The organism is Dyella sp. 01L423, from assembly GCF_056399945.1.
Window position 1 is genome coordinate 283657 of sequence record NZ_JBFTSI010000002.1, and the last position, 57671, is coordinate 341327.

General features: G+C 63.7%; 49 protein-coding genes, 1 other RNA gene and 1 riboswitch (2 of these 51 only partly in view). Of the genes, 35 read left to right on the plus strand and 15 right to left on the minus strand.

Annotated elements, in window-relative coordinates; all coding sequences use genetic code 11:
* The 7 genes in view from AC1DMY_RS07905 to AC1DMY_RS07935 are tightly spaced (at most 31 nt apart) and all read left to right on the plus strand, a layout consistent with a single transcriptional unit that may run on beyond the window.
* Window positions 1–165, plus strand: the 3' end of a protein-coding gene (locus tag AC1DMY_RS07905; RefSeq protein ID WP_477164421.1) for a cellulose synthase subunit BcsC-related outer membrane protein. It extends 3639 nt beyond the left edge of the window; only the last 165 of its 3804 coding nucleotides appear in the window; its start codon lies off the left edge, out of view; it ends in the stop codon at window positions 163–165.
* A gap of 31 nt (window positions 166–196) precedes the next feature.
* Window positions 197–1957, plus strand: coding sequence for a cellulose biosynthesis protein BcsE (gene bcsE / locus AC1DMY_RS07910; protein WP_477164422.1), 1761 nt, complete (start codon window positions 197–199; stop codon window positions 1955–1957).
* 7 nt (window positions 1958–1964) lie between these two features.
* Entirely contained in the window at window positions 1965–2165 is a 201-nt protein-coding gene (locus AC1DMY_RS07915) for a hypothetical protein (RefSeq protein WP_477164423.1), read from the plus strand.
* The gene (gene bcsQ, locus AC1DMY_RS07920; protein WP_477164424.1) at window positions 2162–2956 is read left to right on the plus strand and encodes a cellulose biosynthesis protein BcsQ; all 795 of its coding nucleotides are present in this window, start codon (window positions 2162–2164) and stop codon (window positions 2954–2956) included. The genes AC1DMY_RS07915 and bcsQ overlap by 4 nt, the downstream gene beginning before the upstream one ends.
* A complete protein-coding gene (bcsA, locus tag AC1DMY_RS07925) occupies window positions 2953–5526 on the plus strand; it encodes a UDP-forming cellulose synthase catalytic subunit (RefSeq protein ID WP_477164425.1) in 2574 nt (857 codons plus the stop codon). Before bcsQ ends, bcsA begins: the two co-directional genes overlap by 4 nt.
* Before the next feature lie 3 nt (window positions 5527–5529).
* The gene (bcsG, locus tag AC1DMY_RS07930; RefSeq protein WP_477164426.1) at window positions 5530–7113 is read left to right on the plus strand and encodes a cellulose biosynthesis protein BcsG; all 1584 of its coding nucleotides are present in this window, start codon (window positions 5530–5532) and stop codon (window positions 7111–7113) included.
* A complete protein-coding gene (locus AC1DMY_RS07935) occupies window positions 7113–7307 on the plus strand; it encodes a hypothetical protein (RefSeq protein WP_477164427.1) in 195 nt (64 codons plus the stop codon). Before bcsG ends, AC1DMY_RS07935 begins: the two co-directional genes overlap by 1 nt.
* A 7-nt stretch (window positions 7308–7314) precedes the next feature.
* Here AC1DMY_RS07935 and AC1DMY_RS07940 read toward each other — a convergent pair whose 3' ends face one another.
* Entirely contained in the window at window positions 7315–9060 is a 1746-nt protein-coding gene (locus AC1DMY_RS07940; protein ID WP_477164428.1) for a GGDEF domain-containing protein, read from the minus strand.
* 312 nt (window positions 9061–9372) lie between these two features.
* On the opposite strand from AC1DMY_RS07940, the gene AC1DMY_RS07945 reads away from it, so the two are divergent.
* Together AC1DMY_RS07945 and AC1DMY_RS07950 are read left to right on the plus strand one after the other, a co-directional pair.
* Window positions 9373–9636, plus strand: a complete 264-nt coding sequence (locus AC1DMY_RS07945; RefSeq protein ID WP_477164429.1) for a hypothetical protein — start codon at window positions 9373–9375, stop codon at window positions 9634–9636.
* 12 nt (window positions 9637–9648) lie between these two features.
* Window positions 9649–9987, plus strand: coding sequence for a hypothetical protein (locus AC1DMY_RS07950; RefSeq protein WP_477164430.1), 339 nt, complete (start codon window positions 9649–9651; stop codon window positions 9985–9987).
* 7 nt (window positions 9988–9994) lie between these two features.
* Here the strand turns inward: AC1DMY_RS07950 and AC1DMY_RS07955 are convergent, their stop codons facing one another.
* The 4 genes from AC1DMY_RS07955 to ssrA all read right to left on the minus strand — a co-directional run bounded on the left by AC1DMY_RS07955 (window position 9995) and on the right by ssrA (window position 13123).
* On the minus strand, window positions 9995–10762 hold the full coding sequence (locus AC1DMY_RS07955; RefSeq protein ID WP_477164431.1) for a bestrophin-like domain: 768 nt from the start codon (window positions 10760–10762) through the stop codon (window positions 9995–9997).
* Window positions 10763–11008: 246 nt separating this feature from the next.
* A complete protein-coding gene (locus AC1DMY_RS07960) occupies window positions 11009–12082 on the minus strand; it encodes a hypothetical protein (RefSeq protein WP_477164432.1) in 1074 nt (357 codons plus the stop codon).
* A 269-nt stretch (window positions 12083–12351) separates the two neighbouring features.
* Window positions 12352–12678 (minus strand): hypothetical protein, encoded by a 327-nt coding sequence (locus tag AC1DMY_RS07965; protein ID WP_477164433.1) that lies wholly within the window; start codon window positions 12676–12678, stop codon window positions 12352–12354.
* A gap of 93 nt (window positions 12679–12771) precedes the next feature.
* Window positions 12772–13123: a transfer-messenger RNA gene (ssrA, locus tag AC1DMY_RS07970) on the minus strand.
* A 110-nt stretch (window positions 13124–13233) separates the two neighbouring features.
* Between ssrA and AC1DMY_RS07975 the strand changes: the two genes are divergently transcribed.
* Window positions 13234–13746, plus strand: a complete 513-nt coding sequence (locus tag AC1DMY_RS07975; protein WP_477164434.1) for a GNAT family N-acetyltransferase — start codon at window positions 13234–13236, stop codon at window positions 13744–13746.
* On the opposite strand, the gene smpB is transcribed toward AC1DMY_RS07975, so the two are convergent.
* Window positions 13738–14229 carry an SsrA-binding protein SmpB gene (smpB, locus tag AC1DMY_RS07980; protein WP_477164435.1) on the minus strand — a complete coding sequence of 164 codons (492 nt, stop codon included), beginning with the start codon at window positions 14227–14229 and terminating at the stop codon, window positions 13738–13740. The two genes, AC1DMY_RS07975 and smpB, sit on opposite strands and share 9 nt — an antisense overlap.
* Before the next feature lie 82 nt (window positions 14230–14311).
* Between smpB and AC1DMY_RS07985 the strand changes: the two genes are divergently transcribed.
* Together AC1DMY_RS07985 and AC1DMY_RS07990 are read left to right on the plus strand one after the other, a co-directional pair.
* Window positions 14312–14743, plus strand: a complete 432-nt coding sequence (locus tag AC1DMY_RS07985) for a type II toxin-antitoxin system RatA family toxin (RefSeq protein WP_441604128.1) — start codon at window positions 14312–14314, stop codon at window positions 14741–14743.
* Complete coding sequence (locus AC1DMY_RS07990; RefSeq protein WP_477164436.1) at window positions 14736–15017, plus strand: RnfH family protein; 282 nt, start codon at window positions 14736–14738, stop codon at window positions 15015–15017. Before AC1DMY_RS07985 ends, AC1DMY_RS07990 begins: the two co-directional genes overlap by 8 nt.
* Window positions 15018–15033: 16 nt before the next feature.
* Here the strand turns inward: AC1DMY_RS07990 and AC1DMY_RS07995 are convergent, their stop codons facing one another.
* Window positions 15034–15483 (minus strand): outer membrane protein assembly factor BamE, encoded by a 450-nt coding sequence (locus AC1DMY_RS07995; RefSeq protein WP_477164437.1) that lies wholly within the window; start codon window positions 15481–15483, stop codon window positions 15034–15036.
* Window positions 15484–15559: 76 nt separating this feature from the next.
* Between AC1DMY_RS07995 and fur the strand changes: the two genes are divergently transcribed.
* Window positions 15560–15976 (plus strand): ferric iron uptake transcriptional regulator, encoded by a 417-nt coding sequence (gene fur, locus AC1DMY_RS08000; RefSeq protein WP_109127012.1) that lies wholly within the window; start codon window positions 15560–15562, stop codon window positions 15974–15976.
* A gap of 347 nt (window positions 15977–16323) precedes the next feature.
* Here the strand turns inward: fur and AC1DMY_RS08005 are convergent, their stop codons facing one another.
* Window positions 16324–17919 carry an MASE1 domain-containing sensor histidine kinase gene (locus AC1DMY_RS08005; RefSeq protein ID WP_477164438.1) on the minus strand — a complete coding sequence of 532 codons (1596 nt, stop codon included), beginning with the start codon at window positions 17917–17919 and terminating at the stop codon, window positions 16324–16326.
* Between the two features lie 115 nt (window positions 17920–18034).
* Between AC1DMY_RS08005 and AC1DMY_RS08010 the strand changes: the two genes are divergently transcribed.
* Window positions 18035–18670: a response regulator transcription factor gene (locus AC1DMY_RS08010; protein ID WP_046970299.1), complete on the plus strand. Its 636-nt coding sequence runs from the start codon at window positions 18035–18037 to the stop codon at window positions 18668–18670.
* Window positions 18671–18997: 327 nt separating this feature from the next.
* Here the strand turns inward: AC1DMY_RS08010 and recN are convergent, their stop codons facing one another.
* On the minus strand, window positions 18998–20668 hold the full coding sequence (gene recN, locus AC1DMY_RS08015) for a DNA repair protein RecN (protein ID WP_477164439.1): 1671 nt from the start codon (window positions 20666–20668) through the stop codon (window positions 18998–19000).
* Between the two features lie 193 nt (window positions 20669–20861).
* On the opposite strand from recN, the gene hrcA reads away from it, so the two are divergent.
* The 6 genes from hrcA (at window position 20862) to AC1DMY_RS08045 (ending at window position 28144) form a co-directional block, all read left to right on the plus strand.
* Entirely contained in the window at window positions 20862–21914 is a 1053-nt protein-coding gene (gene hrcA, locus AC1DMY_RS08020) for a heat-inducible transcriptional repressor HrcA (protein WP_477164440.1), read from the plus strand.
* Between the two features lie 85 nt (window positions 21915–21999).
* Window positions 22000–22527: a nucleotide exchange factor GrpE gene (grpE, locus tag AC1DMY_RS08025; protein WP_477164441.1), complete on the plus strand. Its 528-nt coding sequence runs from the start codon at window positions 22000–22002 to the stop codon at window positions 22525–22527.
* A 159-nt stretch (window positions 22528–22686) separates the two neighbouring features.
* Entirely contained in the window at window positions 22687–24615 is a 1929-nt protein-coding gene (dnaK, locus tag AC1DMY_RS08030; RefSeq protein ID WP_477164442.1) for a molecular chaperone DnaK, read from the plus strand.
* A 130-nt stretch (window positions 24616–24745) separates the two neighbouring features.
* A complete protein-coding gene (dnaJ, locus tag AC1DMY_RS08035) occupies window positions 24746–25879 on the plus strand; it encodes a molecular chaperone DnaJ (RefSeq protein ID WP_477164443.1) in 1134 nt (377 codons plus the stop codon).
* Between the two features lie 146 nt (window positions 25880–26025).
* Window positions 26026–26829 carry a 4-hydroxy-tetrahydrodipicolinate reductase gene (gene dapB, locus AC1DMY_RS08040; RefSeq protein WP_477164444.1) on the plus strand — a complete coding sequence of 268 codons (804 nt, stop codon included), beginning with the start codon at window positions 26026–26028 and terminating at the stop codon, window positions 26827–26829.
* 74 nt (window positions 26830–26903) lie between these two features.
* A riboswitch (yybP-ykoY riboswitch) is annotated at window positions 26904–27028 on the plus strand.
* 108 nt (window positions 27029–27136) lie between these two features.
* Window positions 27137–28144: a sodium:calcium antiporter gene (locus AC1DMY_RS08045; protein ID WP_477164445.1), complete on the plus strand. Its 1008-nt coding sequence runs from the start codon at window positions 27137–27139 to the stop codon at window positions 28142–28144.
* Between the two features lie 41 nt (window positions 28145–28185).
* Here the strand turns inward: AC1DMY_RS08045 and AC1DMY_RS08050 are convergent, their stop codons facing one another.
* Window positions 28186–28881: a 2OG-Fe(II) oxygenase gene (locus tag AC1DMY_RS08050; RefSeq protein WP_477164446.1), complete on the minus strand. Its 696-nt coding sequence runs from the start codon at window positions 28879–28881 to the stop codon at window positions 28186–28188.
* Between the two features lie 213 nt (window positions 28882–29094).
* On the opposite strand from AC1DMY_RS08050, the gene carA reads away from it, so the two are divergent.
* From carA to greA, 3 genes are read left to right on the plus strand one after another with little or no spacing between them, the layout of a single operon-like run.
* The gene (gene carA / locus AC1DMY_RS08055) at window positions 29095–30231 is read left to right on the plus strand and encodes a glutamine-hydrolyzing carbamoyl-phosphate synthase small subunit (protein ID WP_477164447.1); all 1137 of its coding nucleotides are present in this window, start codon (window positions 29095–29097) and stop codon (window positions 30229–30231) included.
* Window positions 30224–33451: a carbamoyl-phosphate synthase large subunit gene (carB, locus tag AC1DMY_RS08060; protein WP_477164448.1), complete on the plus strand. Its 3228-nt coding sequence runs from the start codon at window positions 30224–30226 to the stop codon at window positions 33449–33451. The genes carA and carB overlap by 8 nt, the downstream gene beginning before the upstream one ends.
* The gene (gene greA, locus AC1DMY_RS08065) at window positions 33448–33924 is read left to right on the plus strand and encodes a transcription elongation factor GreA (RefSeq protein ID WP_441604142.1); all 477 of its coding nucleotides are present in this window, start codon (window positions 33448–33450) and stop codon (window positions 33922–33924) included. Before carB ends, greA begins: the two co-directional genes overlap by 4 nt.
* A gap of 169 nt (window positions 33925–34093) precedes the next feature.
* Here greA and ykgO read toward each other — a convergent pair whose 3' ends face one another.
* The 4 genes from ykgO to AC1DMY_RS08085 form a co-directional block, all read right to left on the minus strand.
* Complete coding sequence (gene ykgO, locus AC1DMY_RS08070; RefSeq protein WP_010342887.1) at window positions 34094–34219, minus strand: type B 50S ribosomal protein L36; 126 nt, start codon at window positions 34217–34219, stop codon at window positions 34094–34096.
* A 127-nt stretch (window positions 34220–34346) separates the two neighbouring features.
* Complete coding sequence (locus AC1DMY_RS08075) at window positions 34347–35243, minus strand: LysR substrate-binding domain-containing protein (protein ID WP_477164449.1); 897 nt, start codon at window positions 35241–35243, stop codon at window positions 34347–34349.
* 354 nt (window positions 35244–35597) lie between these two features.
* Entirely contained in the window at window positions 35598–37616 is a 2019-nt protein-coding gene (locus AC1DMY_RS08080) for an oxidoreductase (RefSeq protein WP_477164450.1), read from the minus strand.
* Window positions 37617–37929: 313 nt separating this feature from the next.
* Window positions 37930–38187, minus strand: coding sequence for an acyl-CoA-binding protein (locus tag AC1DMY_RS08085; RefSeq protein ID WP_477164451.1), 258 nt, complete (start codon window positions 38185–38187; stop codon window positions 37930–37932).
* 115 nt (window positions 38188–38302) lie between these two features.
* On the opposite strand from AC1DMY_RS08085, the gene cmk reads away from it, so the two are divergent.
* The 12 genes from cmk to AC1DMY_RS08145 all read left to right on the plus strand — a co-directional run bounded on the left by cmk (window position 38303) and on the right by AC1DMY_RS08145 (window position 57111).
* Complete coding sequence (cmk, locus tag AC1DMY_RS08090; protein WP_477164452.1) at window positions 38303–38983, plus strand: (d)CMP kinase; 681 nt, start codon at window positions 38303–38305, stop codon at window positions 38981–38983.
* A gap of 167 nt (window positions 38984–39150) precedes the next feature.
* Complete coding sequence (gene rpsA, locus AC1DMY_RS08095) at window positions 39151–40824, plus strand: 30S ribosomal protein S1 (protein WP_204636274.1); 1674 nt, start codon at window positions 39151–39153, stop codon at window positions 40822–40824.
* Between the two features lie 73 nt (window positions 40825–40897).
* Window positions 40898–41185 (plus strand): integration host factor subunit beta, encoded by a 288-nt coding sequence (locus AC1DMY_RS08100; protein WP_046973381.1) that lies wholly within the window; start codon window positions 40898–40900, stop codon window positions 41183–41185.
* Between the two features lie 172 nt (window positions 41186–41357).
* Complete coding sequence (locus tag AC1DMY_RS08105; RefSeq protein ID WP_477164453.1) at window positions 41358–41624, plus strand: LapA family protein; 267 nt, start codon at window positions 41358–41360, stop codon at window positions 41622–41624.
* Window positions 41621–42796 (plus strand): lipopolysaccharide assembly protein LapB, encoded by a 1176-nt coding sequence (gene lapB / locus AC1DMY_RS08110; RefSeq protein ID WP_121880817.1) that lies wholly within the window; start codon window positions 41621–41623, stop codon window positions 42794–42796. The genes AC1DMY_RS08105 and lapB overlap by 4 nt, the downstream gene beginning before the upstream one ends.
* A gap of 7 nt (window positions 42797–42803) precedes the next feature.
* The gene (locus AC1DMY_RS08115; protein WP_477164454.1) at window positions 42804–43835 is read left to right on the plus strand and encodes an MraY family glycosyltransferase; all 1032 of its coding nucleotides are present in this window, start codon (window positions 42804–42806) and stop codon (window positions 43833–43835) included.
* Entirely contained in the window at window positions 43822–45717 is a 1896-nt protein-coding gene (locus AC1DMY_RS08120; RefSeq protein WP_477164455.1) for a polysaccharide biosynthesis protein, read from the plus strand. Before AC1DMY_RS08115 ends, AC1DMY_RS08120 begins: the two co-directional genes overlap by 14 nt.
* Entirely contained in the window at window positions 45718–46590 is an 873-nt protein-coding gene (galU, locus tag AC1DMY_RS08125) for a UTP--glucose-1-phosphate uridylyltransferase GalU (protein WP_441604149.1), read from the plus strand.
* A 323-nt stretch (window positions 46591–46913) separates the two neighbouring features.
* Window positions 46914–52940 carry an alpha-2-macroglobulin family protein gene (locus AC1DMY_RS08130; RefSeq protein ID WP_477164456.1) on the plus strand — a complete coding sequence of 2009 codons (6027 nt, stop codon included), beginning with the start codon at window positions 46914–46916 and terminating at the stop codon, window positions 52938–52940.
* Window positions 52941–52992: 52 nt separating this feature from the next.
* A complete protein-coding gene (pbpC, locus tag AC1DMY_RS08135) occupies window positions 52993–55386 on the plus strand; it encodes a penicillin-binding protein 1C (protein ID WP_477164457.1) in 2394 nt (797 codons plus the stop codon).
* Between the two features lie 88 nt (window positions 55387–55474).
* Window positions 55475–56764, plus strand: coding sequence for an NAD(P)/FAD-dependent oxidoreductase (locus tag AC1DMY_RS08140; protein WP_477164458.1), 1290 nt, complete (start codon window positions 55475–55477; stop codon window positions 56762–56764).
* Window positions 56761–57111 carry a tRNA-binding protein gene (locus AC1DMY_RS08145; RefSeq protein WP_477164459.1) on the plus strand — a complete coding sequence of 117 codons (351 nt, stop codon included), beginning with the start codon at window positions 56761–56763 and terminating at the stop codon, window positions 57109–57111. Before AC1DMY_RS08140 ends, AC1DMY_RS08145 begins: the two co-directional genes overlap by 4 nt.
* Here AC1DMY_RS08145 and AC1DMY_RS08150 read toward each other — a convergent pair whose 3' ends face one another.
* Window positions 57112–57671: the end of an MFS transporter gene (locus tag AC1DMY_RS08150; RefSeq protein WP_477164460.1), read on the minus strand. Its footprint extends 715 nt past the window's final position; the window shows 560 of its 1275 coding nt (coding positions 716–1275); the start codon falls outside the window, past its right edge — the gene reads right to left on this strand; the stop codon is at window positions 57112–57114.

Here is a 57671-nt window from a genome sequence, read left to right on the forward strand (position 1 = left end):
TACCGGCTCACGCCGCACTGGGTGATCGGCACGCGATTCAAGCTCGATCGTTCACGCGATTACGCGCCCAACCTTGGCACGATCTACCTGCGCTACTTCTTCGACCAGCAACGGCTGCCAGTGCCGTTCCCGCCCAACCCCGTCAAACCATATTCCGCGTACTGACGGGATCACCCTGCCGCTAGGGACGAGAGTCGTGACGAACCTTCCTCCATCGCCTTACGAATCGACCGATCGAGCAACGCCACGCGCGCTGCTGCGGCTGAATCAGTCGCTGGCCATCGAAGGATTGCCGTCGTCCTTGTCGGCGCTGGCGACGGGGCAGGTGTATGCGGTGTACGCCAGCCGCTCACCGGCACGCGACGCGCTGTTCTGGAAGACCGCGGCGCATGCGCTGCTCACGCCGGTAACGGTGCTTTCCACGCGCTCGGCCGAGGACGTGGCGCAGGCGCTGCACCAGCACGGCATGGATATCGATCACCCAGGCGCGGTGCATCCCAAGTCCAATGTGTGCAGTTTGAAAATCCCGCCGAACCGCGACGGTTGCGATGTGCTGATGGAGTCCTTGCAGGCGCTGTCGGCCCAATGCGCGACACCAGCAAGCCAGTTCCTCGTCGAAGGCGTGGCGACCTGCTTCGCCTGGCAGGATCGCGCTGCGCTGATTCGGCAGGGTGCCTCGTTGGCAGGCTGGTGCGCGCAGACGCGGCACACCGTGCTGCTGGTGATGTTGCCGCCGCTGGTGGAGCAGAGCGGCGATTTCCGCCCGCTCACGGATTTCCAGATCCAGTTTGCCGGCGCCGCGCAACTGGTGCACGTGCAAGGCGAGTTTCGATGGGAGGTGGCGTTCTGGCGGGACAATCGCGGGGCGCTGTCGGCCAGCGAATCCATTCCATTGCGCTTTTCCGCCAGCGATCACCGCTTGATCGCCGTGCCGGACGATCCCGCCAGTGGCGAAGTGGCCGGCATGCTGGCACCCGATGAGAGCGTGGTGATGGTGGCGCAGGGCACCGTGGCGCGCGAGCGGGTGGTGCCCAAGGGTTGGCAGGTGTTGCCGGACAACGAAGCGCTGGTATCGGCAGCGAGTCGGGCGGTGGCGGCTACGGTGATCCTGCACTACGGCATCAACGAAAGCGTCGCTTCGCTTGCCAAGCAGGTGAACTATCTGCGTCGCCAATGCGGCAAGGCACTGAAGATCCTTATCCGCGAAGACAACGTCAGCATCCGTTATGAGCTGCTGATGCTGACGCTGGGCGCCAACGCCATCATCGCGCGCAGCATGCCGATGGCGCAGGTTGAGATCGCCGTGGACGGTGTACAAGGGCAGCTGTTTTCACGCCCCGTGCCGGACGATTACGTCAGCGCGCTATCGGCTGCCATGCGCGATTCCACCACTGGCTATGTGCCGGCGCACCGCTTCATCCAGTTGGTGCGCGAGGCGGTGGAGCGCAGCCGCCCGATACGCCTGCCCAACGTATTGCTGCGCTTGCCGCTGGAGCCCGACGTGGCGGGCATCGATGCGCTCCAGGCCTGCCGCATCCGCCGTACCGGCGATCTGTGCACGGCCAGTGGCGACAGTCTCTATCTGTTCTTTTTTGCCTGTCACGTGGAGAACGCGGGCGAGGCGATGGAGAAGGTGTTCGAGCGCCCGCTCTCGGAGCTGTTCCGCGGCGAGCTGCGCTGCGGCGATCGTGAAACCATTATTTCCACACTCGATGCTCTCGAAGAAGAGATAGCCGAGCTCCCGCCGCCCGATTACACGGGTCTGGTCGCAGCTCCCGAACCGATCGCGTCGCCGGTGCCGCCGGTTGCGGAGTCGTCGGCGGAGAGCGTGGAGGTCGAGGCGACGCCGTCGGGGCTTCCCATGCTTGGCAGCACAGACGCCATCAACGCAGCAGCCACGGCCACCATGCGCCGTCCACCACGGCCGGCTTCGTTGCCGCTGAAGGCAGGGAGGTGACGCGGGCATGAGCACCTTCCTGGGGTACTTCATCGTGGGCCTGGTACTGGCTGCGCCGCTATGGTGGCTGTCCTGGCGTTTTCGGCTCGGTTCCTTGCTGTCGCGTATCCATTCCTTGCTTCGTCGGCGCAAGATCCAGTTGCCGCCGCAACTGGAAGGCCTGGTCATCCTTGGCAAGCGCCAGGGCGGCACGGGAAAGAAGGCATGAAGACGATTGCCATCATCGCTTCCGTCGGTGGTGCAGGGCGCACCATGCTTACCGCGTCGCTCGCAGGTCTGCTGTCGGAACGTCGGCATGCGGTGTTGGCGGTGGAATGTGATCCGCGCAACGTACTGACGTTCTATTGCGGCTTGCGCACGCCTGCCCGGCAGGGACTCCACTCGCAGGTGCTTTCCAGCCACGATGAGTGGAGCGATGCGGCGCTGCAGACGGACGATGGCGTGCTGTGGCTGCCTTGGGGTGAAGCGCGTGGCGATGCCGCGCTCGCCTCGACTGCCGCCATGTCAGCCGCCCTGCATCAGCAGCCGACGTGGTTGCGTGATCTGCTGGCGCGAGTCGACTTGCCCGGCCATGGCGTGACCCTTATCGATACGCCGACCTGGCCCTCCGTCTACGCCGCGCAAGCCATGGCGGCGGCTGATCTGGTGATGGTGGTGGTGCCGCCCGAACCGCTGGCCTGCGCCACGCTGCCGCGCTTGCGTGCCGAGCTGAAGGCGCTCGGCAAGGAGATGGTGTACGTGGCCAATGCCGTGTCGCCAGCGTCGCAGTTGCATACCGACATCCTTGCCTTGTTGCGCGACACGCTGGGTGCGGCGCTTTCAACCTATCGCGTGCATGCCGACAGCGGCATACCCGAAGCATTGGCTCGCAACGAAAGCTTCGTGCACAGCGCGCCGCATTCGCAGGCAGCACACGACATGCAGGGCCTGGCGACCTGGCTGTCGAGCTGGCTTCGACGCGCTTACCAGTCCGGCGCGGCGGCGGGAGGTTCGGCGTGAACACGCCTGTCGCCAGCTCGGCCCTCTCGCGCTTGCGCAGCACGCTGGCGCAGCAGCTAGGCGTGGACGCCGAGGCGGGGCGCGGTGCGTGGCTGCTGCGCTTGGTGTTTCGTCCGCCGCCGCCAGGCCAACGCGATTGGCCTGCCTGGTGGGCCGAGCAACTGGGACGGCGACTGCGCGTCGAGCTTGCCGTGGGTGAAGACGAGGGCATCGGTACCTGGCTAAAGCGGATCTTTTTCCGCCCCCACCGTCGTCGCGTGCGTTTGTCCACTAACCTGCGCAGCGCGCGGCATCATCGCGGCGCGCGCCGCCGTTCGATGTTGCTGGGCCGTATCGGTCATTGGCTCGCGCCGGTCCATGGCATCGCGGGCCGGGCAGGGCATGCGGTGACTTCAAAGCTTCCGTCGGTACCGTGGGCGCGTATTGGCGAACGCGTGAATCATTGGTCGTCCGGACTGGATCGCGTGCCGCATCTCAAGCCGGTGATCCTCCTGCTCGCCCTGACGGTGGCGGTGGGGTTCTGGACCACGCCCTTGCCCATCGCCGACCAATTCCGCTTGTTTATCGCAGTGCTGGTAGTGATGGTGGTGGCGCGGCGGATCCCCGGGCGCTGGCCGACCATGCTGATGGTGTCGCTGTCGATCCTGATGACGGGGCGCTACATGTGGTGGCGCATCACGCAGACGCTCAACTTCGCCACGCCGGTGGAGGCGTTGTTCGGATATCTGTTGTTTGCGGCGGAAATCTATACCTGGATCGTGCTGTTCTTCGGCTATATCCAGACTGCCTGGCCGTTGAACCGCCGTCCCAAGCCGCTACCCGACGACACCGACAGCTGGCCCACCGTGGACGTGTATATCCCGACCTATAACGAGCCGCTGTCGGTGGTGAGCCCCGCGGTGCTTGCCGCCAAGAGCATGGACTGGCCGCACGACAAGCTGCGCGTCTACCTGCTCGACGACGGCAGCCGCGAAGAGTTCCATCGCTTCGCCAACGAAGTGGGCGTTGGCTATCTCACCCGCGAAGAACACCGCTACGCCAAGGCCGGCAACATCAACCACGCATTGGCGATGACCAGCGGCGAATTCATCGCCATTTTCGACTGCGACCACATTCCTACGCGCTCCTTCCTGCAGACCACCATGGGCGAGTTCATCGCCGATCCCAAGTGCGCGATGGTGCAGACGCCGCACCATTTCTTTTCGCCCGATCCGTTCGAGCGCAACTACGACACCTTCATGCGCATTCCCAACGAGGGCAGCCTGTTCTATGGCTTGATCCAGGATGGCAACGATTTCTGGAACGCCACCTTCTTCTGCGGATCGTGTGCAGTGATTCGCCGTGCTCCGTTGATGGAAGTCGGCGGCATCGCCATTGAAACCGTCACTGAAGACGCGCACACCTCGCTCAAGATGCATCGTCGCGGCTACCGCACCGCCTATCTGCGCATCGTGCAGGCGGCGGGCCTGGCCACGGAGAGCCTGTCCGGCCATATCGGCCAGCGCATTCGCTGGGCGCGCGGCATGGCGCAGATCTTCCGCATCGACAATCCGTGGCTGCGCAAAGGTCTCACGTTCTTCCAGCGCATCTGCTACAGCAACGCGATGCTGCATTTCTTCTATGGCATTCCGCGATTGATTTTTCTGTGCATGCCGTGCGCGTACCTGTTCTTTGGACTGCATGTCTTCGGCGCGGACGCCATCTCGGTGATGGCCTACGTATTGCCCTACCTGTTCGTGTCGGGCATGGCCAACTCGCGCATCCAGGGCCAGTACCGCCATTCGTTCTGGGCCGAGGTCTACGAGTCGGTGTTGGCCTGGTACACGGTGTTGCCCACCACGGTGGCCTTTATCAATCCGAAGAAGGGCAAGTTCAACGTTACGGCCAAGGGCGGGCTGATCGAGCAGGAGTATCTCGACTGGGCTACCTCCAAGCCTTACGTGTGGCTGTTGGCGCTCAACCTCTGCGCGCTGGTGGCGGGCATCGTGCGTATCTTCACCACCCAGCGCGATGAACCGGCGACGGTGCTGATGAACATGGTGTGGGCGCTGTTCAACGTGGCGATGCTGGGGGCCGCCGCGGGCGTGGCGAAAGAGGCTCGGCAAGTGCGCGTCTCGCATCACGTGCCACTGGTCGTGCCCGCGACCCTGGTGCTGCCCAATGGCAAGACCATCGCGTGCCGCACGGAAAACTATTCCACCGGCGGCCTCGGCATCATCCTGCCCGAGCCCTTGGAGCTCGATCGCGGCAGCCCGTTGGGCGTGGCCCTGTCGCGTGGCGATATCGATTACTACTTCCCCGCGGTGGTGGCGCGCAACAGCGGCGTCCACCTCGGCATGAAATTTGAGGAGTGGTCGTACGAAAAGGAGACGCAGCTGATCCAGTGCACTTTTGGCCGCGCAGATGCCTGGGTGCGCTGGGAAGAAGAGCTGGTTCCCGATGCGCCTCTGCACAGTTTTGTCGAAGTGATCGAGATGGGTTACCAGGGCGTGCTTCGTTTGTTCGATGCCTGCCTGGACGCCGCCGAGTCGGCCGTCGTGCGCCGGCCGCGCCAGTCGGGAACGGAGTAAGGCATGGGCATCTGGAATCTCTATTTCATCGCCGTGCTTTACTTGGCCGCGGTAGGCAGCATCCAACCGGTCTGGTGGCTCAACCTGCTGTTGGCGCTGGCGCTGCTGGTGCCCCTGCATCAGCGCTGGCAGCGCGTGACACGACAGGCGCTGGCCGTGCTGGCGGGCGTGGCCTTGCTTTACCACGAATCCAAGCTGCCGCCGGTCGGCTACGTGCTCAAGCAGATCCCGGCACTGGCCTCGTTTTCGCCCACGTACATGATGGAACTGGCCCGGCGCCTGTTCAAACCGGCAATGGTCTATATCCCGATACTGGTGTTGGTGATCTATGCCATCGTCAACCGTTGGGTGCGCGTGACGACGTTCGTGCTGTTGGCGCTCGTCGTGTTCCCGCTATGGCAGGGCATGGGCACGCTGATTGCCAAATCCAACGGCGGGCCGGGCTATGCGGTCAATCCGCGTGCTGACGCGGATACGGCGAACGCGGGTACGGACAGTTCTACCGGCAGCTACGACCAGCAACTGGCGGCGTTCCATCATGCGGAAAAGAGCCGGCGTGTCGCGTTCTTCCCGATGAGCACCGATCCTGCAGTGCAGTTCGACATCATCATCATCCACATCTGCTCGCTGTCCTGGGACGACCTGGATGTGGCCAACATGCGTGACAACCCGCTGTTCGGCAAATTCGATTACGTCTTCAAAAAATTCAGCAGCGCGGCAAGCTATAGCGGGCCGGCCGCGATTCGCCTGTTCCGTGCCTCGTGCGGGCAGGACGCGCACCAGGAGCTGTACAGCGCCGCTCCCCAGGAATGCCATGTGTTTGCCGATCTGGCGGCGGCAGGCTATGACGTCGAGTACCTGATGAACCACAACGGTCGCTTCGACGATTTCCGCGGCATCGTGGAGCGCGAGATTGGCCGTCCCGGTATTCAGCCGCAATCGATCGAGGGCCTGCCGCCGTTCATGCGTGAATTCGACGGCTCATCCCTGGTCGACGATTACGATGCGCTCGCGAAGTGGTATCAGGATCGCGCAGCCAAGGGCGGCGGACCGGTGGCGCTCTACTACAACACCGTGAGCATGCACGACGGCAATCGCCTGCCCAACAGCAATCTCACCAGCCTGCAGTCGTATCCGATTCGCTTGACACGGCTGTTGAGCGATATCGATCGGTTGACCGACCTGGTCGCCCATTCCGGTCGCAAGGCCGTGTTGATTTTCGTGCCTGAACACGGGGCTGCATTGCGCGGCGATGCGGGGCAGATTTCCGGCCTGCGCGAAATCCCCACGCCGCGCATCATCGATGTGCCGGTAGGCGTGAAGCTGATCGGCCTGCCTGCCGGCAAGGATCCGCCGGGCCACGCCATTTCCATCGATACGCCGACCAGCTATCTCGCCCTGGCCCAGCTGATGTCGAACCTGGTGGCCAACAGCCCGTTCAAGGCCGACGCACCGGCGCTGGACCAGTACTCGCACGATCTTCCGCAGACCCGGATGGTGGGCGAGAACGAAAACACCGTCACCATGGGCACCGCCAACGGTTATGTAATTCATACGCCCGACGGCGTCTGGATGGAGGGCAAGTAATGGCCGCACCACGCGATCCGCATGCCAGGATGAAGCCTAGCGATATTGAAACCTATGCCAGCTATGTCGAGGGCGTGGATCCGGCGCGCTATTACGACAGCCAGGCCAAGGACGTGTGGCTGGCCGCGCTCAAGCGTTGGCCCTTGCTGGCGTCGGTGCTGTACGCGGACGACCCGTCGACCGGGCCGCGTTGAGGTCGGCTCATTGGGTTTCGATGCGATCGCGACCGTTGGACTTCGCGCGATAGAGCAGGGCGTCGGCTTCGCGCAGCAATTCGTCGACTTGCAGCTTGGTACCAGCCACGCGCTGCGCAAAGGCAATGCCAATGCTGACGGTGAAGCCGAACTGCTCGCCATCAGTGGCTGTGATGGCCTGCACGCGAAGCTGCTGGCATAGTTTTTCTGCCAGTGCCTTGGCGTGCTGCGCCGCCTGCACGCGCAGCAGTATCACGAACTCCTCGCCGCCGAAGCGCGCCACGATATCGTCCGCACGCACGGTTTCACGGCACAACGTGGCCAGCGCCACGAGTGCCTTGTCGCCGCTTTCGTGGCCATAGGTGTCGTTGACGCGCTTGAAGTAATCGATGTCCAGCATCATCAGCGCCACCACCGGATCACTGCCGCGTTTGTCGGCAAGCAGCACGCGCGCGCGGCTCTCGAACGCGCGGCGGTTGAGCAGGCCGGTAAGCGGATCGGTTTCGGCCATGGTCTGCAATTCGCGGATCAGGCGATTGCGCTCATGTTCCAGTTGGTGGCGCTTGAGATCGTTCTGCTTGAGCACGTTGAGCGCGGCGAACAGGTCCTGCACTTCGCTGCCGTAGCGCCCACGGGGGATTTCCGCCGCCGTGTCGCCTGACGCGATCGCGAGGATGAACTGTTGTGCCTCCGAAAAGGGACGGATGACCTTTTCGCGGAAACGCCAGATCATCACCACCAGGAGTGCGGTCAGGGCGACGGCCAAGAGGCCGCTGGCGAGCAGGTAGAGCAGGTGCTTATGCAGGCTCTTGTCGATGGTTTCGCCGGCCAGGGCCAGGGAGTCGTCACGGAATCGGTCGATCGGCGCCACCATTGGGCCGTAGTGGTCGGAAAGCTCCATGAGCGTGGCGTTGGTGCCTGAGGCACGGGTGGCCTCCTGGCGCAGATTGTTGAGGAGTACCACGGCCTCGCCGTAGTAACGCCGGTCGAGTTCGGCATAGTCCTGCAGCAGTTCGGGCGGCAGCACGCGCACGCTCGGCACCAGCAATTGCCGCAACTGTTCGATCTTGCCCATGCTCGCAGCGATCTCCAGCGCCTCCTGCTCGGTCAGCGGTCGATGCTTCACCAGCGACGGCGCGAACTGCTGCGCGACCAGGCCGGCCTGTTCCCTGAGTAGGCCCGACAGCCGCGCGACCAGCAGATAACTCTGCACGTCGGCGTTCTCGCGAATAACGCCGGTGGCGCCGGTCTGCGCAATCGTCGACAGGCGAGGTATCACTCTGACGATCTGGCTGAAGCCGTTGACGATGTCCGCGTCGGTGCGGGCGGTATGCTGCATGGCATCCAGTCCCTGCCGTGCCTGGATCAGTTGAATCCGCACGCTATCCCACGACGGCGCAATCGCCGCGCAATGTTCGCAGTCGGGGTCGCTCAGAGCGGCGCCCAACTCATCCATGCGCCGATCGGTCATGCGCCGTGCGGCGTCCAGCACAATGCGCCATCTCGCGGATTCCGGTTCTTCCAGCATGAGCACGCCGACGGCGGGCCGGCGCTCGCTCGATACGTCGGCCATGGCGCGCAATGCGCCCCGCACGACGATGAACTGCTTCTGCGCCTCGCGGGCATCGCGATAGCCCTGCCACTGCAGGGCGAACTGCCACACCATCATCCCGATCACCATGACGTAGAGCGTCGTGACGATGTAACGAAACCGCCGGTTGATGGATTCGTTGGGAGGTGCCGGTGTTGGCATCGGTGCGTGTCGCCGCAATCATGGGAACCATCGGAGGACGGCTACTGCACCGACCCGCCGTTCCGCGACGGCCCCCCCCTGTGGCTTCAGCCCGTGGCGTGCGTACAGTCTCGGCGGCCTCTCGTGATGGCTTCGTAGGCGGATGGGGTTTTGCAGGCCCAATCCGCATGTTGGTGATATTTAACGTGAAATCACGCGCCAGCCAGGCGCTGGAAAGAGCGGGCACAGGTTCCGCGCGGCGACGGTCGTTCACTCGATCCCGTTCGGCGCTACATTCCAAGCCGCCCACCCACGCGCTCAAAGGTGTCGACCATGGCTCACGACTTTACGCCGGCAGACGCCAAAGCCCATGCGTGTTCCTACATCCTGCTGAGTCTGCTTCAACGCATGGATATGAAGGAGCCCGGCCTGATCGACGAACTGATCGCCGGTGCCGAAGGCGACTTCGCAGCCTCCCGCGAGCAAGGCGATTTGCCACCGCCCGTGCCGATGATTTTCCGCGAAGCCATCGCCATCCTCACGCGTGCCAACGCGTACAAACGCAACATGGCGGTCAGCGCCAACGACGACGTGTAGCGGGCGCCGCGCATGAAGCGACGAACCAGGCGGCGCATCGTTCGAACGCTGCTCACGATGGTGGTAGTGGGCGCACTCGTGGTGGCTGCGTATTGGCATCGCTCGCATCGACAAGTCGATGCGTCCGCGGCCGCAGCGGCGGCGCGCCATGACCAGCAGATCGCCTCCTGCGTAGCGCAGATCCGTCCTCGACTTCAGGGCGAGATCGATGGCTGGCGCCTCGTCAGCGACCTGTCGACAGGGCAGGGGAGGCAGTTCACCTTCGCCGCCAATTTCAACGCGAAAACCGCGCTCTATCACTGCGACGTGGATGGTTCCGCCACCGTCCTGGCCGTCGAGGGGCCGCAGTGATCGGCGCCTAGGACGCGGGCAGGGACGCCATCAGCGACTGCAGGTTTTGCGGGACGACGCGGATCAGCCCGCCGCGCGGACTATCGATGTCGGCAATCAGCATCAGCGAGATGGCGACCACCAACGGCAACACGAACAGGAAGAACGGCTCCGGCGGCCTCCGCCCCGTGCCAACACCCACCAACAGGTTGCAGCCGATCGCGATGGCGCCCAACAGCATCCAGGCCGCTATGGGTATGCGATTCCACCAGGCTGCCTGCGTATAGCCTTCCGAATTCAACACATCGTTCATGCCCGCCACCACCAGGGCCGTGATCGGCGTGGGTGTCTGGCCAGCCGGCGTGACGACCGCACTCCACAGCTGCGACTGCAACTGGTTCTTGCGCGCCGTGATGGCGGGCAACTGGCTGCGGTCAGTGGTTTCGTAAAACGTGATGCGATGTTGCAGATACGTCCTCAGCAACGGCCGCAGCTTCGACGCATCGGCGGGCGCAAGCAGATCCAGTCGCACGTATTCCGTGCCGATCGCGTTCGCCTCCGCTTCCTCATAATTCTTGCGCTGGTCGTACCGGCTGATCGCCATCGAAAAACTGAAACCGATGATCAAGCCAAGCAGGGTAAGCGTGGCCCCTTGCACCACATTGAACATGTCCCGCGACTCCGCCTCCGCCAACGGTCGCCGCCGGGACCACCAAGCGCCCAAGCGCGCGGCGATCCACATGGCAATGAACGAGATGACGAACACCATCAGCGGATGGTTGATTGCGAACATCATGGACTGTCCCCTCGGGCAGATCGCGGCTGGCAACGACCGGCCGGCGCGTGGCGGAGATCCTCGCGAAGGGGAAGTGAAGAAAGTGGATAGCGTCGTCTAGATCCGGGGGGGCGTCGCCGTAAAGCGGGATAGAGGTAGCTAATGAAGGATTGCTACCTCCGTGCAGAAGATCTGCGCGATACGCTCCCGGCAAACTGTGCGTTGCTAAGTTACTGCCCTCCGCACGTTACGTGTGGTGGACAATAGTCAGTGTGCACCCGGGCTGGCGGCATCCGCCGGCATAGACGCCTCAGCCGCCGCACGCTTTGGCGTATCGAGCGGGCACCAAGTCTTAAGCCGCTTGCCCTCGCGGTACAAATCGATGCATTCACGCATCTCGGCCTTGAAGGCCAGATCCGGCGTGTTGATTGGGCAGCCGGACGAGAGCGGCTCACCTGCCTTGTATTCGTCAATACAGCTTGAAAGCGGCGGCCCCTTGGGCGGGTTGGGATCGTCGGCCAGGGGGGCTGGCGGAAGGTTGAGGCGCTCGTCGCGATTCATGGACGAAGCAGGCGGGGGAGGTGAGCCGCATAGCAGGTTGGTGGCAGTGCTGCTCTTGGTGGGATCGCAGACGCTTTTGGCAACTTCCTTGATCACATCGCCGATATGGCGACCCACGGCGCCGCCGGCGGTCTCGTTCGGCGGCGGGAAGTACTTTTCGAACCGCGTCGCCTTGTACTGCATGTGGTTGCTGTCGTGCTGCATGATCTGGCGATCGTCGGCAGGCTTGGGCGGCTCGGGGGCAGTTGCGGTCGTCGAAGTAGCATCCGTTGTGGATGACAGATGCACTGAGCCATCTTTCGCGAACAAACTTGTGGCGGAGGGAGTTGCCACCGAAGTCGTCGGCGCAGGAGCAGGCGAATGATCCTGCACGACCATGGCGTCATGACGAGGCTTTTCGTGTACCACCGGAGGAACGCGCGCAGCCAACACTGGCTGCGGCGGCGCCAGTTTTTGCGGCTGTGCGGATGGCCCTGATGGCTGCGCGGGACGCGGCGCCCTGGGATGATCGATCAGACGCACGATCAGCGCCTGGTCGTTATCGATATGCGCCAGTTCCGTATGCTGCGCCTTGGGTTGCATCTCCAACCACAGTCCCACTGCGAACAGTGCGTGCAGTACGCACACCAGGGTCAGCGCCAGCACCAGCGTGGGGCGCGTCAGCGGCGGCTGCCGCCAGCGTCTGCGACCTAGGCTTTCACGCGTTTCGCTGTCGAGTAATGCCAGGCCGCGCGCACTATCTCCCTCCTGTCGATGTTGCACCTGCCCGGAACGCTTCATTACACCCCTACCACGCCTATGACGGAACGAAACATGCGCGTGACGTCAGCGCCTGTTGCGACAAGCCTGATTAGACAGGTTCTTTCAATCAGGGTTCCCCCTGATCCGCGTCAGAGAAGAAGCGCAAGAAAGCGCGGATCGGATGCCCACCTCGACCGAATCATTTCTCTGCAAACTAAAAGGTGAGGCGATCACTCGCCGGGCCCTCTGTCATTGGTGGATGCGGCGTGTTTTTCTGGGCCGGCAGGTTGCACCAGCAACACGAATTCCTACCGCCCACTCAACGCATAATACGCAAGCGCCGCCAGAAACATCAGCAACGCCAATGCACTGAAGAACGTTGCAATGACCCGCCACAGCGAAGCATCTTGGGCGTTCACGGCCTCTTCTCTCTTCCAGCAGGTCCTGACCAGATAGCCGCAAAAAATCATCAGCAGGACGTAGATACCGATGGATCCGATGTCCGACTGCAGCAGCATGGGGAGCTGCCCGTCCTGGGCGACCGCGATCAGGGTGAGGGTGGCGGTGCAGAACATGACGGCGGAGACGACCACCTTGCCCAGGGTGCGCACGCGCAGGTCAGTGGCCATCGTCACGGAGGCACCTCGACTAGCTGGGTTGGGATGCCATGAATATACGTCGCCCACCAACAAAAAAGCCCGGCGATCACTCGCCGGGCGTTTCCGTATTGGTGGAGGTGGCGGGAGTCGAACCCGCGTCCGAAGGCGTTTGACGCCCGGTACTACATGCTTAGCTCGCCGTTAGATCTCATCCCGCGACAGCACAGCGTGCAAAGCGCATCGAGGGACCAGCCTGCTTGATTTAGCCCTTACCGACAGGCGGCAGCTTCGGGCGATCTCGTGATAATGACCCTACATCCACGAGCACGAGCACAAGTGGGTTCGGGGCTAGGCCTTAAGCGGCCAGAGCGTAGTTGTCGTCGTTGGCAACTATAAGTTTGCTGCTGGATTAACGAGGAAAGCTGCCCCCTCGGCATGCACCAAGCTATCTCACTACCCCCGTCGAAGCCATGACACCCCCGGGGAAACTGAAACAGTAACTGGTCAGCCAGTATATGTAGGCAGAAGGCATTTCTACAAGCTGGCACGACGCCGCTATGGTTTGCCCCATCACCACCGAAAGGAACGGCCATGGTCCGGATACGTCAGGCGGTGTTGCACGACGCAGGTGTGTTGACCGATTTGCGATGCGCCTTTCTGGAGGAAGAGCTCAAGCAGCAGCTGCCGGACGGCTTTGCCGATCATTTGCGCGGCTGGATCGAAGATGCCATGCCTGAGGGCCGACTGCTGGCCTGGCTGGCCGAGGTGGAAGGGCGGGTGGCCGGCTGCGTGATGGTGCACCCGTATACGCATCTGCCATCGGCTTATTTCCGCCAAGGCGTCGGCTGGTATGTGCTGAATATGTTTGTCAGGCACACGCACCGTCGCCAGGGGTTGGCTACTGCCTTGCTCGCCGCCGTGGGTGCGACGGCAAGAGAGCAGGACATCGACTCGCTCAACCTGCACTCCACCGGCGCCGCGCACTGCATCTATGAGCGCTTTGGCTTTGGCACCTCGGTGGATGCGATGAACATGTCGCTGCGCAAAGACGTGGTGGGACTTTCCGAAGGCGAGCCGGGCTCGTGGCGGCGGATGTCAGGCTAGCTTGTTGTGCGAACGCATGGTGCGCTGCTTTTCGCGCTGCCAGTCGCGTTCTTTTTCCGCATCGCGCTTGTCGTGCGCCTGCTTGCCCTTGGCCAGGCCGATTTCCACCTTGACCTTGTTGCCCTTCCAATAAAGGGCCATGGGGATCAGCGTGTAGCCCTTGCGCTCGACGGCACCGATGAGGGTGTCGATCTCCTCACGGTGCAGCAGCACCTTGCGCGTGCGGCGATCATTCGCTACCACGTGCGTGGATGCGCTGATGAGCGGCGGAATCGAGCAGCCGATGAGAAAGATCTCGTTGCGCAGCACCACGGCGTAGCTGTCGCCGAAATTGATCCGGCCGGCGCGCAGCGATTTGACTTCCCAGCCTTGCAGCTCGAGTCCCGCCTCGAAGCGTTGGTCGATGTGGTACTCGTGGCGTGCGCGTTTGTTCAGCGCAATGGTGCCGCCCGAGCTTTTGTCTTTGTCCTTAGGCTTGGCCATGTCCGTTAAACTTCGGGCTCATTGCCCTGATGATGGTCCCGTCCGTGGAGGGACTGAAGATGATGCTCAAGAAGAGGCTGAAGTGATCGAGATCCGCCGCAGCGCCCTGGTGCGATATTCGCCGGACCAGATGTTCGATCTGGTCAATGACGTTGAAGCATACCCAAAGCGCTTCCCCTGGTGTGTCGACGCTCAGGTGCTGGAACGTGGCGAGGACGTGCTGGTGGCGCGGCTGGATCTCAAGTACATGGGGTTTCGCCAGAGCTTTACCACGCGCAATTCCACCGTGCGTCCCAGCCGTTTGCATATGAGCCTGGTCGATGGACCGTTCCGCAGCCTGGACGGGCTTTGGGAGTTCATCGCGCTGGGCGATGCCGGCTGCAAGATTTCGTTCGCGCTGGATTTCGATTACGCGGGCAAGCTCGGTGGAGCAGCCATCAAGCTGGGTTTTCAGGGGCTGGCCAGCCGCATGGTGGACGATTTCTGCCGCGAGGCGGAGCGCACCTATGGCTGAGCAGGTCACCGTCGAGGTGGTCTTTGCCGAACCTTCGCGACGCTGGCTGCGCAAGGTGAGCTTGCCCTCGGGCAGTACCGTGGCGCAGGCCATCGAAGCTTCGGGCATCGTCCAGGATGTTCCAGGACTGGTCGTGGATCCGGCCCGACTGGGCATTTTTTCCCGCAAGGTGGGGCCGGAGCACGTGGTAGGCGAGGGCGACCGGGTGGAAATCTACCGGCCGCTCACCATCGATCCGAAAGAAGCACGCCGGCGCCGCGCCCACGAGGGCTGACGCCGGCCGGTGGGCCTTAGTGACCGTCGTTGCCGCCGCCGTTGTCGCCGCCCTTGTCGCCACCGCCGGTCGACTTGTCGCCCTTGGTTTCGTCCACTGGGTAGCTGGCGTGGTACTTCTTGGTGTCGTTGACCAGCTTCTGCGCGTCTTCGGCGAAGAAGTCGCCCTCGGTGCGCACCAGCACGTCGTTATTGAAGGTGAGCTTGAGCGAGCGAACCTTGATGTCGCCACCACGGTGCTGCTGGGTGGAGACGTAATTCCATTCGTTCTGGCTGAAGGGCGAGTTGACCGAGGGCGAACCCATCAGCACCAGCACCTGGCGCTTGGTCATGCCGGGCTGCAGCTGATCCACGGTTTTCTTGTCGAGCAGGTTGCCCTGTTGCACGTCGGGGGTATAGATAAGACGGCAGCTGGCCAGCGAAAGGGCCAGCATGGCAAAACCCAGCGTGCGAATCAGCTTATGCATGCGTGTTGCGTCCGGATCGTAAAGGTGTCGGATGATACACTAACGGCCTCGTAGCGCCGTGTGCGTGGAGTTTGCTATGGAACAGGAAACGAAAGAACTGCGCAAAGCCGGTCTGAAGGTGACCCACCCCCGCATGCGCATTCTGCAGATCTTCGAGGATGAGGAAGCTCACCATCTCACCGCCGAAGACATCTACAAACGCCTGCTGGCCCACCAGGAAGACATCGGGCTGGCCACCGTCTACCGGGTGCTGACCCAGTTCGAGGCGGCCGGCATCGTCGTCAAGCACAACTTCGAAGGCGGCCAGGCCGTCTACGAGCTGGACCGCGGCAAGCATCATGACCACATGATCGATGTGGACAGCGGAAAGGTCATCGAGTTCGTCAGCGAGGAGATCGAGCGCCTGCAGGCCGAGATCGCGGCCCGCCACGGCTACGTCATCGAGGATCACAGCCTGGTTCTGTACGTGCGCCCCAAGAAGGGCAGCAAGTAAGCCAAGGCGTGCGGTGTCGGGAAGGCCGGTGACGGAAACGTTGCCGGCCTTTTTCGTGGCCAGGCGGGCGGGATACAAAACCTTCGCCCATAAAAAAAGCCGCGGGAGGACTCCTGTCCGCCCTACGGCTTGATCCGTTACCGGATGGCTCCTAGGAGGGCGAGTTGCTCGCGCGTCCCGGTTTTGCCACCGATTCCGGCGGAACGGCATCCTGCCGTTCTTCTTGCCCACCGTCCCCACGGTTGGCAAGGCTCACCATCTTGCGATGGTGGCTCCCCCACATCGATGAATCCAGCGTAACGAACCCTTCACACCTTGAGTATCGGAAAATTTCCTATGTAACGATCCTAAGTGCGAGCTACGTCACTAGTTTGTGTGTTGCTGCGCAACATTATTCGAAGATGAACGCCCTGGACCTCCGGCCGGACCCGGAACAGCCCACCCAGCGAAGTCACCCGGTCGCGCATGCCCTGCATGCCGCGACCGCCCCGGGGCATGCGGGCGGGCAGGCCGATGCCGTTGTCCCGGATGTCCAGCAGGGCCAGCGCCACGCCCTGGCGTTCGCCGATGCGCAGGCGCAGCTGGAAGGTGTCCGCATGGGCGTGCTTCACGGCGTTGGTGGCGCTTTCCTGCACCAGGCGATAGACCACCGTGCGGGTGTCGTCGTCGAGCAGGCGCGGGTCGCCGTGCAATTCGGTGCGATAGGCCACGCCGGCAGCATTGAGCAGGTCGCGGATCGGGCCCTCGTCCAGCGCGCGCAAGAGGCCGAATTCGTCGAGTACGGCAGGGCGCAGGTCGTCCAGCAAACGGTGCAGGGCGCGACGCATATGGCCGAGGATGGCGTTGATGGACACGCCGATATCGTCCATGCCGGCCTGGGCCAACCGCGATTGGGCCAGCTTGAGATGGGTCTGGATCGCCGTGAGGTTCTGGCCCAGCTCATCGTGCAGTTCGGCGGCCATGTGGCGGCGCTGGTTTTCCTCGGTGCGCAGGTTGCCGCGGGCGGCGTCGCGCAGCTGACGGGCAAGATGATCCAGGCGGCGGTTCACCGCAGCCAGATAGACGTTCTGTTCCGCCACGCGCTCGCTGCTGCGGCGTAGCGCATCGGTCGCCGAACCAAGCATCAGCGCACCGGTGCCGGCCACCGCCAGGAACAGTTCGCCGGGTGCGCCGGGGGAGCCATGACCGGAGAGGTGATCGACCAGGGTCATGCCGAGACTGGAGATCAGCATGGCCAGACTCGCGCCACGCCAGCCATGGCGGAACGCAAAGAAAAGCACGGGTGCCAGCGACAGCACGCGGGCAAACTGCGGCTGCGGCGCCGCGTGCGAGGACAGCACCAGCAGGATGGCCAGCGACGGCAGCAGCACCAGCAGGCCGTCCATCAGCAGGCGCCCCAGGGCGCGCTTGTCCAGCCGGGCCCGCAGCAGCATCACCAGCAGCGGGACTACCAGCAGCACCCCGACGTAGTTGCCCAGCAGGTCCTGGCCCAGCGCCTGCATCATCAGCTCGGTGGTGGGGCTGGCGTGGACCAGCGCCATCAGCACGGCATCCGTCGCCGTCGTGGCCGCTACGGTAAAGGCCGCCGACAGCAGCAGGCGGGCCACGTCCTCGGGATCGCGCAGGCTGGCGTGCAGGTTGGCACGCCGCATCAGCCACAAGCAGATGGCGACCACCAGGGGCTCGGGCAGCTCGCCCAGCAAAAAGCCGTGCCAGCCCATCGGCTGCGGATGGACATAGGAAATCAGCCCGCTGGCGGCGAATTCCGCACCGAGCAGCCACGGCCACATGCGCATGGGCGCCAGCAGCAGCGCGCCGAAACGCAGGCCGTAGGGAAGCATCCAGTAGGGTTGCTCGGTGGGCCACAGCAGCAGCCAGAGCAGCAGATAGCCGATACCGAGCAGTAGATTGGAACCGGGCAGTACGGGGTGTCTAGGTCGCATGCGGTCGATGTTACATGGCGTCGGCAGGGCGTCTAGGCGGCCACCAGCAAGCTTTTGAGCAGTCGCATGCGCGGGGTGATCGTCAACGGCTCCGCAGACTGCTATACATGCGTTCATGTACAGCATTGTCCTGGTCGATGACCATGCCATTGTCCGCGAGGGGTTCAAGCGGCTGATCGAATTGGAACCGGATCTGGAGGTCGTGGCGGAATGCCGCTGCGCCGACGATGCGGTCGAAGCGGTTGGCACCTGCCGTCCCCATCTCGTGGCACTCGATCTCTCCCTGCCCGATGGCAGCGGGCTGCCGTTGATCGAGCATCTGCGCAGCGTCGCCGTGGATACCCGCATCGTGGTGCTGAGCATGCATGACGGCGAGCCGTACGTATCCGAGGCCCTGCGCCGCGGCGCGAGCGGCTATGTCACCAAAGGCGTGGCCCCGGAAGAACTGGTGGCCGGGCTGCGTGCAGTGATGCAGGGCGAATGTTTTCTCAGCTCGGATCTGCGCAAGCGTCGCGCTGAGCGGCCGAGTGAATCACGCGATCCCATTCACCGGTTGACCGCACGCGAGCGCGAAGTGTTCCTGTTGCTTGCCGCGGGCCGTGCGCCCAAGCAGGTGGCCGGTGAGTTGGGCATTGGCCAGAAGACTGTCTACATCCACCGCGCCAGTTTGATGGGCAAGCTGGGTGCCGGTTCGGAATTGGATCTCTATCGCATGGCCGCCGAGCGCGGGTTGTTGCCGCGCAAGAACTGATTCGCCAGGTGATCGGGATGTTGCTCGTTGTAGGAGCGCACCCTGTGCGCGACCACCCGACGAAGCGATAGCGACCCAACGCTGCGGTCGCGCACAAGGTGCGCTCCTACAAGGGCCCATTTTGATTTTGTGGGAGCGCACCCTGTGCGCGACAAACCTACGAAGCGATAGCGACCCGGCGCTGCGGTCGCGCACAAGGTGCGCTCCTACAAGGCCCTTTTGATTTTGTGGGAGCGCACCCTGTGCGCGACAAACCTACGAAGCGATAGCGACGCGGCTCCGCGGTCGCGCACAGGGGGCGCTCCCACAGGTGTATGCGCGACCTATTTAGACCTGCGCCCGCTCCAACATCTGCTTCGCATGCGCACGCGTTTCGCGAGTGATCTCCACACCGCCCAGCATGCGGGCAAGCTCATCGCGGCGACCATTCGCATCGAGTTTCTCGATACGCGTGCGCGTGGACTCGCCATCGCTGTCCTTGCTCACGCGCAGATGCGCGTGACCTTGCGCAGCAACCTGGGGCAGATGAGTGACGCACAGCACCTGACGTTGAGCGCCGAGCGCGCGCAGCTTTTGGCCCACCACTTCGGCGACAGCGCCGCCGATGCCGGTATCCACTTCGTCGAACACCATGGTGCCGACGGTGTCCTTGCCCAGCGTGGCCACTTCGATGGCGAGACTGATGCGAGCCAGCTCGCCGCCCGAGGCCACCTTGCGCAGCGCGCGCGGCGGCTGGCCGGGATTGGCGCTCACCAGCAGTTCGCAGCGTTCGCGGCCCTGCACGTCGGGGTCGCCTTCGTTGGTGGCTTCCAGCTCTACCACGAGACGACCGCCGCTCATGCCCAGCTCGCCCATCAGGACGCTGACTTCTCCGCCAAGACGCTCGGCGGCCTGCAGGCGTGCCTGGCTGAGTTGGGTGGCTTGCTCGTCGTATTGCTGCTGCAGGCGTGTACGCTGCTTGGCCAGTTTTTCCAGCGCGTCGCCGGCGCCTTCCAGTTCGCTCAGTTCAATGCGCAGCGTGCCGGCCTTGTCGTGCAACTCGGCCACCGTCACGCGATGGCGGCGCGATAGTTCGTGCAGACGCGTGAGGTGGGTGTCCACTTCCGCATAGCGGTTGGGATCGAGATCGACGTCGAGCGCATAACGTCCCAGGCCATCGGCGGCTTCGCTGAGCTGGATGGAGGCGTTGTCCAACAGCTCCAGCAACGGGGCGAGGCGATCGTCGAGCGCGGCGAGCTTGCTCATTTCCAGCTGGGCACGGCCCAACGCGCGGCGTAATGCGAATTCGCTCTCGCCATCGAGCAGTTCAACGACGCCGCCCGCGCCTTCAGCCAGGCGGCCGGCATTGGCCAGACGCTTGTGGCTGGCCTCCAGCTCGGCCAGGTCGTCGGCGGGCAGCGCCCATTTTTCCAATTCACCCAGTTCGTGGCTGAGCAATTCGATGCGCTGCTCGCGGTCGTCGCCGCCGCTGAGCTTGCGGATGCGATTGCCCAGCTCGCGCCATTGCTGCGCCAGCTCACGCACCTGCGTCACCAGGGCTTCGTTGCCGGCGTAAGCGTCGAGCAGCTCCATCTGATGGGCGCGCGAGAGCAAGGCCTGGTGCTCGTGCTGGCCGTGGATTTCGACCAGCAGGGTGGCCAGTTCGCCGAGCTGGCTGGCATTGGCCGGGCGGCCGTTGATCCAGGCGCGCGAGCTGCCCTCGGCACGGATCACGCGGCGCAGCTGGCAGCTGTCCTCTTCGTCCAGTTCCTCGCGGCTCAGCCAGGCGCGGGCCTCGGGCAGGTTCGTGAGATCGAACTCGGCGGTCAGCTCGGCGCGGTCGCTGCCGGCACGCACCATGCCGCTGTCGGCGCGGGCGCCGGCCAGCAGCATCAGCGCATCCACCAGCAGGGATTTGCCGGCGCCCGTCTCGCCGCTGACCACGGTAAGACCAGGGCCGAAGGCAATCTCGGCTTCTTCGACGACGGCAAAATGACGAACGTAGAGCGAGGTGAGCATGGGTGGCGGCTTGGTGAAGTCGGGGGATTGTAAGGGGATGGGGCCGGGGAGCGGGTAGTGGGGGTGCGCACTTCGACGTCCGGTCCATCACCGGCATCCGTTTTTGCACCCCTGCGACCGATCCCCCATCCACGTTTCTTGCAAACTTTCCCGCCAGACCTTATTTCTTGTGTGTCTCAAGAAGCGATACAGCATGCCAGCCGCCCCTCTCGATGCCCGCGCACGACGCCTCTTGCGCACATTGATCGCCCAGTACCTCGCTGACGGCGAGCCTGTCGGCTCGCGCACGCTTTCGCGTTCGTCCGGCCTGGACGTCAGCCCGGCCACCATCCGCAACATCATGGCCGACCTGGAAGAGGCGGGATTGGTCGCTTCGCCGCATACCTCGGCCGGCCGCGTGCCCACGCCGCGTGGCCTGCGCCTGTTCGTGGACAGCCTGATCGAACTGCAGCCGCTGCCGCAGGACGAGATGGCCCGCCTGCGCAGCGAACTGCCACCGGGCCTGACCACCACCCGCGACCTGCTGGGCAATGTGTCCACCCTGCTCTCAGCCATGACGCAGTTCGCCGGTGTGGTCACCGTGCCGCGCCAGGCGGACTTCCCCCTGCGCCACATCGATTTTGTGGCGCTCCCGGACGCCCGCGTGCTGGTGATCCTGGTGTTCTCGGACAACCAGGTGCAGAACCGCATCGTCCAGCTGGCCAAGCCGCTGGACGCCCGCGAGCTTGAGCACGCCGCCAATTACCTCAACACCCAGTTCGCCGGCCTGCGCCTGGACGATATCCGCGCCCATCTGCTGCGCGAGTTGCGCGAGACCAGCGGCGAACTCAACCGCCTGATGTCCAGCGCGGTGGAACTGGCGGCTGCCTCGTTCGCGCCCCAGACCGAAAGCGACGACGTGCTGGTCAGCGGCCAGACCAACTTGATGGGTTATTCGGAACTAGCGAACTTAGAGCGCCTGCGCGAACTGTTCGAGGCGTTCCAGCAGAAAAACGAGCTGCTGCAGCTGATGGAAGTGTGTGCCAAGGCCCCCGGCGTGCGCCTGTTTATCGGCGAAGAATCGGGTTTTGCCGCACTCGATGGTTGCAGTGTGGTCACGGCCAGCTATGGTGCACAGGGCCGCGTGCTGGGCGCGGTGGGGGTCATCGGACCCACCCGCATGGCCTACGAACGGGTGATTCCCGTGGTACAAGCCACGGCCGGATTGCTTAGCGACGCCTTGAATCGCGTCGCTACGACCTTATAACCCGCTCGGGAGGCGGGGTTTTACCCGCAAGTGTTTGACGGTTGGTGCGCGATGCACCGGCCACGGATAAGGCTTGGAGTGATTCATGCAAAGCAACGACCCAACGGCGTCCAACGAGACGCCAGGCCAGCAGGGCGAGACGGGCAGCGCCGAACTGGAAGCGCTGAAGTCGCGTATCGCCGAACTGGAAACCAGCAACGTGGAGCTGCGCGACACCGTGCTGCGCGAAAAGGCGGAAATCGAAAACCAGCGTCGCCGTCTGCATCGCGACGTGGAGCAGGCCCGCCGCTTCGCCAACGAAAAGCTGCTCAACGAGCTGCTGCCGGTCTATGACGGCCTGGAGCGCGGCCTGCAGGTGGAAGGCGGTGATATCGCCAGCGTGCGCGAGGGCATTGCGCTCACGCTCAAGTCGCTGCTGAAGATCGCCGAGAACAATGGCCTGGTGCAGGTCGACCCGTTGGGTCAGCCGCTGGATCCGGAACGCCATCACGCGGTGAGCATGGTGGAGGCCCCGGGCGCGGCCGCCAACACGGTCGTCAACGTGCTGCAGAAAGGCTATGTGCTGAACGATCGACTGCTGCGCCCGGCATTGGTGGCGGTCGCCAAGGAGTGACGCCCGCGCCGGCGGTCGAGGACGCCTGAATGGCGTCCCCTGCCGGCAACGGTGCAAGGCATTGGGGGTCTTGTTGGCATTGAGATGCCGGACGGCAAACCCCATCTGACAAATCAGTTGCGGCCGAGGGGTCGCTTAAAGAATTCGGGAGTAAACAACATGGGTAAAATCATCGGTATCGACCTGGGCACGACCAACTCGTGCGTTGCCGTGATGGACGGCACCACCGCCAAGGTCATCGAGAACTCGGAAGGCGATCGCACCACGCCGTCCATCGTTGCCTTCACCAAGGACAACGAAGTCATGGTGGGCGCGCCGGCCAAGCGCCAGAGCGTGACCAACCCCAAGAACACCTTCTACGCGGTGAAGCGCCTGATCGGCCGCAAGTTCACCGACGCGGAAGTGCAGAAAGACCTGCACATCGTGCCCTACGGCATCGTGGCGCACGAAAACGGCGACGCCTGGGTTGAGACCGCCGACGGCCGCAAGATGGCTCCGCAGGAGATCTCGGCCAAGGTCCTCATGAAGATGAAGAAGACTGCCGAAGATTATCTCGGCGAGCCGGTCACCGAAGCCGTGATCACGGTGCCGGCCTACTTCAACGACAGCCAGCGCCAGGCCACCAAGGACGCCGGCCGCATCGCGGGCCTGGACGTCAAGCGCATCATCAACGAGCCGACCGCCGCCGCACTGGCCTACGGTCTGGACAAGAAGGGCGGCGACCGCAAGATCGCCGTGTACGACCTCGGCGGCGGCACGTTTGACGTGTCCATCATCGAGATCGCCGAAGTCGACGGCGAGAAGCAGTTCGAAGTGCTGGCCACCAATGGCGACACCTTCCTGGGTGGCGAAGACTTCGACATGCGCGTGATCGATTACTTGGTCGAAGAATTCAAGAAAGACCAGGGCATGGACCTGCGCAAGGATCCGCTCGCGCTGCAGCGCCTGAAGGACGCCGCCGAGCGCGCCAAGATCGAACTCTCGTCCAGCCACCAGACCGAAGTGAACCTGCCGTACATCACGGCTGATGCCTCCGGTCCGAAGCACCTCAACATCAAGCTCACCCGCGCCAAGCTCGAAGCGCTGGTGGAAGACCTCGTCAAGCGCACCATCGAGCCGTGCCGCACCGCGTTGAATGACGCCGGCCTGCGCGTGTCCGACATCAACGAGGTGATCCTCGTCGGTGGCCAGACCCGCATGCCCAAGGTGCAGGAGTCGGTGAAGGACTTCTTCGGCAAGGAGCCGCGCAAGGACGTCAACCCGGACGAGGCCGTCGCTGTCGGCGCCGCGATCCAGGGCGGCGTGCTGGGCGGTACCGTCAAGGACGTGCTGCTGCTCGACGTCACCCCGCTGTCGCTCGGCATCGAGACGATGGGTGGCGTGATGACCAAGCTGATCGAGAAGAACACCACCGTGCCGACCAAGGCCTCGCAGGTGTTCTCCACCGCCGACGACAACCAGACCGCGGTCACCGTGCACGTGCTGCAGGGTGAGCGCGAGCGCGCCAGTGCCAACAAGTCGCTGGGCAAGTTCGACCTGCAGGGCATCGACGCCGCACCGCGCGGCATGCCGCAGATCGAGGTCACCTTCGACATCGACGCCAACGGCATCCTGCACGTGTCGGCCAAGGACAAGAAGACCGGCAAGGAAACCAAGATCGAGATCAAGGCCGGTTCGGGCCTGTCCGAGGAAGAGATCAACCGCATGGTGGCCGACGCCGAGGCCAACAAGGAAGAAGACAAGAAGTTCCACGAACTCGTCGGCACCCGCAACAAGGCCGACCAGCTGGTCCACGCCACCCGCAGCGCGCTCAAGGAGCACGGCGGCAAGGTGCCGGCCGATCAGCTGAGCACGATCGAAGGCGCGTTGTCCGATCTGGAAAAGGTCAAGGACAGCGACGACAAGTCGGCCATCGATTCGAAGATCGAGAAGCTCGAGCAGGTCGCCCAGGCGCTGTACGCCGCAGCCCAAGGCGGTGCTCAGGCTGACGCCGGCGCACACGCGGGCGGTCAGCAGCAGGGCGGCGCGGCCGGCCACGACGACGTGGTCGATGCCGAGTTCACTGAAGTCAAAGACGACAAGAAGTAATATTGGCCGGTCGGCGCTGCCGATCTGACGCAGCCCGCGCCCGGGAGTTCACCTAGGCGCGGGCTGTTTGTTGAGTAGACATGGGTCGTACGATTCATGAGCAAGAGAGCAGTCCATGCCGGATGCAACGATGAGCAAGCGTGATTACTACGAAGTCCTGGGTGTAGAACGTACCGTCACCGAGGTCGAACTGAAGAAGTCGTTCCGTCGACTGGCGATGAAGTACCACCCGGACCGTTGTCCGGACGATCCGCATGCGCAAGAGAAATTCAAGGAGGCCAAGGAGGCCTACGAAGTACTGGCCGACGCGCAGAAGCGCGCGATGTACGACCAGCACGGCCACGCCGCGTTTGAGCACGGCATGGGCGGTCGCGGTGGCGCCGGTGGTTTTGGCGACATGGGCGATATCTTCGGCGATATTTTTGGCGACATTTTCGGGATGGGCGGTGGTGGCGGGCGCGGACGTTCGCGTCGCGGCTCCGACCTGCGCTACATCATGGAACTCGATCTGGAAGAGGCCGTGTTCGGCGTCGAGAAGAAGATCGAGATCCCCACCCAGGTCAATTGCCATCACTGCAACGGCAGCGGTTCGGCCGACGGCAAGACGGTGACCTGCAAGACCTGCGCAGGCCATGGCCGCGTGCGCATGCAGAACGGCATTTTCTCCATCCAGCAGGCCTGCCCGCATTGCGGCGGCAGCGGCCAGGCAATCGAGAAGCCCTGCAAGCAGTGCGATGGCGAAGGCCGTCTGGAAGAAACCCGCCAGCTGTCGGTGAACATTCCCGCCGGTGTCGACAACGGCGATCGCATCCGCCTCACCGGGCAGGGCGAAGCCGGCCCGACCGGCGGCGAAGCAGGCGACTTGTACGTTGAAGTGCGCGTGCGCGATCACGCCATCTTCCAGCGTGACGGCAACGATCTGCATTGCGAGCTGCCGATCCGTTTTGCGCAGGCGGCGCTGGGTGCGGAGTTGCTGGTGCCCACGCTTGAAGGCGAAGTGCCGATCAATATTCCCCCGGAAACGCAGACCGGGCAGATGTTCCGCCTGCGCGGCCGCGGCGTGAAGTCGGTGCGCAGCAGCCGCAACGGCGATCTCATCTGCCGCGTGGTGGTGGAAACGCCCGTTCGCCTCACCAAGCAACAGCGCGACCTGTTCGAGCAGCTCGAAGCGACCTTCGCCGATGGCGAGGCGGACAAGCACACGCCACGCGCCAAGACCTGGGTGGATGGCGTCAAGCAGTTCTGGTCGCGCGTCACCTCGTAAGTTCGCGCGATCTGCTGGTCAACAAAGCCCTGGCTCACGCCGGGGCTTTGTTTTTGCAGGTCCCGTCGATCGCGGCTGCCACGCGGGCGCCCGCAGGCGGTAGCATCGCTTCTCATGTCCGTCGTGCCCGAGAAAGGAAGCCATCTATGACCCAGCCCGTCCGCCTTGCCATCAATGGCGCCACTGGCCGCATGGGACAGGCCTTGCTGAGCCTTGTGAAGGACGATGTCCGCTTCACGCTGGTGGCGGCCATCGCTTCGCCCGAATCGTCCAGGCTGGGTCAGCCCGTCGATGCATGCGAGGGCGCGCTGGCCTATACGCACGAATGGCCGGCGACCGATGCGCTGGACGTGGTGGTGGATTTCAGCGGCCCGGCGGGTCTGGCCGAGGCGCTGACTTACTGCGAATCGCATGGCGTGGCGCTGGTCACTGGCACGACAGGACTGGACGCCACCTTTGCGCAACGACTCAACGCCTCGGCGGCGCGCATCGCCTTGCTGCGCTCAGCGAATTTCAGCCTTGGCGTGGCTGTGCTCACGCGACTGCTGCGCCAGGCCGCGGCGGCGTTGCCGGATTGGGATCTGGACATCATCGAGGCGCACCACAACCGCAAGGAAGATGCGCCATCGGGTACGGCGCTCGCGCTGGGCGAGGCGGCAGCGTCCGCACGCGGCACTTCGCTGCGCGAGAGCGCGGTGTATGCGCGCGAAGGTCGGGTCGGTCCGCGCCAGCACGGCACCATCGGCTTCGCTGTCGTACGCGGCGGCGATATCGTCGGCGAGCATGAGTTGTTGCTGATGGGGCAGGGTGAGCGGCTTGAGTTGGTCCATCGCGCTACCGATCGTTCGATCTTTGCCCGCGGCGCACTGGAGGCTGCCCATTGGCTCAGCGGCCGCGATGCGGGCGATTACGACCTCGATGCGATGCTGGCGGATCGCTCCTCGCGCTGAGCTCGTGCGGCGTGAAAACGCGTCGCATTCCTGGCGCTTGCTTGCCTGAGGGCGACGGGACCTCTAAAATCCCGCGTGTTGTCATTGGGGAGTAGCCATCCTCACCCCACGCAACCGGTATCCGGTTGCGCTTTCAGAGGAATCCGCGTCAACAGACTTGGAGCTTCGGCTTCATGGCGTGGATGGTCACCGGTTCCTTCAGGTACCGGCAGCCCGGCGAGACCTTTGGCCACGACGCGCTCACCCTGCCGGGCGAGCTCGCGTCGTTGCGCCAATGGTTTTCCGCTCGCCCGGCCTTGGAAAATACATGCTCATTGCCCTGTTGTTCCTGCTCTCGGCTGGCGCGATTTATCTCGCCTGCGAGTACTTCGTCAACGGCGTGGAGTGGTTCGGCCAGAAGCTCAACCTGGGCGCCACCGCCACGGGCACCGTGCTGGCGGCCTTCGGTACGGCGTTGCCGGAAAGCGCGGTGACCTTTGTCGCCGTGATCCTCGGCAAGACGCCTGAGCAAAGGGACATCGGCGTGGGCGCCGCGCTCGGCGGACCTTTGGTGCTGGCGACCATCGCTTACGCGGTAGTCGGCGTGGCCTTGTGGATGAATCGCCACAAGCTGCAGCGCGCCGACCATCAAGTGCGCGTGGCGCACGGACGCCTGGCGCGCGATCAATCGTGGTTCCTGGCGATCTTCGTGGTGAAGTGCACGCTCGGCCTGGTCGCCTTTGCGTTCAAGCCGTGGCTCGGCGTGCTGTTTCTGGCCGCCTATGGCTTGTACGTCTGGCGCGAGTTGAAGTCCACCGACACGGCGCCGGAGGAAGAGGAACTCGAGCCGCTGAAGTTCCAGCCCAAGGCGACCGATCCGTCGATCTGGTGGGTGGTCGCGCAGACCACGCTGGCGTTGATCGTGATCGCGTTCGCCTCGCACACCTTCGTCAAGCAGATCGAGGCGATCGGCATCGCGCTGAATCTGTCGCCACATCTGGTCGCGCTGGTGTTGAGCCCGGTGGCCACCGAGCTGCCCGAGACGATGAACGCGCTGATCTGGGTGAGACAGGGCAAGGAGCGCTTGGCGCTGGCCAATATCTCCGGCGCGATGATGATCCAGGCGACCATCCCCAGTTCGCTGGCGCTATTCGCCACGCCGTGGTTGTTCGATGCGCCGCTGATGGTGGCTGGCGTGCTCACCGGCGTGGCCATCGTCTATCTGTGGTGGTTGTTCCGCCGCGGACGCGTGGATGCGCGCTGGCTGGTGCCGGTGGGGCTGCTCTACGGCGTCTTTGCTGCCTATATCGCGTGGCACTACGGGACGCAGCTGTAAGTACCCAGGGCAGGGCGCACCACTGAGTGCGCCCTCGCTGATCAGTCGCGATGCGCGGCGTTGCGATCGCGGTCGGCACCCAGTTTGCGATCAAGCGAGCCGAACAGCTTTTTGAACGCGCGTGCAAATTTGCCGCGCTTGGTCTTGCGCAGCTTTTCTTCTTCGCTGGTGAGCCACGCTACCTGGATCACGCGGCGCTCGCCCTCGTAGGGCAGGTGGCCGTGGAAGGAATTCTCGCAGCGCTTGAACACCGCAAATTCACCGTACAGCGGCTTGAGCTCCGGCGCGATCATGCTGTCGATGCTGTCGATGCTGCCCAGGAAGCGCAGGCAGCCGTCGCTGGTGTCCGGCCAGAGGTTGTTGAGGTAGAGCAGGGCCGTGGCCACCTTGGACTTGCTATCCGTATGGATGGTCCCGTGGCGCTTGTTGAGCGACCGGCACAGCGTGATGAGAGTGGGGTACTGGCCCAGGTTTTCGATCCCCAGGCGCTCGCCGATGGCGCGCGCGAACTCGGCCGAGCTCAGGCGGCTCACCAGGGCGTTGATCGAGGGGCCGCAGTCGCTGGCGTCGTAGGGGAAGAAACCGGCGCTCGCATAGCGCGGAAAATCGCGCTCCAGGTCGCCGCGCGCCTCGTCCGGCAACTGACCGTGCGCGATCAGGAACGGGAAAGGCTCCGCCCTGATGTCGGTGTCCGGTCGGTCGAGACGGGCGGGATCGAGCAGCGCGACTGAGTTCATGGATGTCCGAGCATGGGTGAGACCGCGCTAGTGTACTGCCCGGACAGGGGGCCGCAGGGCATTTTGCCGGGTCGCGTTCAGCTGTTTTTGGTGGACACAAAGAGGGCTTGCACCTATCATTGCGACCCGCCCTGCAACATTCCTCGACTAAGGTCCTCAAGCCTGCTTTGCTGCGGCTTGCGGACCTTGCTGCACCTAAAAGGCGGTCCTCCGATGCCTATTCCCGCTCTGCTTGCCCTCGAAGACGGCAGCGTGTTCCACGGCTACGCCGTTGGCGCGACTGGCGAAACTGTCGGCGAGGTGGTCTTCAACACCGCCATGACCGGCTACCAGGAGATCCTCACCGATCCCTCGTACGCCAAACAGCTTGTCACCCTGACTTATCCGCACATCGGCAACACCGGCGTCAACGTCGAGGACGAAGAGTCCGCTTCGGTCCACGCCGCCGGCCTGATCGTGCGCGACGTGCCGCGTCGTGCCAGCAACTGGCGCAGCACCGAAAGCCTGACCGATTACCTCAAGCGCCACGGCATCGTGGCCCTGGCCGGCATCGACACCCGCCGCCTCACCCGCATCCTGCGCGACAAGGGCGCTTTGAACGGCTGCATGGTCGCTGGCGAGCAGATCGACGTCGAAGCTGCACTCGCCAAGGCGCGCGCGTTCCCTGGCCTCAACGGCATGGATCTGGCCAAGGTGGTCAGCGTGGGTGAGTCCTACCAGTGGAACGAGGGCGTCTACGACCTCGATCGCACGGCCTTCAATCAGCCGTCCAAACGCTTCAAGGTCGTGGCTTACGATTACGGCGTGAAGTACAACATCCTGCGCCTGCTGGCCGAGCAGGGTTGCGACATCACGGTGGTGCCTGCGCAGACGCCGGCCGCCGACGTACTGGCGATGAAGCCTGATGGCGTGTTCCTGTCCAACGGCCCCGGCGATCCGGCCGCCTGCGACTACGCAGTCGAAGCGACCAAGCAGTTTCTCGATGCGAAGATCCCGCTGTTCGGCATCTGCCTGGGTCACCAGATCATGGGCTTGGCGCTGGGCGCCAAGACGCTGAAGATGAAGTTCGGCCACCACGGCGCGAACCATCCGGTGAAGGATCTCGACGACGGCCGCGTGCTGATCACCTCGCAGAACCACGGCTTCGCGGTCGATCCGGCCACGCTGCCGGCGAGCGTGCGCGTCACCCATACCTCGCTGTTCGATGGTTCGCTGCAGGGCTTCGCGCTCACCGACCGTCCGGCGTTCTGCTTCCAGGGTCACCCGGAAGCGAGCCCCGGCCCGCACGAGATGAGCTACCTGTTTGATCGTTTTGCCGCCCTGATGCAGGAGGCCCGCACGCATGGCTAAGCGCACCGATATCAAGAGCATCCTCATCATCGGCGCCGGTCCGATCGTCATCGGCCAGGCCTGCGAGTTCGACTACTCCGGCGCACAGGCCTGCAAGGCGCTGAAGGAAGAGGGTTACCGCGTCATCCTGGTGAACTCCAATCCCGCCACCATCATGACCGACCCGGAGACGGCCGACGCCGTCTACATCGAGCCGATCAACTGGCAGACGGTGGAGCGCATCATCGCCAAGGAGCGCCCCGATGCGGTGCTGCCGACGATGGGCGGCCAGACCGGCCTCAACTGCGCGCTGGATCTCGCCGACCACGGCGTGCTCGAGAAGTACAACGTCGAGCTGATCGGCGCCTCGCGCGAAGCCATCCGCATGGCCGAAGACCGCGAGCTGTTCCGCGTCGCCATGGCCGAGATCGGCCTGGAGTGCCCGAAGGCCGAAGTGGTGCGCACCTTCGAACAGGCGCTGATCACCCAGACCAAGGTGGGTTACCCCACCATCATCCGCCCCAGCTTCACGCTCGGCGGTTCCGGCGGCGGCATCGCGTACAACCGCGAAGAATTCGAAGAGATCGTCAAGCGCGGCCTCGAGCTCTCGCCGGTGGGCGAAGTGCTGGTCGAGGAATCCGTGCTCGGCTGGAAAGAATTCGAGATGGAAGTGGTCCGCGACAAGGCGGACAACTGCATCATCGTGTGCTCGATCGAAAACCTCGATCCGATGGGCGTGCACACCGGCGACTCGATCACGGTCGCGCCGGCGCAGACGCTCACCGACAAGGAATACCAGCGCCTGCGCGATGCCTCCATCGCGGTGCTGCGCAAGATCGGCGTGGATACCGGCGGCTCCAACGTGCAGTTCGGCATCAATGCCGAGAACGGCCGCGTGGTGGTGATCGAGATGAATCCGCGCGTGTCGCGTTCGTCGGCGCTCGCTTCCAAGGCCACCGGTTTCCCGATCGCCAAGATCGCGGCGAAGCTGGCGGTGGGTTACACGCTGGACGAACTCAAGAACGACATTACCGGCGGCCTGACCCCGGCCTCGTTCGAGCCGAGCATCGACTACGTCGTCACCAAGATTCCGCGCTTCGCGTTCGAAAAGTTCCCCTCGGCCGATGCACGCCTCACCACGCAGATGAAGTCCGTCGGCGAAGTGATGGCGATGGGCCGCACCTTCCACGAATCGCTGCAGAAGGCGCTGCGTGGTCTGGAAATCGGCAAGACCGGCCTCAACCCGACCGGCCTTGATCTGACGACCGAAGAGGGCGTCAACGCGCTCAAGCGCGAACTGCGCGAGCCGCGTCCGGATCGCGTGTTCCATCTGGCCGATGCGTTCCGCGCCGGCTTGTCGCTGGAAGACGTGTATGGCCTCAGCCGCGTCGATCCCTGGTTCTTGGCGGCGTTCGAAGACATCGTTCTCACCGAGAAGGACGTCCAGTCGCAGGGCATCACCGTGCTGGACGCTGCGCGCATGCGCGAGCTCAAGCGCATGGGCTTCTCCGACGCGCGCCTCGCCGAACTGCTCGACACCAACGAAGCGGCCATGCGCCATCTGCGTCGTACGCTGGGCGTGCGCCCGGTGTACAAGCGCGTGGACTCCTGCGCCGCCGAGTTCGCCACCACCACGGCCTATATGTACTCGACCTACGAGGAAGAGTGCGAAGCCAACCCGACCAATCGCGACAAGATCGTCGTGCTTGGCGGCGGCCCGAACCGCATCGGCCAGGGCATCGAGTTCGACTACTGCTGCGTGCACGCAGCGCTCGCCCTGCGCGAGGATGGTTTCGAAACCATCATGGTCAACTGCAATCCGGAAACGGTCTCGACCGACTACGACACCTCCGACCGTCTGTACTTCGAGCCGCTCACGCTTGAGGACGTGCTGGAAATCGTCGATCTGGAGAAGCCCAAGGGCGTGATCGTGCAGTACGGTGGCCAGACGCCGCTCAAGCTTGCACGTGCGCTGGAAGCGGCTGGCGTACCGGTCATCGGCACCTCGCCTGACAGCATCGACCTGGCCGAAGACCGCGAGCGCTTCCAGCAGATGATCGAAAAGATCGGCCTGAAGCAGCCGCCGAACCGCACCGCGCGCACGCCGGAAGAGGCGCTGGCCTCGGCACGCGAAATCGGCTATCCGCTGGTGGTTCGCCCGAGCTACGTGCTGGGCGGCCGCGCGATGGAAATCGTCTATAGCGATGCCGATCTTTCGCGCTACATCCGCGACGCGGTGCAAGTCTCCAACGATTCGCCGGTGCTGCTCGATCGCTTCCTCGATCACGCGGTCGAAGTGGACGTGGACATCATCGCCGACGCCGAAGGCAACGTGCTGGTCGGCGGCATCATGGAGCATATCGAGGAAGCGGGCGTCCATTCGGGCGACTCGTCCTGCTCGCTGCCGCCGTACTCGCTGACCCAGGAGGTGCAGGATGAAATGCGCCGCCAGGTCACTGCGATGGCGAAGGAGCTGAAGGTCATCGGCCTGATGAATACGCAGTTCGCCATCCAGGGCGATACGGTGTTCATCCTGGAAGTGAACCCGCGCGCCTCGCGCACCGTGCCGTTCGTGTCCAAGGCCACCGGTGTGCCGCTCGCCAAGATCGCCGCGCGCGCCATGGCCGGCCGTTCGTTGATCGAGCAGGGCACCACGCGCGAAGTGATCCCGAGCTATTACTCGGTGAAGGAAGCGATCTTCCCGTTCCTGAAGTTCCAGAACGTGGATCCGATCCTCGGCCCGGAAATGCGTTCCACCGGTGAGGTGATGGGCGTGGGCCGCAGCTTCGGTGCTGCCTTTGCGCGCGGTCACGATGCCGCCGGCATCAAGACGCCGCCGAAGGGCAAGGTGTTCGTTTCGGTGCGCGATGCCGACAAGGATCGCCTGCTGCCGGTTGCCCGTGAAGTGCTGGAGCGCGGCTTCAGCCTGGTCGCCACCGACGGCACGGCCAAGTATCTGGCCGAGCATGGCGTGGCCTGCGAGCGCATCAACAAGGTGATCGAAGGCCGTCCGCACATCGTCGATCTGATCAAGAACGGCGAGATCGTCTATATCGTCAACACGACCGAGGGCAAGGCGGCGATTGCCGACTCGTTCTCGATCCGACGTGAAGCCCTGCAGCAGCGCGTCACGTACTCCACCACGGTCGCGGGCGCCCGCGCGCTGGTGCATTCGCTGGATTATCACGGCGACGGCTCGGTGCACAGCCTGCAGGAACTGCACAAGGAACTGAAAGCATGAGTCGTGCGCCCATTACCAAGGCAGGCTCCGAGCGCCTTCGTAGCGAGCTGGAAAAGCTGAAGTCCACCGATCGGCCGCATATCATCGCGGCCATCGCCGAGGCGCGTGCGCATGGCGACCTGAAAGAGAACGCGGAGTACCACGCGGCACGCGAGCAGCAGAGCTTCATCGAAGGTCGCATCGCGGCGTTGGAAGCGTTGCTGTCCACGGCTGAGGTCATCGACGTCAGCCGCCTCGCGGCCGGTTCGCGCGTGGTGTTCGGCGCCACCGTGGATCTGGAAGACGAGGACAGCGGTGAAGCGGTGACCTACCAGATCGTTGGCGACCTGGAAGCCGACATCAAGCAGCGACTGATCGCCGTCTCCTCACCGATCGCGCGCGCCCTGATCGGCAAGAGCGAAGGCGACAGCTTTGAGTTCACCGCGCCGAACGGTGTGAAGCATTACGAGATCACGGGCGTGCGTTACGCCTGATCTTGCGGGAAAAAACACCTGTGGGAGCGCACCCTGTGCGCGACTGAGTCTAGCCCCAGTCGCGCACAGGGTGCGCTCCCACAGGGAGGCCTCGGAATTCTGAAAAACCGAGGCAACAAAAAAGGGCCGCTTTCGCGGCCCTTTTTCTTAGACTCATCGCAGCTAGCAATTAGCGCTGACGGGCCTTGAAACGCGGGTTGCTCTTGCAGATCACGAACACTTTGCCGCGACGACGCACAACCTTGCAGTCACGGTGCCGCGCCTTGGCGGACTTCAAAGAGGAAAGCACCTTCACGGCCAGCTCCTGAAACTATTAAAAGAAAAATACAAGACGGCAAGTGTAAACAGATTTCAGGAGTCGCACAAGTCTTTGGATCGCCTGCCAATTGCCTGTTCATGATGAACCGCACAAGCGCCGCGTATCAATCGGACTCGGTCATGGCACTCAGGAAACGCCTGACCACGGGCGAGGGCTCGTCGATCCGGCTGGCGAGGGCCAGCAGCATATAGGCATCGGGGTCCTCCAGGCGCAGGTATTTCACCCCAGGCAGGCTCACCGAGCGCATCGAAGCGGGCACCAGGGCCAGCCCCATGCCGGCGGCCACCAGCACCAACAGACCGTTGATCTGCTGCGCTTGCTGGCTGATCAGCGGGTGGAAGTTGGCCTTGGCGGCGATCTGTGCGAGGCGGTCGTACAGCGTGGCGGCCAGTTCGCGCGGCTGGACCACGAAGGCCTCCATGGCCACTTCGCGCAGCCAGATGCTTTCGCGGTCGGCCAGCGGGTGGTTGGCGGGCAGGGCGAGCAGCAGCGGTTCGCGGTCGATCACGTCCAGGCGCAGGAGCTTGGCCATGCCGGGGTGCTCGGGTTCGTCGCGCACGAAGCCCACGTCAACCTCGCCAGCCAACAGGGCGGCGTACTGCTGCTCGGTGTACATCTCGCTGAGGATCAGCCGCACCTGGGGGGCAAAGCTGCGATAGCGCAACAAAGTCTGGGGCAGGGCGGGGTGGAAGGTCACCGACACCGTATAGGCCAGCCGCAGTTTGCCGCTGAAGCCGGTGGCGGCGTCTGCCATCTGGGCGCGGGCCTCTTCGGCCTTGGCCAGGATCTGTCTGGCCTGTTCCAGGAACAGCTTGCCGGATTCGGTCAACGCGACGTTGCGCTTGTTCCGCTCCAGCAGGCGCACTCCCAAGTCGTTCTCAAGCGCTTGTATCTGCTGAGAAAGTGGCGGCTGGGAGATGTAGAGCCGCTGGGCTGCGCGAGTAAAGCTCAGCTCCTCGGCAACCGTTACAAAGTAACGAAGCTGTCTGAAGTCGAACATGGGGAGGCTTTAATAGGGTTTTCGAATAAGTCGATGCCTAAATATATATTTGTTTCTATAACCCGTCGATCATATTATTTCTTTCGTCCCGCCACCGTCCCCTCCCCCCAGGTGGCGGCGACCCTCGCCCCGCTGCGACGCTATCCCCGCGATATCTGGTCTTCCTCCCCCCTGACCCATATCGACGCGTCGCCCAGCGGGGCGCTTTCTTTTCAGACGCAACGCCCGGCCGAAAGGCCGGGCGTTGTCGTTTGTGGCTGGGAAGCCGCCTCCTGTAGGAGCGCACCCTGTGCGCGACTGGGGCGGGCTCAGTCGCGCACAGGGTGCGCTCCCACAAACGAAGCTGTCCGCTCGTCAGAGCCTCGTCGCCAGCCTCGTCCCCTGGTCAATCGCCCGCTTCGCATCCAGTTCGGCGGCAACATCCGCGCCGCCGATGACATGGGTGGTGATGCCAGCTGCCACCAAGGCATCAGCCAGCGACCGATTGGGCTCCTGGCCGGCGCAGATGATCACGTTGTCGACCGGCAGCAGCTGGGCTTTGCCGTCGACCGTGAGATGCAGCCCTTCGTCGTCGAAGCGCTCATAGGTGACGCCACCCAGCATGGTGACGCGCTTGGCCTTGAGCGTAGCGCGGTGCACCCAGCCGGTGGTCTTGTTGAGGCGGGCGCCAGGGCGTCCTTCGGAGCGCTGCAGCAGCCACAGCTGGCGTGCCGGCGCTTCCGGTTGGGCGGGGGCGAGTCCGCCGCGGCTATCGAGCTGCATATCCACGCCCCATTCGCGCGTCCAGCGCGTCACGTCGAGAGTGGCCGATGGTGCGTGTTCCACCAGAAATTCCGCCACGTCGAAGCCGATGCCGCCGGCGCCGATGATGGCGACGCGCTGGCCTACGGGCTTGTTGTGCGCGAGCACGTCGAGGTAGCTCAGCACGCGCGGATCATCGCTGCCAGGGAACTGCACATGACGCGGCGTGATGCCGGTGGCCACCACCACTTCGTCGTGGCCTTCGGCGGCGAGCGTCAATGCATCGGCGACCTGCCCAAGTTTCAGCGTGACGCCGGCGTCGCCCAGACGATGACGGAAATAACGCAGGGTCTCGTGGAATTCTTCTTTACCGGGAATCCGTTTCGCATAGTTGAACTGGCCGCCGATCTCGCCAGCCTGGTCGATCAAAGTCACCGCGTGGCCGCGTTCGGCCAGCGTGCTGGCGCAGGCGAGGCCGGCAGGGCCGGCACCGACCACGGCAATCTTCTTGCGCAAGGTCGTCGGCTCGATGCGCAACTCGGTTTCGTGGCAAGCGCGCGGATTGAGCAGGCAACTCGCGCGCTGATTCTTGAAGACGTGATCGAGGCACGCCTGGTTGCAGGCAATGCAGGTATTGATGCGATCGCTGCGTCCCGCTTTCGCCTTGAGCGCCCACTCTGGGTCGGCCAGCAACGGGCGCGCCATCGACACCATGTCTGCATCGCCGTCCGCGAGAACCCGCTCGGCCACCTCCGGCATATTGATGCGGTTGGTGGTGATCAGCGGAATCGATACTTCGCCCTTGAGCTTCCTGGTGACCCACGCAAAGCCCGCGCGCGGCACGCTGGTGACGATGGTGGGTACGCGCGCTTCGTGCCAGCCGATGCCGGTATTGATGATGCTGGCGCCGGCCGCTTCGATGGCCTTGGCGAGCGTGACGATCTCGCTCCAGTCCTGGCCGTTCTGCACCAGGTCGAGCATCGACAGGCGGTAGATGATGATGAAGTCGCGGCCTACCGCTTCGCGCGTACGACGCACGATTTCCACGGGAAAACGCATGCGTTTGGCGGCGTCGCCGCCCCAGCCATCGCTGCGTTGGTTGGCATGCGAGGCCAGGAACTGGTTGATCAAATAGCCTTCCGAACCCATCACCTCGATACCGTCGTAACCGGCATCCTGGGCGAGTTTCGCGCAAGCCACGAAATCGCCGATGGTGCGCTCGACGCCGCGCGAGGAAAGCGCGCGCGGCGTGAACGGCGTGATCGGGGATCTGATCTTAGATGGCGCAACCGACAAGGGGTGATAGCCGTAACGACCCGCATGCAGGATCTGCATGCACAGCTTGCCGCCTTCGCCATGCACCGCCCGGGTCAGCTTGCGGTGCCGCGCGACATGCCACGGCATGCTCAGCCTGCCGCCGAACGGTTTCAACCATCCCTGGATGCTGGGCGCAATGCCGCCCGTCACCATGAGGCCCACACCGCCGCGCGCCCGCTCGGCGAAATAGGCCGCGAGCTTGTCGTAGTCGCTGGATTTGTCCTCCAGCCCGGTATGCATCGAGCCCATCAGGATGCGATTGGGCAGGGTGGTATGCCCAAGGTCGAGCGGGGAGAACAAATGGGGGAAGTTCATGCGGACCGTCGACGAGGTTCAAACGATCGTATGAATGTGCCTGTGGAGGGCGTTTGAAAGCAAGGGGCGTGAGGAGGAAGGGCCTCTGGACGCGCATGACCTCCCTCACCGTCATCCCGGCGAAAGCCGGGATCCAGCGCCTTTTGAGCCTTCAGGCAAGGAACAAGGCACTGGATCCCGGCTTTCGCCGGGATGACGGTGAGGAGGGGCAGGGGGTGACGAACTCTTCAGCGAAGCGCCAGGGGTAGAACTGGACATCCGGCAACGGACGAAGCTTGCGCCTGGCGCAAAAGCCTGGACGCCAGTCGGATACTCAGCTCAGCAGCTCGTGCACAAACTCGATATACCGCTGCATCGCTTCCTCTTCGGAAACGCCGCGCAGATGGGCCCAGGCCTCGTACTTGGCGGTACCCACGAAGTCGAAGAAGCCCGGCGGGTCGCCATGGACATCGCCTTCGGAGCCTTGCTTGTACAAGGCGTAGAGCTTGAGCAGGGTGTCGTTGTCCGGCCGCTGGCCGAGCCGCTGGATATCTTCGGCGGCCTGATCGAATTCGCGGCGCAGATCGGTCATGGTGTGAAGTTGCATAGGGTCTGACGGAAAGAGATGGCGAGTGGACATCCCGCGTTCCGTGCGAGGACCAACGCGATAGCATATGCGTTTTCTTTCGTCGCCGTCAGGAGCCCCCATGACTTCATCGCAGTCCGTCCCCGTACTCACCATCGACGGACCCTCGGGGTCGGGCAAGGGCACCATCAGTCGCATGGTCGCTGAGAAGCTGGGCTGGCGCCTGCTGGATTCCGGCGCCCTGTACCGGGCCGTTGGCTACGCGGCCGGCATGGAAGGGCTGGATCTGTCCGACGCCGAAGCGGTGACCCGCTGCGCCCAGACCACCAAGATCCGCTTCGTGGCGACGACCGATGGCAGTGATACCCGGATCATGGTCAACGGGCACGATGCGACGGACGAGCTGCGGACTGAAACGGCCGGCGGCGCGGCCTCGGCCATCGCCTCGATTCCTTCGGTACGTCAAGCACTTGTAGAGATGCAGCTGGGCTTTCGCAAGGCCCCGGGCCTGGTTGCCGACGGTCGCGACATGGGCACCGTGATCTTTCCCTCGGCGCCCTTCAAGGTGTTTCTGACCGCCAGCGCCGCCGAGCGGGCGAAAAGGCGCTATAAGCAGTTGAAGGAAAAGGGGCTGAGCGTTACACTTGCCACTCTTCAGCGCGAGATCGAGGCGCGCGACGAACGTGATGCGTCACGAACCGTCGCGCCGCTCAAGCCGGCCGCCGATGCGGTTTTCATTGATACCACCGGCATGGGCATCGACGTCGTCGTCGCGAAAGTATTGGCTGTCGTGCAGTCCTGACCAGGGCTGCCGGCGGCTTTTGGCGCCCCTGCCGCGGCAGGGGTCTTGGTCAACGGTGCCAACGGAGCGATCCGGCGACACCCATAACCGGTGGGCCGACTGTCTGTGCGCTATTCATTCCACGGCGCGCATAGGACTTAAGGCCTTTTCTCATTTCTGGAATCAACATGACTGAAAGTTTTGCCGAACTGTTTGAACAGAGCCAACAGGCTATCTCCAAGCTGAAGCCGGGCGCGATCGTCACGGGTATCGTTGTGGAAATCCGCAACGACGTCGTCGTGATCAACGCTGGCCTGAAGAGCGAAGGCATCGTCCCGATCGAGCAGTTCAAGGACGAGAGCGGAGAGCTGGAAGTGCAGGTAGGCGACGAGGTGAAGGTTGCCCTCGACGCCCTGGAAGACGGTTTCGGCGAGACCAAGCTCTCCCGTGAGAAGGCCAAGCGTTCCATGGTATGGGACGACCTCGAGCAGGCCTTCGACAAGGAAGAGACCATCACCGGCAAGATCTCCGGCAAGGTCAAGGGTGGTTTCACCGTCGACATCAAGGACGTCCGCGCATTCCTGCCGGGCTCGCTGGTCGACGTGCGTCCGGTCCGCGATCCGGTTTACCTGGAAGGCAAGGACCTCGAGTTCAAGATCATCAAGCTCGACCGCAAGCGCAACAACGTTGTGGTCAGCCGCCGCGCCGTCGTCGAGACCGAGTTCTCCGAAGAGCGCGAGAAGCTGCTTGAGCGCCTCACCGAGGGCGCAGTGGTCAAGGGCACGGTCAAGAACCTCACCGACTACGGCGCGTTCGTGGATCTGGGCGGTATCGACGGCCTGCTGCACATCACCGACATGGCGTGGAAGCGCGTGCGTCATCCGTCCGAAGTCGTCAACGTCGGCGACGAGCTGGACGTGCGCGTGCTGAAGTACGACCGCGAGCGCAACCGCGTGTCGCTGGGCCTCAAGCAGCTGGGCGACGACCCGTGGGTCGCCATCGCTCGCCGCTACCCGGTCGGCAGCCGCCTGTTCGGCAAGGTCTCCAACGTGACCGATTACGGTTGCTTCGTTGAGATCGAGCCGGGCGTGGAAGGCCTCGTGCACGTTTCCGAAATGGATTGGACCAACAAGAACGTCAACCCGGCCAAGGTGGTGCAGGTCGGTGACGAGACCGAGGTCATGGTCCTGGACGTGGATGAAGAGCGTCGCCGCATCTCGCTGGGCATCAAGCAGACCCGCTCGAACCCGTGGGAAGCTTTCGCAGCGATGCACAAGAAGAACGACAAGGTGTCCGGTCAGATCAAGTCGATCACCGACTTCGGCATCTTCATCGGTCTGGACGGCGGCATCGACGGCCTGGTTCACCTGTCCGACATCTCCTGGCAGGCGTCTGGCGAAGACCTCGTCCGCAACTTCAAGAAGGGCGACGAGATCGAAGCCGTGGTGCTGGCTGTTGATCCGGAGCGCGAGCGCATCTCCCTCGGCATCAAGCAGATGGAGCAGGATCCGTTCGGTCAGTTCATGGCTACCAACCCGCGCGGCACCATCGTCAACGGTACCGTCAAGGAAGTGGATGCCAAGGGCGCCGTGATCGACCTGGGCGAGGGCGTCGAGGGTTACCTGCGCGCCAACGACATCGCCAAGGAGCGCATCGACGATGCCACGCAGCATCTGAAGGTCGGCGACAAGGTCGAAGCCAAGTTCACCGGCATGGACCGTAAGGGCCGCCAGCTGCAGCTGTCGATCCGCGCCAAGGACGAAGAAGACGTTGCCGACGCCATGGCCGAGTACTCGTCCGCTTCCGGCGGCACGACCAAGCTTGGCGCGCTGCTCAAAGAGCAGCTCAACAAGGCTGACTAAGCACTAAGCAAAGCAGGAATGCGGGGCGGCGGTACGTCGCCCCGCGGTTACACGTCACGGACATTGGGGACCCATGACCAAATCCGAATTGATTGAGGCGCTGGCACGGCGTCAGACCCACCTTGCGTTCGCCGACGTGGAGTTGGCGGTCAAGAGCGTGATCGAACAGATGAGCCATGCCCTGTCCAATGGCGAGCGCATCGAAGTCCGAGGCTTCGGAAGCTTTGCGCTGCACTACCGCCCGCCGCGTATGGGACGCAATCCCAAGACCGGCGACGCTGTGGCCCTGCCAGGCAAGCATGTCCCGCATTTCAAGCCGGGCAAGGAATTGCGCGAGCGCGTCAACTTGAATCTGGATTGATCACCCGTTCGACGGGAATCACCACGATCTTTGGAAGGCAGGACGGCGATGAGCCGTTCCTGCCTTCTTTTTTTCAGCGGGCGGAGCAGGAAAAAACGAACGGCGGCCCATTTCTGAAGGTCGGCCGAACAGCCGCCTGTGCCGCTCCACGGCAATCGGGTAAAGTCCTCGTATGCGCCTGATCGTTACGCTGATTCTTCTCCTCTTCATTGCGGCCGGCATCGTCGTCGGAGCGCTCAACGCCGATTTGGTCGGGTACGACCTCGGCTTTGCTCGCCTATCCCTGCCCAAGGGCGCAGCCCTGTTGCTGGCGCTGGTGATCGGCTGGCTGCTGGGTGGACTCACCGCCTGGCTTGGCGTCAGTTCGCGCCATCGCCGTCTGCGCCGCAAGACGGCCGCGGCGGATGGCAAGGCGAAAACCTCTCCGGCTGGTGCATGAGCGCGCTTCTCTACGTCCTCGTCCTGCTCGTACCCGCAGCATTTGCCAGTGGCTGGTGGACCGCCCGCCGGGCCGGCGTGCGGCGCTCCGGTGCGCAGGTAAGCGAGCTTTCCTCGGATTACTTCCGCGGCCTGAACTACCTGCTCAACGAGGAGCAGGACAAGGCCATCGAGGTGTTCCTCAAGCTGGCCGAATACAACCGCGATACGGTGGAAACGCATCTTGCCCTGGGCAATCTGTTCCGCCGTCGTGGTGAAGTGGATCGCGCGATCCGCCTGCACCAGCATCTGGTCTCGCGGCCGGGCCTGTCCGATGCCATGAAGACCGTCGCCTTGCTGGAGCTGGGCGAAGACTATATGCGCGCCGGCCTGCTCGATCGCGCCGAAACCCTGTTCTCCGATCTGGTAGCGATGGATGCGCACGCGCCGTCCGCGTTGCGCCACCTGATTGCGATCTACCAGCACGAGCGCGACTGGCATAAGGCCATCGAGCATGCGCGTCGCCTGGAAGCGATGACGGGCGAAGACGAGGCGAACATGATCGCCCAGTTCTATTGCGAGCTGGCCGAACAGTCGCGGCAGCACGGCGCCCGCCAGGAAGCACGCGAATATCTGCGCCAGGCGTTTGCCTGCCAGGCCGATTGCGTGCGTGCCTTCATGTTGACCGGACGTCTATACGCGGAAGAGGGCCAGCACGCTGAAGCGGCGAAAGCCTATGAGCATGCTGTCGAGGCAGACATCGCCTTCGTGCCGGAAATCCTGCCGCCGCTGCTCAATAGCTATGCACGCTCGCAGCAGATGGAGCATGCCGAGCACTTCATGCGCGACATCTTGGAGCGCTATCACGGCATCTCGCCGGTGCTGGCGCTGACGCGTCTGTATCAACAGCGCGATGGCGAGCGCACCGCGGTTGAATTCCTCACCTCCCAGCTGCGCCAGCGCCCTTCGGTGCGCGGACTGATGGCCTTGATCGACGCCACCATGGACAAGATGGAAGGCGAGGCACGCGAGAACTTCCTGATCCTGCGCGATCTGACCAAGAAGCTGCTTGAGGGCCAGGCGATGTATCGCTGCAGCCGTTGCGGCTTCGGCGCCAAGGCTCATCACTGGCAATGTCCCAGCTGCAAGAACTGGAGCACGATCCGTCCCATCCATGGCGTAGCGAACGAATGAGGCGCGGATGACTCCCGCTACGCTGGCAATAGGGATGGTGCTGGCTGCGTTGGTGATTGCGATGGTGGTCGTCCGCGGCGCCATCGCCTACGCGCATCGCCGCGGCATGATGGACATGCCCGGGCAACGTCGTTCCCATACGATCCCCACGCCTCGCGGCGGCGGCATCGGCATCGTCGTGGCCGTGCTGCTGACCATGCCGCTGAGCCTCATTCTGTTGCCAGTCGCACTGCCGCCGGTCGTGGTGGCGGCGTTCGCGGTGGCGACGATGCTGGTCGCCGCGGTGGGTTGGTGGGACGACCATCGCTCGCTGCCGATCCTGCCGCGCTTCGCCATCCAACTGCTGGCGGCCGGCTTGTTGGCAATCGCCCTCGCGCTCACCGGGATGTCGTGGTGGTGGCTGCCGGTGCTGGTGCTCGCCGGTGGGTGGAGCATCAACCTGCACAACTTCATGGACGGCATCGATGGCCTGCTGGCCCAGCAGGTGATCTTCGTCGGAGTAGGGCTGGCTCTGTTGGCGTCGACCGCTGCCCAGCTGGCCTTGGCCACGGCGTGTGCCTGTCTGGCCGGGGCGGCACTGGGTTTTTGGGTCTTCAACCGCCCCAGAGCCCGCATTTTCATGGGAGATGTGGGCAGCGGGACCATGGGACTGTTGATTTTTGCCCTGACTGCAACGCTCTGGCGGGTCAATTGGCACTTACTGTGGCCGGCTTTGATCCTCAGTTCATCTTTTGTAGCGGACGCTAGCCTTACTCTGTTGGCTCGTATGGTCAGTGGCCGCCGTTGGTACACTGCACACCGTGAACACCTGTACCAGTGGATGGTACGCAGTGGTTTCACGCATGCCACGGGGGGGGCGTGCTATCTGGTCTGGAACGTGTTGGTGGCAGCGCCTTTGGCGCTCCTCGCATGGGCCCAGCCAGGATGGTCGGTGCCGATTTTCGTCGGTACCTACCTGATAGCGACCGCCGTCTGGATATTCATGAAGCGCCGTTGTTTGCGGCGTGTTTTGGACAAGGGTCGACATGTCGCTACGTAATTGGGTCGGTGTCATTCATCCGCGTACGGCCGTGGTCCTCCACGACCTGCTGATGGCTGCGCTGGCATGGTGGATCGCCAAGGCCCTGCGCTACGCCATGATCGACAACGCGGCGATCAGCTTCCACGCGCTGGAGTTTCCGCTGGTGCTGCTGGTGCAGGGCGCAGTACTGAGCTGGACCGGCCTGTACAAGGGCGTCTGGCGCTTCGCCAGCCTGCCTGACCTGTGGAACATCCTGCGAGCCGCGATCATCGGCGCGCTCGCCATCGCGGCCGTGCTCATCCTCTACAACCGTCTTGCCGACGTGCCTCGCTCGGTGCTGCTGGTCTACCCCGTAGTGCTGTCGGTGCTGCTCGGTACGCCGCGCCTGGCCTATCGCTTCTGGAAGGACAGCCGGGTCGACCTGTTCCAGGCCAAGCCGGCCCAACGCGTGCTTATCGTCGGTGCGGATCGCGCAGGCGAGGCGCTGTCGCGCGATCTGCATCGCGACAACGGTTTCACTGTGGTCGGTTTCGCCGACGACAAAGAAAGCCTGCGCGGCGCCAGCATCAATGGTCGCCCGGTGCTCGGTCGCATCGACCAGATTCCTGAGCTGGCGCGCGAAGTGGCCGCCCAGATGCTGCTTATCGCCATGCCTGGCGCCACCACCCAGGAAATGCGCCGCGTGGTGGAGCTGTGCGATCTCAGTGGCTTGCCGTATCGCACCGTGCCCAAGCTGGAAGATGTGGTTTCCGGTCGCGCGCATTTCAACGAGATCAAGGAAGTCGCCATCGAGGATCTGCTCGGCCGCGACACCGTAGAGCTCGACTGGACAGCTATTCGCGTCACGCTCACCGGCCGTCGTGTGCTGGTGACGGGCGGTGGTGGTTCGATCGGTTCAGAGCTGTGCCGTCAGGTCGCGCGCCTGGGTGCCCAGGCTTTGTGCGTGGTCGACAACTGCGAATTCAATCTCTACCGGATTTCGCAGGAACTGCGCGCCGAGTATCCGGAGCTGATCTTTGAGGGCATCTTGGCCGATTGCGGCGATGTCGCCGCCATGCGCAAGCTGTTCGGCGAATACAAGCCGCAGGTCGTGTTCCACGCGGCGGCCTACAAGCATGTGCCGATGTTGCAGACGCAGCTGCGTGCAGCGTTCCGCAACAACGTGTTGGCGACGCGCAACGTGGCCGATCTGGCAGATCGTCATCAGGTGGAAGCCTTCGTGCTCATCTCCACCGACAAGGCCGTCAACCCGACCAGCGTGATGGGTGCATGCAAGCGTCTGGCGGAAATCTGGTGCCAGAATCTCAACGAGCATTCCAACACGCACTTCATCACGGTGCGCTTCGGCAACGTGCTCGATTCGGCCGGTTCGGTGGTGCCGCTGTTCCGCGAGCAGATCCGCAACGGCGGTCCGCTCACCATCACGCATCCGGAAATTTCCCGCTACTTCATGACCATTCCCGAAGCCTGCCAGCTGATCCTGCAGGCGGCCAGCATCGGCAAGGGCGGCGAGATCTTTGCGCTGGACATGGGAGAGCCGATCAAGATCCGCGATCTGGCCGAGCAGATGATCCGCCTGGCCGGTCGCAAGCCGGGCACGGAAATTCCCATCGTCTACACCGGTTTGCGTTCCGGCGAAAAGCTGTTCGAAGAGCTGTTCCACCCGCTCGAGAATTACATCGAGACGACGCACGCGAAGATTTTTCTTGCGCAATACCGTCCGGTGAAATGGGATTTGCTCAACACGCAGATGGCCAAGGCAGCGGATGCTGTGGTGGCTTACGACGAGGATACGCTGCGTCAATGCGTCTCTCATCTGCTGCCGTCGTTCCGCTGGAGCGAATCGGTGCAGACGGATAACGTGGTGGCGCTGCGTCGTAATGAATCAGGAGAGAAGTGAGTGAGTAAGCCGTTGCGCAAGGTCGTGTTTCCTGTCGCCGGTCTCGGCACGCGTTTTCTTCCCGCGACCAAGGTGGTTGCCAAGGAAATGCTGCCGGTGCTGGATCGTCCGTTGATCCAGTACGCCGTCGATGAAGCGGTGGATGCCGGCGCGGACACGCTGATTTTCGTCACCAACCGCTACAAGCACGCCATCGCCGACTATTTCGACAAGGCTTACGAGCTGGAAGCGAAGCTGCAGGAAAAGGGCAAGGACGAATTGCTCGCGCTGGTGCAGGGCACCTTGCCCAGGCATGTGCGCGCCATCTTCGTGACTCAGCCCGAAGCGCTTGGTCTCGGCCATGCGGTGCTGTGCGCCAAGCCGGTGGTGGGTGATGAACCGTTTGGCGTGGTGCTGCCGGACGACCTGATCTGGAACAAAGGCAAGGGCGCGTTGCGCCAGATGGCCGAGCTCGCGCAGTCGGCGAACGCGGGCGTGATCGCCGTGGAAGAAGTGCCCCACAGCGACACCGACAAGTACGGCATCGTCGACGCCACGCCAGTGGACGAGCGCAGCGCCAAGATCCGCCATATGGTGGAAAAGCCCAAGCCGGCCGACGCGCCGTCGAACCTGGCCGTGGTTGGCCGCTACGTGTTGCCTGGCCGCATTTTCCAGCTGCTCGAGCAGACTACGCCCGGCGCCGGTGGTGAAATCCAGCTGACCGACGCCATCGATGCCTTGCTCAAGGAGCAGGGCGACGTGCTGGCCTACCGCTTCGAAGGCACGCGTTTCGATTGCGGCAACAAGGCGGGCCTGGTCCGCGCCACCATGCATATGGCCTTGCAGGATCCCAAGCTTGCGCCGGTCGTGCGCGAGATCATGGCCACGCTCTGATCCTTGCCTGAGGTACCGGCTTTGGCCGGTACCTCATCCGGCTCCGCGCAATGCGATCCCGGAAGACTCTCAAAGGGCGGGTAACGCCCATGCGTCGCTGACGCAACCATGCCAGAATCCTTGCCGCGCTTTGCCATCTTTGGCGAGCAAGCTGTTCGTGGGGTAAGCCGGTGATGTTCAGTCCGCTTCGCAAGAGGCGGGCGTTTTGGCGCACCTGGACCGCACCGAGATCGGCTTGCCCGCGGAACGGTCTGATCGATTGCGCCTGTCGCATCGATCACAGTGCTTAGTCGTATTCATCGGATGAAAAACGGGAAGGCATCATGGATCTGCTGCGATTTCTGCTGTTGCTGCCTCTGCGCCTGTTGCGCGGGTTACTGGCTGGCCTGGGCCTGATCCTGCGTCCGCTGTTCGGACAGGTCAGCTGGTCGGCACCCACGTGGTTGCCTGTGACGGGCGGCTGGATTCGGCGTCGCCCGGTGCTTGCCGCCGGTGTGCTGGCCGCGGCGCTCGTCGTCGCTGCCGCCGGCTGGTTCGGCTGGCAGTGGTACAAGAATCGCCCCCAGCCGGTCGAGCCGACGCGCATCACGTTGAGCGCATCGGCGCCTTCCATCACCGACTATACGAAGCAACCGATCGTCATTAATCCGCTGATGGTGACGTTCTCCGGGTCAGCCGCGCCCATCGAGTTGGTCGGCAAACCGGTGACGGCCGGCATCGCGATGCAACCGGCAGTGAAAGGGCAATGGACGTGGGTCGACGATCGCACGCTGCGTTTTGTCCCCGCCGAGGATTGGCCGGTCGGCAAGCACTACGAAGTGCGCTTCGACGTCGCCAAGGCCTTCGCCCGCCAGGTGTTGATGGCCGACGACCACTTCGAGTTCGACACGCCGGCGTTCGAGGCCAAGGTGGAGCGCGGCGAGTTCTATCAGGATCCGCAGGACGCCACCGCGAAGAAAACCATACAGCCGGTGACGTTCAACTACCCGGTCGACACCGCGGATTTCGAGAAGCGCATCGAGGTGGGCTTGATGCAGCGCGGGAGCCGCGATGCGCCGCTGAAGTACACGGTCACCTATGACCAGTACAAGCTGCATGCCTGGATCCATTCGCAGCCGCTGTCCCTGCCGCGCGACGAGAGTGCGGTGTCTTACACCATCGCCAAGGGTGTGCGCAGCACCCGCGGCGGCGACGGCACCGGCGCGGACATCAAGACGCAAGTACGCGTGCCTGGCCTCTACAGCCTCACGATCAATGGGGTCGAGCCGACCCTGGTCGACAACGAGAAGTACGAGCCCGAACAGGTGCTGCTGGTCAACGTCGGCGGCACCGTGCGCGATACCGAACTGGCCGGCTTGATCAAGGCCTGGGTGTTGCCGCCGCGCAAGGCGGGCGAAGAACAAAGCGAGGATGCACCGCCTTATGGCTGGAGCGCGTCGCAAGTCGGCGAAGCGGAGTTGCGGCAGAGCCAGCCGTTGAAGCTGGAGATGGTATCGACCGAGAACGAATACGAGGCGATGCAGAGCTTCAAGTTCCATGCCACGCCTGGCCAACGCGTGTATGTGCGCGTCGACAAGGGCTTGAAGACCTTCGGCGGCTACATCCTGGGCAAGTCCTATAGCACGGTCGTCACCGTGCCCAACTATCCCAAGCTGCTGCGTTTCATGGCGGATGGTTCGCTGTTGTCGATGTCGGGCAGCAAGCGCATCTCGGTCGTGTCGCGCAACCTGCCCGGCATGCGCGTGGAGATTGGACGCGTGCTGCCGGATCAGTTGCAGCATCTGGTGAGCCTCAACCAAGGTTCGTACGCGCATCCGGAACTGAGCTACGCCTTCAGCGAAGACCATATCGTCGAACGCTTTGAACAGAAGCGCAGCTTCCCCAAGGACGATCCTTCCAAGGCGCATTACGAGGGCGTCGACCTCGGCCAATACCTGAAGGAAGGCAAGCGCGGCGTCTTCCTGTTGCATCTGTCCAGCTACGACGCTGCAGCAGAAAAGAAGCGGGAAGACGCTCGCAGGGCGGCGGAGAACGAACCGCAGGCAGCGCCCACCAACGACGCGTCGGGCGACGAATCAGGAGAGGGCGAATCCGACCAGGGCGAGATGTCGAACGACGATGACGGCAGCGTTCCCGCTACCGATACGCGCATGATCGTGGTCACCGATCTGGGCATGCTGGTGAAGCGTTCTCTCGACGGCAGCCAGGATGTGTTCGTGCAATCCATCTGCTCCGGCCAGCCGGTTGGCGGTGCGTCGGTGTCCGTGCTGGCGGTGAACGGGCAGACCTTGTTCAGCGATACCACCTCGGCGGATGGCGTGGTGCATTTCCCCACGTTCAAGGGACTGGAGCGCGAAAAGCAGCCCGCGCTGTATGTGGTGAAAAGGGGCGACGACCTGTCGTTCTTGCCCATCGGCGGCAACAGCAGCTACGACCGCAAGCTCGACTTTTCGCGCTTCGACGTGGGTGGCGAGCGCAATGCGCAAAACGAAGGCCAGCTTTCGGCCTACCTGTTCTCCGATCGCGGCATCTATCGACCGGGCGACACCTTTCATGTGGGCCTGATCGTCCGTGCCGCCAGTTGGACACGCAGCGTAGTGGGCGTGCCGCTGCAGGCGGAAATTGTCGATCCGCGCGGCATGACGGTAAAGCAGCTGCCGATGTCGATGGACGCCTCCGGATTCGGCGAACTCGACTACGCGCCTGCTGAAACCGCGCCGACCGGCACCTGGACGGTGAACCTCTACATCGTCAAGGACGGCAAGGCCGCCGCGCAGATCGGCAGCACCACCGTGCAGGTGAAGGAATTCCTGCCTGATCGCATGAAGGTTGAGGCCAAGCTCGCCGGGCAGGTGACTGAGGGCTGGGTCAAGCCCGACCAGATCAAGGGCGTGGTCGATGTGATGAACCTGTTCGGCACGCCGGCCGCGAATCGTCGCGTGGAAGCGTCGGTGACGCTGCGTCCGGCATGGCCGGCGTTCCGCAGCTGGCCCGACTATCACTTCTACGATGTGCGCCGCGCCAAAGAGGGCTACGAAGACAAGCTGCAGGACGGCAAGACCGACGACAAGGGCCATGCCGAGTTCGATCTGGACCTGAAGAAGTACGCTGATGCGACGTATCAGCTGTACTTCCTGGTCAAGGCGTACGAACCCGAGGGCGGTCGCAGTGTGGCTGCTGCGGCACAGACGCTGGTGTCGAGCAACGACTGGCTGGTGGGCTACAAATCCGTCGACAACCTCGATTACATCAACCGCGATGCGCCGCGCAGCGTGCATCTGGTCGCGATCGACCACACAGCCAAGTCGATGGCGCTGAAGGACCTCAAGGCGCGCCTGATCGAGCGCCGCTATATCTCGGTGCTGACCAAGCAGGACTCGGGCGTCTTCAAGTACCAGTCCAAGCTCAAGGAAGTGCCGCTCAACGAGCAGCCGTTGTCGATTCCGGCCAACGGCATGGATTACGCGCTGCCGACCGACAAGCCGGGCAATTATGCGCTCGTCATCGTGCGCAGCGGCGACGGCGTGGAAGTCAATCGTGTGGAGTACTCGGTGGCAGGCGCGGCCAATGTGTCGCGTTCGCTGGATCGCAATGCGGAGTTGCAGCTCAATCTGAGCAAGCAGGATTACGCGCCGGGCGAATCGGTGGATATCGCCATACGCGCGCCCTACGCGGGCAGCGGCCTGATCACCATCGAGCGCGACAAGGTCTATGCGCACGCCTGGTTCCACGCCGACACCAGCAGCTCCGTGCAGCACATCACCGTGCCGGCGGATTTCGAGGGCAACGGTTACATCAACGTGCAGTACATCCGCGATCCTTCGTCGGATGAAATCTTCATGAGCCCGCTCAGCTACGGCGTGGTGCCGTTCTCGGTCAATCTGGACGCGCGTCGCAATGCCATCAAGGTGGATGCGCCGGCGCTGGTGAAGCCCGGCGAAACCGTTACGTTCAAGCTGAGTGCGCCGCAGCCCACGCGCGCCGTGGTGTTTGCGGTGGACGAAGGCATTTTGCAGGTGGCGCGCTACAAGCTGGGCGATCCGCTTAAGTTCTTCTTCCGCAAGCGCATGCTGGAAGTGGGCACCTCGCAGATACTCGATCTGATCCTGCCCGACTTCGAGAAGCTGATGGCGATGGCCGCCCCCGGTGGCGACGCCGACGGCGCAATCGGTCGCCAACTCAACCCGTTCAAGCGCAAGCGTGACAAGCCGGTGGCGTACTGGTCCGGCATCGTCGAGGTGAATGGCGAGAAGGATCTCACTTACCGGGTGCCCGATTACTTCAACGGCAAGCTGCGCGTGATGGCGGTGGCGGTGTCTTCCGATCGCATCGGTACCTACGAAGGCGGCACGACGGTGCGCGGCGACTTCGTGTTGTCGCCAAACGTGCCCACGACACTGGCGCCTGGCGATGAGGTTGAGGTGAGCGTGGGTGTTGCCAACAACTTAACCGGCCTCGGCGGCAAGCAGGTGCCGGTGGCGGTGACGCTGAAGACGGGCCCGCAGCTCCAGGTGGTGGGTGCGCCGAACCAGAACTTGAATCTGGGCGAGATGCGCGAGGGCGTGGTCACCTTCCGCGTCAAGGCAACTGACAAGCTTGGCTCGGGCAATCTCAGCTTCACCGCGGGCTATGGCGACAAGTCGGCGCGCCAGAGCGTGGATGTTTCGGTGCGTCCGGCTTCCGCCTACCGCACCCAGGTGGATGTGGGCCGCGTCGACGCGGGTACCAAACAGGATCAGCCGGATCTGCGTCGCCTGTTCAGTGAATACGCTTCGCGCGATGCGGCCATCTCCAATATCCCGGTGGTGTTGTCCAGCGGTCTCACAACGTACCTGGTGAATTTCCAGCACTACTGCAGCGAGCAGATCGTGAGCTCCGCCATGCCCAGGCTGGTGCTGTCGAAGTGGCCGCAGGTGAAAGTGTTCGCCGATGCCTTGCAGCCGGCGATGAGCGGCAAGAAGCTCAGCAACGAGGAAGCCCTGTCGCAGTTCCTGGACGTGCTGCACTCGCGCCAGAACGGGCAGGGTGGCTTCGGATTGTGGTCGGCGACGCCGGACTCCAATCCGTTCGTGTCGACTTATGCCATGCACTTCATGCTGGAAGCGCGCGATCGTGGCGTGGAAATTCCGCGCGACATGTTCGATGCCGGCAACAAGTACCTGCATCAGCTGGCCAGCGACGACACGCTCGACGGTCTAGACCAGCTGCGTCAGCGCGCCTACGCCGTCTACCTGCTCACCCGCCAGGGCAACGTCACCACCAATGACCTGGCAGCCGTGCAGAAGCGCCTGCAGGAGGCGTATCCGGATCAATGGAAGAGCGATCTGGCGGCGGCCTGGCTGGCTTCGTCGTATCAGTTGCTCAAGCAGGACAAGCAGGCCGCGCAGCTGATTGCCGGTCCGCAGAAACTGCTCGAGCGCAATGCCGGCGACAAGGACTATCGCTACGGCTACTACTACGACCCGTTGATTCGCGACGCGAGTACCTTGTACCTGTTGGCCAAGCACTTCCCGGAGCGCACGCGGGCGCTCTCGCCCCGCGTGATGGAGAACATCACCGAGCCGCTTGAGCACGGCTGGTACAACACGCTGTCTTCGTCGATGGTGCTGCTGGCGCTGGACAGCTACGCCTCGCAGAACAACACGCAGCTGGACAAGCTGCGTATCGATCAGGTGCACGCCGACGGCGCGGTCAAGGCCATCGCCGCGTTGCAGGGCAACCTGCTGCAGGCGGGCAACTGGGACGCCGATGCCAAGCGCCTGCGCTTTACCAATGACAGCACGCTGCCTGCGTGGCGTGTGGTGAGCCAGGGCGGTTTCGATCGCGATCAGCCGTCCAAGGCGATCAAGGACGGGCTTGAGATCACCCGCGACTACACCGACGTCAACGGCAAGGCGGTCGACAAGGTCACCATCGGTCAGGAGATCGACGTGCACGTGAAGATCCGCGCCACTGACGATCGCGGCATCGACAACGTTGCCATCGTCGATCTGCTGCCCGGAGGTTTCGAGCCGGTGATCCAGCCGCCGCCGGCGGTCACGGATCAGCAACAGGACGGCAGCGAACAGAACGATGCCGGCGGCGACAGCGAGGTCAAGGCCAGCGCCTGGCGTTCGCCGATCGGTGTCGGCAACTCCAGCTGGGCGTTGCAGTACGCCGACGTGCGCGAAGATCGGGTGGTGCTCTACGGCACGGCCACGCCGGACGTGGGCGAATTCGTTTACCGCATCAAGGCGACCAACGCCGGCAAGTTCATCGTGCCGCCAGCGTATGGCGAAGCGTTGTACGACCGTCGCGTGCAGGCACGCACGGCTGGTGGGGTCACCCTGGAGGTCGTCCGTCAGCCTTGAGTGAAGCGGAGCGCCCATGCCCGGGCATGGGCGCTCCCACGGACACAGCCACATGACCACGCCGCAGCTTATCTCCCGTAGTTGCCTTGCTTTGCTTCGCGGGATCGTGCGTTGGCAAAACGGCCTGGTCGGCATCGCGCTGCTGGCGGCCTTGCTGGTGGGATTGCGCCTGTGGCCGCATCGCCCCTTGAGTGCGTGGCTGCCGTCATCGACCGCGGTATACGACGCGCGCGGCCGATTGCTGCGCCTCACGCTGGCCAGCGATCAGCGTTATCGCCTGTGGGTTCCGCTCAAGGACGTGTCGCCTGCGCTGGTCGACGGTGTGCTGCTGCACGAGGACCGCTGGTATCGCTGGCACCCCGGCTTCAATCCTTATGGCTTGATGCGCGGTGCCTGGGTCACCTATGTGAGCCATGGCAACCGGCAGGGCGGCTCGACCATCACCATGCAGTTGGCGCGCTTGCTCTGGCACCTCAATACGCGCTCACCCGTAGGCAAGGTGCAGCAGGTAGCGCGAGCGCTGCAGCTGGAACTGTTCTATTCCAAGGATCAGATTCTCGAGGCCTATCTCAACGCTGCCCCGTACGGGCGAAACGTTGAAGGCGTTGGCGCGGCGAGTCTGGCCTACTTCGACAAGCCCGCCGATGCGCTAAGCCTTCCCGAGGCGCTGACGCTCGCCGTGATTCCTCAGGATCCAAGCAGGCGACTCCAGGCTGGCGCCGATGCGCCGGACCTTATCAGTCGCCGGCTCAGCACATCGCGCAATCGTCTTTACGCCAAATGGAAAGCACTGCGCCCCAAGGATGCCGGTCTGCAGCCGCTGTTCGCATTGCCGCTGCGCCTGCGCCCCTTATCCAAGCTGCCGTTCGAGGCGCCGCACGCGGTGGATCAGGTACTCGCCGAGCGCAGGGTGCTAGCGAGCGATGCAGACAGTCGCGTCACCACCACGCTCGATCTCGATCTCCAGCACGTGCTGGAGCGGCAGGTCGATCACTACGTCGAACGCAACAGCGGTCGCGGCATTCGCAATGTGGCGGCGATCCTGGTGGATACGCGCGACATGGGCGTGAAGGCGCTGGTTGGTTCAGCCGACTATGCCAATGCGGATATCCAGGGACAGGTGAACGGCACGCTGGCCAAACGATCGCCGGGTTCGACGCTGAAGCCCTTCATCTACGGGCTGGGATTCGACCAGGGCGTACTCCATCCGCAGACGGTCTTGCGCGATGTGCCGACCGCGTTCGGCCCGTACGCGCCGGAAAATTTCGACGGCCATTTCCTGGGGCCGGTCACCGCCACTGAGGCATTGGTTCGCAGCCGCAATATTCCCGCTGTGTGGGTGGCCTCGCAGCTTCAGCAGCCGAGCTTCTACCAGTTCCTGCGCGATGCCGGCATCAGCCGCATGGCGAGCGAAAAGCACTACGGGCTCGCCCTGGTGCTCGGCGGCGGCGAAGTGACCATGCAGGAGTTGGCCGGTCTCTACGCGATGCTCGCCAATCGTGGCGAGCTGCGCCCGCTGCGTTTGCTCGCAACCAACCCGCCCAGTAATGGCACGCGCCTGCTGAGCGAAGAGGCGAGCTTCATGGTGATGGATATGCTGCGGCAGAATCCGCGGCCGGACGAAACCACGGGTGCGCAGCCGGATCGTCTGCCGGTGTATTGGAAAACCGGCACGTCTTGGGGCTTTCGCGATGCATGGACGGCCGGCAGTTTCGGGCCTTACGTGCTGGTGGTGTGGGTGGGCAACTTTGATGGCAGCAGCAATCCGGCCTTCGTTGGAGTCGACGCTGCGGCACCGTTGTTCTTCCAGATGGAAGACGCCTTGCGCGCTGCGCAGCCGCAGATGAGCGAGCCCGTGCGGCATATGCCGGCGCAGCTTCGGCGCGTGGAAATTTGCCTGGCCAGCGGCGATCTGCCCAACCAGTGGTGTCCGCAGCGCGGCATGACGTGGTTTATTCCTGGAAAATCGCCGATCCGGGTAAGCCAGGTTCATCGCCCGGTGGTGATCGATGACGACACCGGCAAACCGGCCTGTCCGCCGTATGCGGGCAAGCGGACGCATGTGGAGGTCTACGAGTTCTGGCCGTCCGAACTGCAGCGCGTGTTCGTGCAGGCCGGCATTCCGCGCCGTACGCCGCCGCGCAACGACAGCTGCGTACTGAGCGGCGCGGACGGCGAACCCCCGTCGATCACCTCGCCTCTGCGTGGCAGCATCTACGCGCTGCGCTTGAAGGAGACCGGACAGGATCGCATCGCATTCAGCGCCAACGCGGACGCTTCAGTGCGCGAGATGTACTGGTTCGTCAATGATGCCTATGTCGGCCGCAGCGTCCCCGGCGAGTCGATGTTCTGGCAGCCGGCCAGCGCGGGCAACTTCGAAGTGCGCGTGGTCGATGACCGCGGGCGCAGCGACCTCAGGCCCTTGGGCGTGAACGTGGTCGACTAAGCCCTTGTGACTAACGGCATGGCCGAATGCTGCGCCGGGGCTGCGCTATGCTTGATGGCCCGACCCGAGACAGGCACACGTCCACCGCATGACTTCGTCACCGGCCGCCTCATATTACCTCGCCACGGCCACGCCGTACGCGCCGTTCGCTCCTTTGCAGGGCAAGACAGATGCGCGTGTCGCCATCATTGGTGGCGGCTTTGCAGGCTTGCATACGGCGCTCGGCCTGGCTGAGCGCGGCGTACGCGACGTAGTGTTGCTGGAGCGCGAGCGCGTCGGCTTCGGTGCCTCCGGGCGCAACGGTGGTTTCGTCTTCGGCGGCTACTCGCTCGGTGAGCAAGCGCTGCTCGACCAGCGCGGGCAAGAGGCGGCGCTGGCCTTGTTCAGGCTCACCACGGACGCGGTGGCGCGTATCCGCCATCGCGTCGCGCAGCACGCCATTCCCTGCGACCTGGTCGACGAGGGCATCATCTGGGCCAACTGGTTCCGCGATCCCGCGGTGCTGCGCCAGCGACAGGAGCTGCTCGCTCGCCACTACGGTATGAGCTGGGAATGGCTGCCGCAGCACGAGCTGCGCGGACGCGTACATACGACGCGTTACTACGATGGCTTGTACGAACGCGACGCGTTGCATCTGCATCCGCTCAACTTTGCCATCGGCCTTGCTGGCGCAGCCGCGGCGCAGGGCGTACGCGTCCATGAAAATACCGATGTATGGAAATTACGTCGCGAGGGCACGCGTTGGCGGATCGAAACCGCGCAGGGTTCGGTCCACGCGGATCAAGTCGTGCTTGCATGCGGTGGTTATCTGGCCGGGCTTCGTCGTCAGGTCGATCGCGCCATCCTGCCCATCGCCACTTACGTGATGGTGACGGAACCGCTGGGCGAGCGGCTGGCGGATTGCCTGGAGACGCGTTCGGCTGTCTACGATTCGCGCTTTGCCTTCGACTACTACCGCCCGTTGCCGGACAGCCGTCTGCTGTGGGGCGGCCGCATTTCGGTGCGCGATCGCTCACCGCGTGCGGTGCAAGCATTGCTGATGCGCGACTTGCTGCGCGTGTTTCCGCAACTCAAAGGCATGGGCGTCGATTATGCGTGGTCAGGCCTGATGAGCTATGCGCGCCATCAGATGCCGCAGATCGGCAGCAGCGGTGACGGATTGTGGTGGGCGCAGGCGTTCGGTGGTCACGGCCTGGCACCGACGTGTGCGGCGGGCGATCTGCTCGCTTCGGCGCTGGCTGAAGGCGACGACCGCTGGAAACAGTTCGCCCCCTATGGCTTGGCGCCCACCTATCGGCCGTTCGGCTATCTTGGCGCGCAAAGCAGCTATTGGTGGCAGCAGAGCAAGGACTGGTTCAAGACGAGGTTGGAAGGATGAGCGGTACAAGCACGGTCAATGAAATCAGCTGGGCCGATTTCGAAAAGGTGTTGATCGTCGCCGGCACCGTGACGCGCGTCGAGCCCTTTCCCGAAGCGCGCAAGCCGGCCTGGAAAGTGTGGGCGGATTTCGGTCCCTACGGCGAGAAGAAGACCAGCGCGCAGGTCGTGAATCTCTATCGCGCCGAGGACCTGCTCGGACGCCAGATCGTCGGTGTGATCAACTTCCCTGAGAAGCAGATCGGGCCTTATCGATCGCAGTTTCTGCTCACCGGTTTCCACACCGATGATGGCGTCGTGCTCACGGCGATCGAGCGTCCGGTGCCCAACGGCACGCGTCTGGCCTGATCAACCCGCCTGCATCGCCGGTTGCAGGGTGGAGCGGCGGCCTATCATCAAGGCCAGCCCCGCGGCGATCAGGCCAGTCACGCCCGCCACCACGAATGGCTGCAGGTAGTCGCCATTCTGCGTGCGCAACGCACCCGCAAAGAACGCTGCGCTTGCCGCACCGATCTGATGGCCTGCGGCCACCCAGCCAAACACCACTGGTGCATCGCGATCGCCGAACGCTTCAGAGGCCAGGCGCAAGGTCGGCGGCACCGTGGCAATCCAGTCCAGGCCGTAGAACATGCCAAACAGCGACAGACTGGTCAGCGAGAAATCGGAATACGGCAGCCAGATCAGCGAGAGCCCGCGCAGAGCGTAGTAGACGAACAGCAGCTTGCGCGGATCGCAACGATCGGTCAGCCAGCCCGAGAGCGTGGTGCCGACCAGGTCGAACGCACCCATCATGGCCAGCAGGCCGGCCGCGCGCACTTCGGGAATGCCATGGTCGCCGCACATCGCGATGAAGTGCGTGCCGATCAGGCCATTGGTAGTGAAGCCACAGATGAAGAAGGTGGCGAACA

What these genes read in the sequence shown, in the direction of transcription:
- AC1DMY_RS07915 (WP_477164423.1), top strand. Translation starts at nt 1,965, where the DNA reads ATGAGCACCTTCCTGGGGTACTTCATCGTGGGCCTGGTACTGGCTGCG.
- bcsQ (WP_477164424.1), top strand. Translation starts at nt 2,162, where the DNA reads ATGAAGACGATTGCCATCATCGCTTCCGTCGGTGGTGCAGGGCGCACC.
- bcsG (WP_477164426.1), top strand. Translation starts at nt 5,530, where the DNA reads ATGGGCATCTGGAATCTCTATTTCATCGCCGTGCTTTACTTGGCCGCG.
- AC1DMY_RS07935 (WP_477164427.1), top strand. Translation starts at nt 7,113, where the DNA reads ATGGCCGCACCACGCGATCCGCATGCCAGGATGAAGCCTAGCGATATT.
- AC1DMY_RS07940 (WP_477164428.1), bottom strand. Translation starts at nt 9,060, where the DNA reads ATGCCAACACCGGCACCTCCCAACGAATCCATCAACCGGCGGTTTCGT.
- AC1DMY_RS07945 (WP_477164429.1), top strand. Translation starts at nt 9,373, where the DNA reads ATGGCTCACGACTTTACGCCGGCAGACGCCAAAGCCCATGCGTGTTCC.
- AC1DMY_RS07950 (WP_477164430.1), top strand. Translation starts at nt 9,649, where the DNA reads ATGAAGCGACGAACCAGGCGGCGCATCGTTCGAACGCTGCTCACGATG.
- AC1DMY_RS07955 (WP_477164431.1), bottom strand. Translation starts at nt 10,762, where the DNA reads ATGATGTTCGCAATCAACCATCCGCTGATGGTGTTCGTCATCTCGTTC.
- AC1DMY_RS07960 (WP_477164432.1), bottom strand. Translation starts at nt 12,082, where the DNA reads ATGAAGCGTTCCGGGCAGGTGCAACATCGACAGGAGGGAGATAGTGCG.
- AC1DMY_RS07975 (WP_477164434.1), top strand. Translation starts at nt 13,234, where the DNA reads ATGGTCCGGATACGTCAGGCGGTGTTGCACGACGCAGGTGTGTTGACC.
- smpB (WP_477164435.1), bottom strand. Translation starts at nt 14,229, where the DNA reads ATGGCCAAGCCTAAGGACAAAGACAAAAGCTCGGGCGGCACCATTGCG.
- AC1DMY_RS07990 (WP_477164436.1), top strand. Translation starts at nt 14,736, where the DNA reads ATGGCTGAGCAGGTCACCGTCGAGGTGGTCTTTGCCGAACCTTCGCGA.
- AC1DMY_RS07995 (WP_477164437.1), bottom strand. Translation starts at nt 15,483, where the DNA reads ATGCATAAGCTGATTCGCACGCTGGGTTTTGCCATGCTGGCCCTTTCG.
- fur (WP_109127012.1), top strand. Translation starts at nt 15,560, where the DNA reads ATGGAACAGGAAACGAAAGAACTGCGCAAAGCCGGTCTGAAGGTGACC.
- AC1DMY_RS08005 (WP_477164438.1), bottom strand. Translation starts at nt 17,919, where the DNA reads ATGCGACCTAGACACCCCGTACTGCCCGGTTCCAATCTACTGCTCGGT.
- AC1DMY_RS08010 (WP_046970299.1), top strand. Translation starts at nt 18,035, where the DNA reads ATGTACAGCATTGTCCTGGTCGATGACCATGCCATTGTCCGCGAGGGG.
- recN (WP_477164439.1), bottom strand. Translation starts at nt 20,668, where the DNA reads ATGCTCACCTCGCTCTACGTTCGTCATTTTGCCGTCGTCGAAGAAGCC.
- hrcA (WP_477164440.1), top strand. Translation starts at nt 20,862, where the DNA reads ATGCCAGCCGCCCCTCTCGATGCCCGCGCACGACGCCTCTTGCGCACA.
- grpE (WP_477164441.1), top strand. Translation starts at nt 22,000, where the DNA reads ATGCAAAGCAACGACCCAACGGCGTCCAACGAGACGCCAGGCCAGCAG.
- dnaK (WP_477164442.1), top strand. Translation starts at nt 22,687, where the DNA reads ATGGGTAAAATCATCGGTATCGACCTGGGCACGACCAACTCGTGCGTT.
- dnaJ (WP_477164443.1), top strand. Translation starts at nt 24,746, where the DNA reads ATGAGCAAGCGTGATTACTACGAAGTCCTGGGTGTAGAACGTACCGTC.
- dapB (WP_477164444.1), top strand. Translation starts at nt 26,026, where the DNA reads ATGACCCAGCCCGTCCGCCTTGCCATCAATGGCGCCACTGGCCGCATG.
- AC1DMY_RS08045 (WP_477164445.1), top strand. Translation starts at nt 27,137, where the DNA reads ATGCTCATTGCCCTGTTGTTCCTGCTCTCGGCTGGCGCGATTTATCTC.
- AC1DMY_RS08050 (WP_477164446.1), bottom strand. Translation starts at nt 28,881, where the DNA reads ATGAACTCAGTCGCGCTGCTCGATCCCGCCCGTCTCGACCGACCGGAC.
- carA (WP_477164447.1), top strand. Translation starts at nt 29,095, where the DNA reads ATGCCTATTCCCGCTCTGCTTGCCCTCGAAGACGGCAGCGTGTTCCAC.
- carB (WP_477164448.1), top strand. Translation starts at nt 30,224, where the DNA reads ATGGCTAAGCGCACCGATATCAAGAGCATCCTCATCATCGGCGCCGGT.
- greA (WP_441604142.1), top strand. Translation starts at nt 33,448, where the DNA reads ATGAGTCGTGCGCCCATTACCAAGGCAGGCTCCGAGCGCCTTCGTAGC.
- AC1DMY_RS08075 (WP_477164449.1), bottom strand. Translation starts at nt 35,243, where the DNA reads ATGTTCGACTTCAGACAGCTTCGTTACTTTGTAACGGTTGCCGAGGAG.
- AC1DMY_RS08080 (WP_477164450.1), bottom strand. Translation starts at nt 37,616, where the DNA reads ATGAACTTCCCCCATTTGTTCTCCCCGCTCGACCTTGGGCATACCACC.
- AC1DMY_RS08085 (WP_477164451.1), bottom strand. Translation starts at nt 38,187, where the DNA reads ATGACCGATCTGCGCCGCGAATTCGATCAGGCCGCCGAAGATATCCAG.
- cmk (WP_477164452.1), top strand. Translation starts at nt 38,303, where the DNA reads ATGACTTCATCGCAGTCCGTCCCCGTACTCACCATCGACGGACCCTCG.
- rpsA (WP_204636274.1), top strand. Translation starts at nt 39,151, where the DNA reads ATGACTGAAAGTTTTGCCGAACTGTTTGAACAGAGCCAACAGGCTATC.
- AC1DMY_RS08100 (WP_046973381.1), top strand. Translation starts at nt 40,898, where the DNA reads ATGACCAAATCCGAATTGATTGAGGCGCTGGCACGGCGTCAGACCCAC.
- AC1DMY_RS08105 (WP_477164453.1), top strand. Translation starts at nt 41,358, where the DNA reads ATGCGCCTGATCGTTACGCTGATTCTTCTCCTCTTCATTGCGGCCGGC.
- lapB (WP_121880817.1), top strand. Translation starts at nt 41,621, where the DNA reads ATGAGCGCGCTTCTCTACGTCCTCGTCCTGCTCGTACCCGCAGCATTT.
- AC1DMY_RS08115 (WP_477164454.1), top strand. Translation starts at nt 42,804, where the DNA reads ATGACTCCCGCTACGCTGGCAATAGGGATGGTGCTGGCTGCGTTGGTG.
- AC1DMY_RS08120 (WP_477164455.1), top strand. Translation starts at nt 43,822, where the DNA reads ATGTCGCTACGTAATTGGGTCGGTGTCATTCATCCGCGTACGGCCGTG.
- AC1DMY_RS08130 (WP_477164456.1), top strand. Translation starts at nt 46,914, where the DNA reads ATGGATCTGCTGCGATTTCTGCTGTTGCTGCCTCTGCGCCTGTTGCGC.
- pbpC (WP_477164457.1), top strand. Translation starts at nt 52,993, where the DNA reads ATGACCACGCCGCAGCTTATCTCCCGTAGTTGCCTTGCTTTGCTTCGC.
- AC1DMY_RS08140 (WP_477164458.1), top strand. Translation starts at nt 55,475, where the DNA reads ATGACTTCGTCACCGGCCGCCTCATATTACCTCGCCACGGCCACGCCG.
- AC1DMY_RS08145 (WP_477164459.1), top strand. Translation starts at nt 56,761, where the DNA reads ATGAGCGGTACAAGCACGGTCAATGAAATCAGCTGGGCCGATTTCGAA.